This window comes from Micromonospora endophytica, from assembly GCF_003236305.1.
Taxonomy (GTDB): domain Bacteria; phylum Actinomycetota; class Actinomycetes; order Mycobacteriales; family Micromonosporaceae; genus Micromonospora; species Micromonospora endophytica.
In genome coordinates this window covers 1-52,361 of the sequence record NZ_POTX01000012.1, presented here as the reverse complement: position 1 = coordinate 52,361, position 52,361 = coordinate 1, and the positions used below count along the sequence as shown (strand labels likewise).

Annotated in this window: 45 protein-coding genes; 8 read left to right on the top strand and 37 right to left on the bottom strand. The window is 70.1% G+C overall.

The window, feature by feature from the left end:
• Positions 1–243: 243 nt before the first annotated feature.
• The 3 genes from mmsB to chvE all read right to left on the bottom strand — a co-directional run bounded on the left by mmsB (position 244) and on the right by chvE (position 4,261).
• Positions 244–1,494, bottom strand: a complete 1,251-nt coding sequence (gene mmsB / locus C1I93_RS03440; protein ID WP_111241734.1) for a multiple monosaccharide ABC transporter permease — start codon at positions 1,492–1,494, stop codon at positions 244–246.
• A complete protein-coding gene (gene mmsA / locus C1I93_RS03435) occupies positions 1,491–3,029 on the bottom strand; it encodes a multiple monosaccharide ABC transporter ATP-binding protein (RefSeq protein ID WP_111241740.1) in 1,539 nt (512 codons plus the stop codon). The genes mmsB and mmsA overlap by 4 nt, the downstream gene beginning before the upstream one ends.
• 101 nt (positions 3,030–3,130) lie before the next feature.
• Entirely contained in the window at positions 3,131–4,261 is a 1,131-nt protein-coding gene (gene chvE, locus C1I93_RS03430) for a multiple monosaccharide ABC transporter substrate-binding protein (protein WP_111241733.1), read from the bottom strand.
• A gap of 500 nt (positions 4,262–4,761) precedes the next feature.
• Between chvE and C1I93_RS03425 the strand changes: the two genes are divergently transcribed.
• Positions 4,762–6,072, top strand: coding sequence for a hypothetical protein (locus C1I93_RS03425; RefSeq protein WP_146603419.1), 1,311 nt, complete (start codon positions 4,762–4,764; stop codon positions 6,070–6,072).
• Between the two features lie 54 nt (positions 6,073–6,126).
• Here the strand turns inward: C1I93_RS03425 and C1I93_RS03420 are convergent, their stop codons facing one another.
• The 5 genes from C1I93_RS03420 to C1I93_RS03400 all read right to left on the bottom strand — a co-directional run bounded on the left by C1I93_RS03420 (position 6,127) and on the right by C1I93_RS03400 (position 11,906).
• Positions 6,127–9,132, bottom strand: coding sequence for a glycoside hydrolase family 95 protein (locus C1I93_RS03420; protein WP_111241731.1), 3,006 nt, complete (start codon positions 9,130–9,132; stop codon positions 6,127–6,129).
• A 207-nt stretch (positions 9,133–9,339) separates the two neighbouring features.
• The gene (locus tag C1I93_RS03415) at positions 9,340–9,732 is read right to left on the bottom strand and encodes a hypothetical protein (protein WP_146603418.1); all 393 of its coding nucleotides are present in this window, start codon (positions 9,730–9,732) and stop codon (positions 9,340–9,342) included.
• A 58-nt stretch (positions 9,733–9,790) separates the two neighbouring features.
• Positions 9,791–10,552 (bottom strand): SDR family oxidoreductase, encoded by a 762-nt coding sequence (locus C1I93_RS03410; protein WP_111241729.1) that lies wholly within the window; start codon positions 10,550–10,552, stop codon positions 9,791–9,793.
• A complete protein-coding gene (locus tag C1I93_RS03405) occupies positions 10,549–11,574 on the bottom strand; it encodes a zinc-dependent alcohol dehydrogenase (protein WP_111241728.1) in 1,026 nt (341 codons plus the stop codon). The genes C1I93_RS03410 and C1I93_RS03405 overlap by 4 nt, the downstream gene beginning before the upstream one ends.
• Entirely contained in the window at positions 11,571–11,906 is a 336-nt protein-coding gene (locus tag C1I93_RS03400) for an L-rhamnose mutarotase (RefSeq protein ID WP_111241727.1), read from the bottom strand. Before C1I93_RS03400 ends, C1I93_RS03405 begins: the two co-directional genes overlap by 4 nt.
• 151 nt (positions 11,907–12,057) lie before the next feature.
• Here C1I93_RS03400 and C1I93_RS03395 point away from each other — a divergent pair, with 151 nt between their 5' ends.
• On the top strand, positions 12,058–12,750 hold the full coding sequence (locus tag C1I93_RS03395; RefSeq protein WP_111241739.1) for a FadR/GntR family transcriptional regulator: 693 nt from the start codon (positions 12,058–12,060) through the stop codon (positions 12,748–12,750).
• A 41-nt stretch (positions 12,751–12,791) separates the two neighbouring features.
• On the opposite strand, the gene C1I93_RS03390 is transcribed toward C1I93_RS03395, so the two are convergent.
• The 6 genes from C1I93_RS03390 to C1I93_RS03365 all read right to left on the bottom strand — a co-directional run bounded on the left by C1I93_RS03390 (position 12,792) and on the right by C1I93_RS03365 (position 21,082).
• Entirely contained in the window at positions 12,792–13,676 is an 885-nt protein-coding gene (locus C1I93_RS03390; RefSeq protein ID WP_111241738.1) for an amidohydrolase family protein, read from the bottom strand.
• Positions 13,673–15,001 carry an enolase C-terminal domain-like protein gene (locus C1I93_RS03385; protein ID WP_212808467.1) on the bottom strand — a complete coding sequence of 443 codons (1,329 nt, stop codon included), beginning with the start codon at positions 14,999–15,001 and terminating at the stop codon, positions 13,673–13,675. The genes C1I93_RS03390 and C1I93_RS03385 overlap by 4 nt, the downstream gene beginning before the upstream one ends.
• Before the next feature lie 73 nt (positions 15,002–15,074).
• Positions 15,075–16,121, bottom strand: a complete 1,047-nt coding sequence (locus C1I93_RS03380; protein WP_111241726.1) for an ABC transporter permease — start codon at positions 16,119–16,121, stop codon at positions 15,075–15,077.
• Positions 16,114–17,655 (bottom strand): sugar ABC transporter ATP-binding protein, encoded by a 1,542-nt coding sequence (locus C1I93_RS03375; RefSeq protein ID WP_111241725.1) that lies wholly within the window; start codon positions 17,653–17,655, stop codon positions 16,114–16,116. The genes C1I93_RS03380 and C1I93_RS03375 overlap by 8 nt, the downstream gene beginning before the upstream one ends.
• Positions 17,652–18,722, bottom strand: coding sequence for a sugar ABC transporter substrate-binding protein (locus tag C1I93_RS03370; protein ID WP_111241724.1), 1,071 nt, complete (start codon positions 18,720–18,722; stop codon positions 17,652–17,654). The genes C1I93_RS03375 and C1I93_RS03370 overlap by 4 nt, the downstream gene beginning before the upstream one ends.
• Before the next feature lie 92 nt (positions 18,723–18,814).
• On the bottom strand, positions 18,815–21,082 hold the full coding sequence (locus C1I93_RS03365; protein WP_111241723.1) for an alpha-L-fucosidase: 2,268 nt from the start codon (positions 21,080–21,082) through the stop codon (positions 18,815–18,817).
• A 671-nt stretch (positions 21,083–21,753) separates the two neighbouring features.
• Here C1I93_RS03365 and C1I93_RS03360 point away from each other — a divergent pair.
• Positions 21,754–23,367: an FAD-dependent monooxygenase gene (locus C1I93_RS03360; protein ID WP_111241722.1), complete on the top strand. Its 1,614-nt coding sequence runs from the start codon at positions 21,754–21,756 to the stop codon at positions 23,365–23,367.
• Between the two features lie 19 nt (positions 23,368–23,386).
• Here the strand turns inward: C1I93_RS03360 and C1I93_RS03355 are convergent, their stop codons facing one another.
• From C1I93_RS03355 to C1I93_RS03340, 4 genes are read right to left on the bottom strand one after another with little or no spacing between them, the layout of a single operon-like run.
• Positions 23,387–24,013, bottom strand: a complete 627-nt coding sequence (locus C1I93_RS03355) for a class I SAM-dependent methyltransferase (protein WP_111241721.1) — start codon at positions 24,011–24,013, stop codon at positions 23,387–23,389.
• Positions 24,010–25,125, bottom strand: coding sequence for a thiamine-phosphate kinase (thiL, locus tag C1I93_RS03350; RefSeq protein ID WP_181444996.1), 1,116 nt, complete (start codon positions 25,123–25,125; stop codon positions 24,010–24,012). The genes C1I93_RS03355 and thiL overlap by 4 nt, the downstream gene beginning before the upstream one ends.
• Positions 25,122–25,802 (bottom strand): (d)CMP kinase, encoded by a 681-nt coding sequence (locus tag C1I93_RS03345; protein ID WP_111241719.1) that lies wholly within the window; start codon positions 25,800–25,802, stop codon positions 25,122–25,124. Before C1I93_RS03345 ends, thiL begins: the two co-directional genes overlap by 4 nt.
• A gap of 31 nt (positions 25,803–25,833) precedes the next feature.
• Positions 25,834–26,574, bottom strand: a complete 741-nt coding sequence (locus C1I93_RS03340) for an HIT family protein (protein ID WP_146603417.1) — start codon at positions 26,572–26,574, stop codon at positions 25,834–25,836.
• A 74-nt stretch (positions 26,575–26,648) separates the two neighbouring features.
• Here C1I93_RS03340 and C1I93_RS03335 point away from each other — a divergent pair, with 74 nt between their 5' ends.
• On the top strand, positions 26,649–27,413 hold the full coding sequence (locus C1I93_RS03335) for a hypothetical protein (RefSeq protein WP_146603416.1): 765 nt from the start codon (positions 26,649–26,651) through the stop codon (positions 27,411–27,413).
• Between the two features lie 5 nt (positions 27,414–27,418).
• On the opposite strand, the gene C1I93_RS03330 is transcribed toward C1I93_RS03335, so the two are convergent.
• From C1I93_RS03330 to C1I93_RS03310, 5 genes are all read right to left on the bottom strand, one after another.
• Positions 27,419–27,895 (bottom strand): HIT family protein, encoded by a 477-nt coding sequence (locus C1I93_RS03330; RefSeq protein ID WP_212808463.1) that lies wholly within the window; start codon positions 27,893–27,895, stop codon positions 27,419–27,421.
• Between the two features lie 192 nt (positions 27,896–28,087).
• A complete protein-coding gene (locus C1I93_RS03325) occupies positions 28,088–29,236 on the bottom strand; it encodes a serine hydrolase domain-containing protein (protein WP_111241715.1) in 1,149 nt (382 codons plus the stop codon).
• A gap of 4 nt (positions 29,237–29,240) precedes the next feature.
• Entirely contained in the window at positions 29,241–30,068 is an 828-nt protein-coding gene (locus tag C1I93_RS03320; RefSeq protein ID WP_111241714.1) for a carbohydrate ABC transporter permease, read from the bottom strand.
• On the bottom strand, positions 30,065–31,030 hold the full coding sequence (locus C1I93_RS03315; RefSeq protein ID WP_111241713.1) for a carbohydrate ABC transporter permease: 966 nt from the start codon (positions 31,028–31,030) through the stop codon (positions 30,065–30,067). Before C1I93_RS03315 ends, C1I93_RS03320 begins: the two co-directional genes overlap by 4 nt.
• Complete coding sequence (locus tag C1I93_RS03310; RefSeq protein WP_111241712.1) at positions 31,027–32,388, bottom strand: ABC transporter substrate-binding protein; 1,362 nt, start codon at positions 32,386–32,388, stop codon at positions 31,027–31,029. Before C1I93_RS03310 ends, C1I93_RS03315 begins: the two co-directional genes overlap by 4 nt.
• A gap of 361 nt (positions 32,389–32,749) precedes the next feature.
• Between C1I93_RS03310 and C1I93_RS03305 the strand changes: the two genes are divergently transcribed.
• The 3 genes from C1I93_RS03305 to C1I93_RS03295 all read left to right on the top strand — a co-directional run bounded on the left by C1I93_RS03305 (position 32,750) and on the right by C1I93_RS03295 (position 35,841).
• The gene (locus C1I93_RS03305) at positions 32,750–33,775 is read left to right on the top strand and encodes a LacI family DNA-binding transcriptional regulator (protein WP_111241711.1); all 1,026 of its coding nucleotides are present in this window, start codon (positions 32,750–32,752) and stop codon (positions 33,773–33,775) included.
• Positions 33,776–33,845: 70 nt separating this feature from the next.
• Positions 33,846–34,796, top strand: coding sequence for a glycoside hydrolase family 68 protein (locus C1I93_RS03300; RefSeq protein WP_111241710.1), 951 nt, complete (start codon positions 33,846–33,848; stop codon positions 34,794–34,796).
• A gap of 1 nt (position 34,797) precedes the next feature.
• The gene (locus tag C1I93_RS03295; protein WP_111241709.1) at positions 34,798–35,841 is read left to right on the top strand and encodes a carbohydrate kinase family protein; all 1,044 of its coding nucleotides are present in this window, start codon (positions 34,798–34,800) and stop codon (positions 35,839–35,841) included.
• A 61-nt stretch (positions 35,842–35,902) separates the two neighbouring features.
• Here the strand turns inward: C1I93_RS03295 and C1I93_RS03290 are convergent, their stop codons facing one another.
• Complete coding sequence (locus C1I93_RS03290; RefSeq protein WP_111241708.1) at positions 35,903–36,850, bottom strand: NAD(P)-dependent alcohol dehydrogenase; 948 nt, start codon at positions 36,848–36,850, stop codon at positions 35,903–35,905.
• 84 nt (positions 36,851–36,934) lie between these two features.
• Between C1I93_RS03290 and C1I93_RS03285 the strand changes: the two genes are divergently transcribed.
• Positions 36,935–37,645, top strand: coding sequence for a TetR/AcrR family transcriptional regulator (locus C1I93_RS03285; RefSeq protein WP_111241707.1), 711 nt, complete (start codon positions 36,935–36,937; stop codon positions 37,643–37,645).
• A gap of 63 nt (positions 37,646–37,708) precedes the next feature.
• Here the strand turns inward: C1I93_RS03285 and C1I93_RS03280 are convergent, their stop codons facing one another.
• From C1I93_RS03280 to C1I93_RS03220, 13 genes are all read right to left on the bottom strand, one after another.
• The gene (locus C1I93_RS03280) at positions 37,709–38,146 is read right to left on the bottom strand and encodes a DUF4395 domain-containing protein (RefSeq protein ID WP_111241706.1); all 438 of its coding nucleotides are present in this window, start codon (positions 38,144–38,146) and stop codon (positions 37,709–37,711) included.
• A 203-nt stretch (positions 38,147–38,349) separates the two neighbouring features.
• A complete protein-coding gene (locus tag C1I93_RS03275) occupies positions 38,350–38,790 on the bottom strand; it encodes a thioredoxin family protein (protein ID WP_223256304.1) in 441 nt (146 codons plus the stop codon).
• Between the two features lie 105 nt (positions 38,791–38,895).
• On the bottom strand, positions 38,896–40,023 hold the full coding sequence (locus C1I93_RS03270) for an LLM class flavin-dependent oxidoreductase (RefSeq protein ID WP_111241705.1): 1,128 nt from the start codon (positions 40,021–40,023) through the stop codon (positions 38,896–38,898).
• A gap of 17 nt (positions 40,024–40,040) precedes the next feature.
• Positions 40,041–41,108: an LLM class flavin-dependent oxidoreductase gene (locus C1I93_RS03265; protein ID WP_111241704.1), complete on the bottom strand. Its 1,068-nt coding sequence runs from the start codon at positions 41,106–41,108 to the stop codon at positions 40,041–40,043.
• Positions 41,105–42,457 (bottom strand): NtaA/DmoA family FMN-dependent monooxygenase, encoded by a 1,353-nt coding sequence (locus C1I93_RS03260; protein ID WP_111241703.1) that lies wholly within the window; start codon positions 42,455–42,457, stop codon positions 41,105–41,107. The genes C1I93_RS03265 and C1I93_RS03260 overlap by 4 nt, the downstream gene beginning before the upstream one ends.
• 17 nt (positions 42,458–42,474) lie before the next feature.
• Complete coding sequence (locus tag C1I93_RS03255; protein WP_111241702.1) at positions 42,475–43,683, bottom strand: LLM class flavin-dependent oxidoreductase; 1,209 nt, start codon at positions 43,681–43,683, stop codon at positions 42,475–42,477.
• 11 nt (positions 43,684–43,694) lie between these two features.
• Positions 43,695–45,317, bottom strand: a complete 1,623-nt coding sequence (locus tag C1I93_RS03250) for a dipeptide ABC transporter ATP-binding protein (protein ID WP_111241701.1) — start codon at positions 45,315–45,317, stop codon at positions 43,695–43,697.
• Positions 45,317–46,204 carry an ABC transporter permease gene (locus C1I93_RS03245; RefSeq protein ID WP_111241700.1) on the bottom strand — a complete coding sequence of 296 codons (888 nt, stop codon included), beginning with the start codon at positions 46,202–46,204 and terminating at the stop codon, positions 45,317–45,319. The genes C1I93_RS03250 and C1I93_RS03245 overlap by 1 nt, the downstream gene beginning before the upstream one ends.
• A gap of 2 nt (positions 46,205–46,206) precedes the next feature.
• Positions 46,207–47,118, bottom strand: coding sequence for an ABC transporter permease (locus C1I93_RS03240; protein ID WP_181444995.1), 912 nt, complete (start codon positions 47,116–47,118; stop codon positions 46,207–46,209).
• A 25-nt stretch (positions 47,119–47,143) separates the two neighbouring features.
• Positions 47,144–48,778 carry an ABC transporter substrate-binding protein gene (locus C1I93_RS03235; RefSeq protein ID WP_111241698.1) on the bottom strand — a complete coding sequence of 545 codons (1,635 nt, stop codon included), beginning with the start codon at positions 48,776–48,778 and terminating at the stop codon, positions 47,144–47,146.
• Positions 48,779–48,822: 44 nt separating this feature from the next.
• Positions 48,823–49,362, bottom strand: coding sequence for a flavin reductase family protein (locus C1I93_RS03230; RefSeq protein ID WP_111241697.1), 540 nt, complete (start codon positions 49,360–49,362; stop codon positions 48,823–48,825).
• 26 nt (positions 49,363–49,388) lie between these two features.
• Positions 49,389–50,249, bottom strand: coding sequence for a DUF1684 domain-containing protein (locus C1I93_RS03225; RefSeq protein WP_223256303.1), 861 nt, complete (start codon positions 50,247–50,249; stop codon positions 49,389–49,391).
• 683 nt (positions 50,250–50,932) lie between these two features.
• Positions 50,933–52,168: an SfnB family sulfur acquisition oxidoreductase gene (locus tag C1I93_RS03220; RefSeq protein ID WP_223256302.1), complete on the bottom strand. Its 1,236-nt coding sequence runs from the start codon at positions 52,166–52,168 to the stop codon at positions 50,933–50,935.
• Positions 52,169–52,361: the final 193 nt, after the last annotated feature.

Here is a 52,361-nt window from a genome sequence, read left to right as displayed (position 1 = left end):
CACCCGTCCCCGAAGCCGCCGCCGATCTTGCGCTTTCCGTCCTGGCAGAAGTCGTGAAACACGGCGAGCCAGCGACCGGCAGCGCAAGATCGGCGGCGCGGTGTTGGCGAGCGTTAAGAGGGGACCCCTCCTCTACACGAGGCGTTAAGAGGGGACCCCTCCTCTACACGAGGCGTTAAGAGGGGGCCCCTCCTTACGGCTGAGGCGCGGGCCGGCCCGGCACCGGCCGGCCCGCGCCGGATCTCACCGACTCGAGCCGGCGCGGCGCTTGTTGTAGACGTCGAAGGCCACGGCGACGAGCAGCACCAGGCCCTTCACCACCGACTGCATCGACTGGTCCACGCTCATGAGCTGCATGCCGTTGCTCATCACCGCCATGATCAGACCGCCGGCCATGGCACCGACGACCGTGCCGACGCCACCGGTAACCGCCGCGCCGCCGATGAAGGCCGCGGCGATCGCGTCCAGCTCGAACATGTTGCCGGCCGCGGGCTGCGCGCCGTTGGAGCGGGAGGAGAAGATGATGCCCGCCACGGCGGAGAGGAAGCCCATGTTGACGAAGATCCAGAAGTTGACGGTCTTCACCTTGACTCCCGACAGCATCGCCGCGGAGAGGTTGCCACCGATCGCGTAGACCTGCCGGCCGAACACGGTACGCCGGGTGAGCAGGCCGTAGACCAGCACCAGCGCGGCGAGAATGATCAGCACGATCGGCAGACCCCGGGCGTGGGCGAGCTGCCAGGCGAACCACATGACCACCGCGCTGACCAGCACCATCCGGGCGACGAAGAGCGCGAACGACTCCACGGGCTGCTGGTAGCGGATTCGTGCCACCCGGGTGCGGAAGCAGCTCACCACGTAGCCGGCCACCCCGATAGCGCCGATGAGCAGGGTGAAGGCGTCGTAGCCGTTGCCGCCGAGCAGTCCGTTCAGGAAGCCTGCGGCGATCTGGTTGTACTCGGTCGGGAACGGCGAGAGCGAGATGTTCTCCAGCACCCGCAGGGTGAGGCCGCGGAAGAGCAGCATGCCCGCCAGGGTGACGATGAACGCGGGGATGCCGACGTACGCGACCCAGAAGCCGTGCCACGCGCCGACCGCGAGACCGACCGCCAGCGCGGCAAGTACGCCGACCCACCAGGGTTGCCCCTGTTTGATGACGATGACGGCGGAGACCGCGCCGGTGAGTGCCACCACCGAACCGACCGACAGGTCGATGTGCCCGCCGATGATCACGATGACCATGCCGATGGCGAGCACGAGAATGTACGAGTACTGAAGGACGATGTTGGTGATGTTGCCCGGGCTCAGCGAGAGACCGTCGGTGAGGAACGCGAACAGCGCGACAATGACGACGAGGGCGACGAAGATGCCGCTCTGCCGCAGATTGTTCATGATGAGCGTGCGGGGATCGCTGGTGCCGACGTGCAGCGCGGCGGCGGGAGCACCCTCGGCCGGCTTCTTCGCCGCCGCCGAGGAGGGCTTGGTGCTGGTCATCGGGCGGTTTCCTTGTCCTTCGCCATGAGTTCCATGAGCTTCTCCTGGGTCGCCTCACCGACCGGCACCACGCCGGTGATGCGGCCCGCCGACAGCGTGTAGATGCGGTCGCACATGCCCAGCAGTTCGGGCAGTTCGGAGGAGATGATGATGACGGCCTTACCGTCGGCGACCAACCGGTTGACGATCGTGTAGATCTCGAACTTCGCCCCGACGTCGATGCCCCGGGTCGGCTCGTCCAGGATCAGCACGTCCGGGTCGGTGAACAGCCACTTGGAGAGCACGACCTTCTGCTGGTTGCCACCGGAGAGTTTGCCCACCACCGACAGCACGCTCGGCGCCTTGATGTTCATGTCACGCCGGCTGGTCTCGGCGACCTTCGTCTCCTCGTTGTCGTGCACCCAGCCGAGGCGGGAGAGCTTGCGCAGGCCGGCGGAGGAGATGTTGCGCCGGATGTCGTCGATCAGGTTCAGCCCGAAGCGCTTCCGGTCCTCCGTCGCGTACGCGATGCCGTTGCTGATCGCCTCGGCGACGGAGCGTGCCCGGATCTCCTTGCCGTGCATGAACAGGCGGCCGGTGATGTCCCGGCCGTACGAGCGGCCGAACACGCTCATCGCCAGCTCGGTGCGACCGGCGCCCATCAGTCCGGCGATGCCGACCACCTCACCGGCCCGTACGTTCAGACTGGCGCCGTCGACGACCAACCGGTCCTGGGTGGGATGCCGCACCGTCCAGTCCTCGATGCGCAGCACCTCCTCGCCGGGCGTGGAGACCCGGTCGGGATAGAAGCTGTCCAGGTCCCGGCCGACCATGCCGCGGATGATCCGTTCCTGGGTCACCTCGCCCGAGCCCATCTCGAGCCGTTCCACCGTCTGGCCGTCGCGCAGCACGGTTGTCGAGTCGGCGATCGAGGTGATCTCGTTGAGTTTGTGCGAGATCATGATGCAGGTGATGCCCTGGTCGCGCAGCCGGCGCATCAGGTCCAGCAGGTGCGCCGAGTCGACGTCGTTGAGCGCGGCGGTCGGCTCGTCCAGGATCAGCAGTTTGACCTTCTTGGACAGTGCCTTGGCGATCTCCACGAGCTGCTGCTTGCCGACGCCGAGCTGCACGACGGGCGTCACCGGGTTCTCCCGCAGGCCGACCGAGGCGAGCAGCTCGGCCGCGTCGGCGTTGGTGCGGTTCCAGTCGATCAGGCCACTGCGGCCGCGACGTTCGTTGCCGAGGAAGATGTTCTCGGCGATCGACAGGTAGGGCACCAGGGCGAGTTCCTGGTGGATGATGACGATGCCGTGTTCTTCGCTGTCCCGGATGCCGCGGAAGTTCACCGGCTTGCCGTCGAGAAGGATCTCGCCGTCGTAGCTGCCCGACGGATAGACGCCGGAAAGCACTTTCATCAGGGTGGATTTGCCGGCACCGTTCTCACCGCAGATGGCGTGGATCTCGCCATGCGCCACGGCTAGCGAGACGTCCTGGAGCGCCGCCACCCCCGGGAAGGTCTTGGTGATGCGACGCATCTCGAGGATGTTGTCGCCCATGATCACCGTCCTGCTGGTCTGGTCGTGTGAGGCGGAGTGGTCGTGCGGAGAAAGGAGCCGGGCTCGGCGGCGGGCACCGCCGCCGAGCCCGGCTCGTGCCGTCAGCCCTTGGCCTGGCCGGCGGCGACCTCCTCGGCGGTGTAGTAACCGGAGTCGATCAGGATCTTCTGGATGTCGTCCTTGTAGACGGTCTCGACCGGCAGCAGGTACGACGGGACGACCTTGACGCCGTTGTCGTAGGTCTCGGTGTCGTTGGCCTCCGGCGTCTTCTCCTGGAGGAACGCCTCACCGGCGACCACTGCCTGCTCGGCCAGCAGACGGGTGTCCTTGAAGATGGTGGAGTTCTGCACCCCGTCGTTGATCAGCTTGACCGAGGCGATCTCGGCGTCCTGCCCGGTCACCACCGGGATGTCGTCGCGGTAGCCGGCGTTCTGCAACGCGGTGATGATGCCGCGGGAGATGCCGTCGTACGGCGACAGGACCCCGTCGACCTTGGTCTTGTCGTTGTAGCTGGAGGTCAGCAGGTCCTCCATCCGCGTCTGCGCGGTCTCCTGCTGCCAGCGCAGGGTCGCCACCTGCTCGATCTTGGTCTGCCCCGACTTGACCTTCAGCGTGCCCTCGTCGATGAACGGCTTGAGGGTGTCCATCGCGCCTTTGAAGAAGAAGTGGGCGTTGTTGTCGTCGAGCGAGCCGGCGAACAGCTCGATGTTGAACGGGCCCTTCGCCTCGCCCTTCGAGCCGTCCTTGTTCTGCACACCGAGGCCGACCAGCAGCGCGGTGGCCTGCGCGACGCCGACCTTGTAGTTGTCGAAGCTGACGTAGAAGTCGACGTTCGGGCTGTCCCGGATCAGCCGGTCGTAGGCGATGACCGGGATCTTCGCGTCGGCCGCCGCCTGCAGCTGCCCGCTGAGCGCGGTGCCGTCGATCGCCGCGATGATCAGCACGTCGGCGCCCCGCAGGATCATCTGGTCGATCTGCTGCGACTGGGTGGGAATGTCGTCACCGGCGTACTGGAGGTCGACCTGGTAGCCCTTGGCCGTCAGCTTCTCCTTGACCGAGTTGCCGTCGGCGATCCACCGCTCGGAGGTCTGGGTCGGCATCGAGACACCGATGGTCAGGTCGGCGGGCTTGTCACTGTCGTTCCCACCGCTGCCGGCGCCCTCGCCACTGCAGGCCGCCATGCTGAGCGCCAGTACGGCGCCGCCGAGAGCGGCCAGGACTTTTCTGCTCACTGGCTTCCCCAATCTGGAACTCGCGCGGTCCTACGGCTGCGCGGGTCGCACTTGGAGGCCAAGTGTTAGCGCTCACATTGGTCAGGTCAACACCTGTTCGGAAATCCAGCGGTCACGGTCTCGTAACGAACGAAACACTCCTCCGATCGGCCGGGTCACCGCAGGTCAGAGCGTTGAATACGCACCGACGGCGGCGACCGCGACACGCCGGATCGGGGCCGACCATCGAGACCAAACGATACACCACATGCGACGGTCGGTGGCATTCCGCGATGCCGTCAACACAGCCCGCAATGGGCGCCCGGAAGGCGATGAAATGCCCAGTGTGTGAACTCAGCATTTCGGGTGCGTTACGGGAGCGCCCTTGACAGGGAACGCGGCCGAGGCCGATGCTCTGCTAAATCAGTTTAGCGACCGTTTCCGCCACACCTTCCGCACCGCTGCGGGGCGCGATGACCGCGGGGTGTCCGGTCAGACGGGCGCGTCGACAAGGAGGACCGATGAGACTGCGAAGGAGTGTGATCGCCTTCGCCACGGTGCTGGCGCTCGCCTCGTCCGGCACGGCCTACGCCGCGTCGAAGGACCACGGCGGCGCCACCGGCGGCATCAAGAGCATCACCCCGATCACCACCGTCTACACCTACGGCCAGAAGGTCTCCGCTGTCGCCGTCGAGTACGACCGGACGGTCAACCCCCGCACCCTGGACAACTCGACCTTCTCCGTCTCCGACACCACCTACAACTTCCGGTTCAACCCGATCACGGACCTGCCGAAGCTGGCCGAGCGGAAGGTCACCCACACCTACACCAACGACGCGCCCACCTCGCGCGCCGACCGTCGTTCGGTGCCGGGCCGCTACGTCATCGTCGAGCTGGACCCGAACGAGAACCTCGGCTGGACCGTCATCCTGTCCAAGTGCCCCACCTTCCTGTGCCACGTCAAGGTGAACGCCGACCTGCCGACGAAGCTGGTGCAGCGCAAGGACGTGCACGCCCAGCCGGGCAACGGCAAGGGCAAGGGTGCGGTGCTGGCCAAGGCGACCCCGAAGGTATCGCGCGCGGTCACCGAGAAGGCGGTGAACCTGCTCGTCGACGACTTCGAGTACGGCTCGTACCTCAACGCCGGCATGGTGCTGCCGTACCACTACCACCTGCCCAAGAACTACCAGCCGGGTAAGAAGTACCCGCTGATGGTGGTGCTGCCCGGCCACGGCATGGGCTGGGACGGCGACAACCTGGGCGTGCAGATCGCCGCCGACATCCCGGCGACCGCCTGGTTGCAGTCCAGCTGGACCGGCAGCCAGGAGGACGTCATCGTGCTGGCGCCGCAGAACCAGCGCGTCGGGCTGCCCGCCGAGGGCGACCTGCTGATCAAGCTGGTCGAGCAGTTCAGCAAGGACTACGCGGTGGACACCAAGCGGGTGTACGCCACCACCGTCTCGTACGGCTCGCGCTTGCTGTGGGAGGCGTTCGCCAAGCGGCCCGACCTGTTCACCGCCGGCCTGGTGACAGGTGGTTTCCAGGTCAGCGCCAACCAGGCCACGGCCATCGCCGCCGGCGAGGTGCCGCTCTGGATCACCCACGGCGTCAACGACCACCTGCTCAACATCTCGCTCGCCCGGGGCTCGAACAGCGCGCTGCGCTCGGCGTACGAGGCGCAGGGCAAGACGCCCGCGCAGATCGACAAGCTGCTGCACTACACCGAGTACGGCAACGAGGCGTTCTCGCTGCCGGACTACCACGCGGCCTACGGCCCGACGTACGAGGACCGCAGCATCCTGCAGTGGCTGTTGGCCCAGCGCAAGGGCTGACAGTTCGGCACGCCGGGGCGGGTAGCGCGGATCCGCGCTACCCGCCCCGGGCCGTCAGGCGCCGATGGCGATCGCGAAGATGTGCATGGTCGGTACGTTGGCCGCCGGCCGGGCGCTGATGTTGGGCAGTTCGACCCGGGCCACCGGCTTGTTCTGCAACGCCACGCCCAGGTAGTAGACGCAGACGGCGACGTTCTCCCGCTGGTTGCCGGGCCGATTGCGATACGCCATCACGATGGCGGAGGTGGCACCGGCGTGCGGTCCGCCGTACCAGTCCGGGCTGCTCAGCGTGAAGCTCTGCCGGGTGCCGTCGGCGTAGACCACCGTCGCGGCGCCGGACACCGCACCGTAGGTGCCGGTCAACAGGAAGCCGAGGGTACGTCCGGTGCCGGTCACGCCGATGGCCTGCCCCGAGGCGATGGCGTTGTCGGCACCGCCGGGAGCCACGTTGGGCCAACGGAAGTTCACCCCGTTGCGGCTCACCGTGCTGCCCGGGGTGACACCGGCCTGGGCGAGTGCCTGCGCGGAGAACGAGTATCCGGAGCCGTCGAGGTTCCCGGCACCGGTGTTGTTGTCGTTGCTGGTGCCGACGTTGGTGAAGCTCTGCTCCAGCGGCGGCGCGGTGGGGCCCGGGTCGGTGCCGGACCCCGTGGCCCGGTAGGTGCGGCCGGCCGCCACGGTGACCTCGATGAGGTCGTTCTCGATCCGGGTGGTCCGGGCCGGTGTGTCGTCGGCGGTGTCGACGACGGTGTGGGTGCCGGCGAAGAGCCGACCCCGCAGCCGTACGGTGCCGGCCCGGTCCGGCCGGATGAGAACCTCGGTGGCCTGACCGTTGCTCCAGGTGATGCCGACGGTGTGCCCGCCCCGGCCCCGCAGCCCGCTGACCCGCCCGGTGGGCCAGGCCGGCGGCAGGGCGGGCAGGATGTGCAGTTCGCCGACGTGGCTCTGCAACAGCATCTCCGCGATGCCGGCGGTGGCGCCGAAGTTGCCGTCGATCTGGAACGGTGGGTGCAGGTCGAACATGTTGGGAGCGAGCCGTGCCGGGGTGGCCAGGAAGCGGATCAGGTCGTGGGCCCGCTTGCCCTCCTCCATCCGGGCCCAGAAGTTGATTTTCCAGGCGAGCGACCAGCCGGTGCCGTCGTCGCCGCGCAGTTCGAGGGTGCGCCGGGCCGCCTCGAACAGCTGTGGGGTGCCGCGCTTGGTGATCTGGTTGCTGGGGGCAAGGCCGTAGAGGTGGGAGATGTGCCGGTGGGTCCGCTCGGTCTCCACCCAGTCGTACAGCCATTCCATGATGTTGCCGCGCGAACCGATCCGGTGCGGCGCGAGCCGATCCCGGGTGGCCCGGACCTGGGACCGGAAGGTGGCGTCGACGTTGAGGATCTCGCTCGCCCGAGCGCAGCCGTCGAAGAGGTCGCGCAGGATCTGGTTGTCCATTGTCGGCCCGGCGCAGATGCTGGCGTCGGCGTGGTGACCGATCTCCGGTGAGTTCGACGGGTTGGTCACCAGATATCCGAGCGCCGGTTCGGTCACCAGGGTGTCCAGGAAGAACTGCGCGGCGCCCTTCATCGCCGGGTAGTTCGCCCGCAGGAACTCGATGTCCCCGTTGAACAGGTAGTGGTCCCAGATCAGCGTGGCCAGCCAGGCGCCGCCGGTCTGCCACATGCCCCAGAACGCGCCGTCGACCACCGACGTGGCCCGCCAGGCGTCGGTGTTGTGGTGGGTGACCCAGCCACCGGCGCCGTACTGCACCTGGGCGGTCCGGGCCCCACTGACCGCGAGGTCCCTGACCATGTCGAACACGGGCCCGTGGCACTCGGCCAGGTTGGTGGTGTTGGCCGGCCAGTAGTTCATCGGCAGGTTGGCGTTGATCGTGTACTTCGAGTCCCAGGCCGGGGTCAGCGAGTCGTTCCAGATGCCCTGGAGGTTGGCCGGCTGGGTGCCGGGCCGCGACGACGAGATCAGCAGGTACCTGCCGAACTGGAACAGCAGCGCGGAGAACTGCGGGTCGTTGACGTTGTTGTGCTGGGAGATCCGGACGTCGGTCGGCTGGTCGGCGGCGGTGGTGCGGCCCAGGTCGAGGCTGACCCGCCCGAACAACGCCTGGTAGTCGGCCACGTGCCGGCTGCGCAGTTGGTCGTAGCTGCTGGCTCGGGCCGCGGTGAGGTGTCGCCGGGCGATGCCCTGGTAGTCGCCGCCGACGTTGCGGTAGTTGACGTAGCTGGAGCCGATCGAGATCAGCAGGGTCACGCTGTTGGCGTTGCTGACCCGCAGCGTGCCACCGGAGCTGCTCACCGTGCCGCCGCTGACGGTGGCGTTGGCCAGGGCGAGGAACCGGACCGCGCCGTTGACGCCCTCCTGGTTGCCGCAGACGCCGTCGAGGGCGATCGTGGCGCCGTCCGGGCTGGATACGGTGGTCCGTTGCGGGCTGTCGAAGGTGGCGGTGAAGCTGATGGATCCGGTCCGGTCGGCGGTCAACCGCATCGCGATCACCTGGTCCGGTGCGCTGGCGAACACCTCGCGCTCGTACCGCACCCCGTTCAGCACGTACGTCACCGAGGTGGTGGCGGTGGTGAGGTCCAGCTGCCGGTGGTACTGGGAGGCGCTGCCCGAGGGGAAGGTCAGCCGCAGGTTGCCGACGGTCTGGTAGGCCAGTTGCCCGACCGGGTTGCCGAGCATGTTCTGGTTGACCAGGTTCTGGGCCTGGGTCCACTGGTTGGCGAAGACCAGTCGCCGGATCTCCGCCAGTGCGCCCAGACCCCGGGTGTTGCTCGGGTCGTGCGGTCCACCCGCCCAGACGGTGTCCTCGTTGAGCTGGAGTCGTTCGGCGTCGACGTTACCGAACACCATCGCGCCGAGCCGGCCGTTGCCGATCGGTAGCGCACGCAGCCAGTCGGTGCCGGCGGAGCGGTCGTACCAGAGAGCCATGTCGCCTGCGGCCAACACCTGTGGCGGTGCCACCGAGTCCGCGCGGGCCATGGCGGTCCAGGGCAGCGGCAGCAGAGCGCCACCCGCACCCGCTGCGCTGATCTTGAGGGCCTGCCGTCGGGTCAGGTCTGACATCGATCCTCCCACCGATGACCGATCCGGCCACCCGAAGCCCTCTTGATCGGCGGCAGGCTCAGAACAGCCAGACATATGACGTGTTTCGCAAACGTTACCGTCGCATCACGCCATAGGCAATGGTCTATTAATAAGGGACAGACCTTGCTTAGCATTCCGCTGAACTGGCGAATTCCTGGAGTGCGCGGCTTTCGGGCCTCGACAGGGTCACCGACCCCATCGATTCATCGTCTCGCCGTCGGCCGGGGCGCGACGAGCGCGTGCGGCGGCACGCCGGGCGGCGGCGCGGAGCCGTTCGAGGGCGGCGTCACGGACCACTGTGGGTTCCGAGACCGCGAGCCGGCGAACGTGGCCGACGACCAGCTCGGGGAAGCGGTAGCGGCCGTCGCTCTCGATCAGCAGGTGTCGTTCGCACAGATCCGTCAGGGCTCGCCTGGCGTGCAGGAGGGTCAGGTTACCCAGGGCGGCGGCCGCGGCCACGTCGAAGTCCGGGCCAGGATGCAGGCCGAGACAACGGAGCAGTCGCTGCCTGCTGGCGGGCAGCGCGCGATAGGACGCCTCGAAGGCCTCGGCCACCGCGCGCGTGGCCCGTTCCGACATGTTCCGCTCCGGACCGGCCGGATCCGGCACAGCCGGATCCGGCGGAGTTCGGTCCGGGTCAGCGGGCAAGCCAGCCACCGTCGACCGGGATCACCGCGCCGTGCACGTAGGCGGCCGCGTCGGAGGCGAGGAACACGGTGATCCCGGCGAGATCCTCGGGTCGACCCCAACGCCCGGCCGGGATCCGCTCCAGGATCGCCCGGTTCCGCTCCGGCTGCTCCCGCAGCGCCTGAGTGTTGTCCGTACCGATGTAACCGGGCGCGATCGCGTTGACGTTGACACCGTGCCCCGCCCACTCGTTGGCCAGCGCGCGGGTCAGCCCGGCGATACCCGACTTGGCGGCGGCATAGCCGGGCACTGTGACACCCCCCTGAAAACTCAACATCGACGCAGTAAAGATGATCTTGCCACTGCCGCGGCGGATCATGTCGCGGCCGATCTCGCGGGCGAGCACGAACGGGGCGGAGAGGTCGACCTCCAGCACGTGGTCCCAGTCGGCGTCGGTGTGCTCGGCGGCCGGGGCACGGCGGATCGTCCCGGCGTTGTTGACCAGGATGTCCACCGGCTGATCCCGCTGGCCGAGCCACTCGGCGAGCGCACGGACCGCGGCGCGGTCGGACAGGTCCGCCCGGTACGGCACGAACGAGCGGCCGTGTGCCGCGACCCGCTCGGCGACCTCACTCCCGGTGGCCTCCAGCGCGGCGCTCACGCCGATCACGTCGGCACCGGCCGCGGCGAGCGCCTCCGCCATCGCCAGACCGATGCCGCGCCGGCACCCGGTCACCACCGCCAACCGGCCGGTCAGGTCGAACGGGTTCACGCGTCTCCTCCACAGTCGATGAGCACCTTGACGTCACCACCGGCGGCAAGTGCCTGGAACGCCTGCGCCACCTCCGCCAACGGCACGATCCGGCTGATCAGCCGCTGCGCGGGCACCTGCCCACCGTGCACCAGCCGAACCGCCTCGACGTAGTCCTCGCGCTGGTAGACCCGTACCCCGATCACTTCGAGTTCGCGCCAGAAGATCCGGTGCAGGTCCACCTCGCGGGGGGTGGGGTGGATCGCCACGACGACGAGGCGCCCACGGACGGCGAGCAGGTCGGTGGCGATGCGGACGCCGGCGGCCGAGCCGGAGACCTCGAACACCACGTCGGCGCCGGCGCCGCCGGTGGCCTGGCGCACGTGCTCGGCCACGTCGACAGTCGACGGGTCCACGGTGGCGAGCCCGAGATCGGCGGCGAGTGCCCGGCGGTGCGGGTCCAGTTCGAGCACGGTGACCGTGGCACCGGTCTGGCGGGCGACCGTGCCGATGAGCAGACCCACCGGGCCGGCGCCGATGATCACCGCGTGCTCGCCGGCGACCAGCCGGGACCGTCGTACGTCGTGCACGGCCACCGCGGTCGGCTCGACCAGCGCGGCGTGCGCCAGCGGCAGTTCCTCGGGCAGCGGCACCAGAATCCGCGCCGGCACCGTCCAGGAGCGCTGCATCGAACCCGGCGAGTCGATGCCGACGAAGGTGAGCCGGTGGCAGATGTGGGTGTGCCCCGCCCGGCAGGCCGGACACTCGCCGCACCATTCCAGCGGCATCACGGTCACCGCCTCACCCACCTGATAACCCTCGACACCCTCGCCGACCTCGGCGATCCGGCCCGACATCTCGTGGCCGATCACCGCCGGTGTGTGGACCCGCTGGTCCATCGCACCGTGGGCGATGTGCAGGTCGGTGCCGCAGATGCCGGTGTACGCCACGTCGATGCGAACCTCACCCGGACCGGGTGGCGCCGAGGCGGTCTCCTCCACCACGAAGGTCTGCTCACCGACGTACAACGCGCTGCGGTTCACGCCGTCTCCTCACTCAGGTGCCAAATCTCGCGCATCGGCGCCCACCATTGCCCTGATCCAGGATCGGCGAGCGACTCCTGGCACGGGTCGGTCAGTTTCCACCATGCCTGCGTCTCCGGATCGGCGGCGATCCGGCGCTGGTCGGCCTCGTGGTCGTCGCCGACATATTCGTAGTAGCCGAAGAGCAGGTCACCGTGGAGGAAGATGCTGTAGTTGCGGATGTTCGCCTGGCGCAGCGTCTGCTCGACGCCGGGCCAGACCGCGGCGTGCAGCCGCAGGTAGGTCTCCCGGTGCTCCGGCCGCAGCCGGATCACCCAGCCGTAACGTCGCACGTCATGCCCTCCCGATCCGATGGTGTCCGGTAGCTGAACCTCGGCGCCGCCAAACGTCCGACGTCTCTATAGTGGTGAGGGTCGCCGGTCCCGGCCGCAGGTGGCGGTCCACCACGGCGGCGCGCGGCTGGCCGGTCCGAAGGGGGCGTGGATGGCACTGACCGATGACGCGATCGCGAAGATCCGCAGCATGATCCAGAGCGGTGAACTGCCCCCGGGGACACGGCTGCCACCGGAACCGCAGCTGGCAGCGCAGATGGGGCTGTCGCGCAGCGGGGTCCGGGAAGCGGTGAAGGTGCTCGAATCGGCCCGGGTGCTCGACGTGCGGCGCGGTGACGGCACGTACGTCACCAGTCTCGCCCCCCGCCTGCTGCTGGAGGGGCTCGGCGTCGCGGTGGAGCTGCTGCGCGACGACACGCTGCTGGAGGTCATGGAGGTACGCCGGTTGCTGGAGCCGATGGCGACCGGCCTGGCGGCACTGCGGATGACCGACGCCGACCTCGACGACATCGGTCAGATCCTGGAGGACATGCGGGCGGCGGCCGACGACGCCGAGAAGCTCATCCAGTTCGACACGGCCTTCCACCACACCGTCGTCGCCACCACCGGCAACGAGACCCTCACCTCGCTGCTGGACGGACTCTCCGGTCGTACGCTGCGGGCCCGGGTGTGGCGCGGCTTGATAGAGGGCAACGCGGCGCACAAGACGATCGACGAGCACCAGGCGATCTACCTGGCGCTGCGCTCGCGGGACCAACTGCTGGCCCAGGCCAGCGCGTTGATCCATGTCAACACCTCGGAGGCGTGGCTGCGTACGGTGCTCGCCAAGTCCGCGTCCGGGTAGGGTCGCGGGCCTGTGGCGCGACGGCACCGGGCCGGGCGCGGTCATGTCGACGGCCCGGCCGGTTCAGCGTCGGCGTCGGGCCGGACCAGCCCGTAGGCGCCCAGCGCGGTGCCGGCGAAGATCTCGTGCCGTTCCCGCGCGGTCAGCGGCGGCAGGACCTCCTCCAGCGCCCGGCGTACGCCCGGATAGTCCGACCTGAGCAGGCAGACCGGCCAGTCCGAGCCAAACATCAGACGACCGGGACCGAACTCCTCGACCGCGACCCGGACGAACGGACGCAGATCCTCCGCCGCCCACTCCGGGCCGGCCTCGGTGACCAGCCCGGAGAGCTTGGCCGAGACGTTGGGGTTGGCGGCCAGCGCGGCGAACGGATCCCGCCAGCACCGCAGCCCGGCCTCACCTTCGTCGATGCGGGGTTTGCCCAGGTGGTCGAGGACGAACGTCAGCTGCGGCACCGCCCGCGCCGCCCGCGCCGCCGCGGCCAGTTGGTCGGCCCGGATCACCAGGTCGAAGACCAACCCGGCGGCGGCGATCGCGGCGAGGCCGCGCCGCACCTCGGGCCGGTCGAGGTAGTCCGGATCCGCCTCTCCCTGCACCTGCGAGCGCAGGCCGACCAGCAACTCGCCCCCACGCGCGCGGCGGTAGCGCGCGATGGTGGCCGACACGTCGTCGGCGGCCACGTCGATCCAGGCCACCACCCCGAGGATCGGCGCGGTGTCGGCGGCATAGCCGAGGAACTCGGCTGCCTCGTCGGGATGGCACCGCCCACCCTCCACCAGCACGGTGCCGTGCACCCCGCTGGCGGAGAGTTCGGCGGTCAGGTCCGCCGGGGTGAACGGCCGGCGGATCGCGGCCAACCCGGGCTCCGCCAGCCAGGTGTAGCCGCGTTCCGGCTGCCACAGATGGTGATGCGCGTCGATGATCATGCCGTCGACGACCCCGCCATGACCGGACCGTCCGACCACGCCGGACCGTCGGGATAGCGGTACTCGGTGAGCGAGGCGGAGCGGATCTCCGCGCTCATGCCGGCGGCGGTGGGCGCGAGGTAGCGTCCGCCGCTGATGCGTACCGGGTCGGTGAAGTGCTCGTGCAGGTGGTCGACGTACTCGATGGCCCGGTCCTCGATGCTGCCGCTGAGCGCGACGAAGTCGAACATGGCCAGGTGCTGCACCAGCTCGCACAGCCCCACTCCCCCGGCGTGCGGGCAGACCGGCACCCCGAACTTCGCGGCGAGCAGCAGGATCGCCAGGTTCTCGTTGACCCCGGCGACACGGCAGGCGTCGATCTGCACCACGTCGACCGCGTCGGCCTGGAGCAGCTGCTTGAACATCACGGCGTTGTGGACGTGTTCGCCGGTGGCCACCTTGACCGGGGCGAGGGCCTTGCGTACGGCGGCGTGCCCGAGCACGTCGTCCGGCGAGGTCGGCTCCTCGATCCAGTACGGGTCGAACGCGGCAAGCTCACGCATCCAACTGATCGCCTCGGGCACGCCCCAGATCTGGTTGGCGTCGACAGCGAGACGGATGTCCGGCCCGACCGCCTGCCGGGCGATGCCCAACCGGCGTACGTCGTCGGCCAGGTTCCCGCCCACCTTGAGCTTGATCAGCTCGTACCCGGCCTCCACCGCCTCCCGGCAGAGCCGCGCCAGCTTCTCGTCGTCGTAGCCCAGCCAGCCGGGAGTGGTGGTGTACGCCGGATAGCCCTCGGCCCGCAGCTGCCGCTCACGTTCCGCCCGCCCGCCCTCGGCGGCCCGCAGCAGCGCCAACGCCTCGTCCTCGGTGAGCGCGTCACGCAGGTAACGGAAGTCGACCTGGGCCACCACCTGCTCCGGGGTGAGGTCGGCGAGCAGTTTCCACAGCGGCTTGCCCGCCCGCCGGGCGGCGAGATCCCAGACCGCGTTGACCAGCCCGCCGGCGGCCATGTGCACGACCCCCTTCTCCGGGCCCAGCCACCGGATCTGGCTGTCGCCGACGAGCCGGCGGGCCAGCGCCGCGGGGTCGGCGACCAGGTCGTCGACGGACTGACCGATCACCATCGGAGCGAGCGCCTGCACCGCCGCGACCTGGATGTCGGTCCCCCGCCCCACGGTGAAGACCAGCCCGTGGCCCTCGGCGCCGGCCGAGGTCCGCAGGATCACGTACGCCGCGGAGTAGTCGGGGAACGGGTTCATCGCGTCCGACCCGTCGCGGTGCCGGGACGTGGGGAAACGTACGTCGATGGTTTCTACGGACGAGATGCGCTCACTCACCACAACTCCTGAATGTCGAACAGGTGATATCTGCTTGCCTGCCTCGCGATTGGCCCGGCCGGCGGGCCCGGCCGCCTCACGTCTGTGCCTTACCTCCGGTGATGCGGGAGACCACCAGGGCCACCAGGATGACGGTGCCGTTGAGGAAGTTCGTCCACTGTGCCGGGACACCGGCCAGCGTCAACACGTTGATGATCATGAAGAGCAGCAGGACGCCGGTGAAGGCACCGAAGACGCTGCCCTTGCCGCCGTTGAGGCTCACGCCGCCGATCACCGCCGCCGCGAAGACCTGGAAGATGGCCCCGCTGCCCTGGGCCGCCGGTACCGCCGCGAGCCGGCCGCTCATCAGCAGGCCGGCGAGCGCCGCGAGCACGCTGGCCGCGATGAGGGCGATCCAGAGCACCCGGTCGGTACGGATGCCCGCCGCCCGAGCCGCGTCGGCGTTGCCACCGATGGCGTAGAGCGCCCGACCGGCCCGGGTGTACCCGAGCACCACCACCCCGCCGGCGAAGAGCAGCAGTGACAGCCAGATCGAGGCCGGCACGCCGAACCAGGTGGCGGAGCCGAGGTAGGTCATCGACTCCGGCAGCGCGAAGAAGGTCTGTCCACCGGAGATGCCGGTGAGCAGCCCCCGGAGCACGATGAGCATGCCCAGGGTGACGATGAATCCGTTGAGGCCGAAGCGGACGATGAGCAGCCCGTTGAAGGCGCCGACCAGGGCGCCGACGAGCAGCACGACCGGGATCGCCCAGGCGTCCGGTAGCGCGTTGAGGCCGAGCCCCCGGGTGAGCGCCGGATCGATGATCAGCCAGGCAGCGATGCCCGGCGCGAGGCCGAAGGTGGACTCCAGCGACAGGTCCATCTTGCCGGTGATCAACACGATGGTCTGGGCGAGGACCACGATGGCGATCTCCGACATGCTCTGCAGCACGTTGATGATGTTGTCCGTGCTGAGGAACACCGGACTGATGATCGAACCGACGATGGCGACAGCGATGATCGCCGGCACCAGCGCCAGGTCCCGCAGCCGGGCGATGGCCAGGCCGCGTGACGAGGATCCCGGCGGTTCCGGTGAAGGCGCCGCGGCGGGAGGTGACGCGGCGGTGGAGAGCGTCTCAGACATGGTGGAGATCCACCCCTTCCATGGCGGCTACCAGATCGTTGTCGCTCCAGCCGTGGGTCATCTCCCGGACGACCCGCCCCTGGAACATCACCAGTACGCGGTCGCAGATCCGCAGGTCGTCGAGTTCGTCGGAGACGACAAGCACGGTGGTGCCGCGACGGCGTACCTCGTCGACGACACCGAGCAGGGTCTGCTTGGACCGCACGTCCACCCCGGCGGTCGGGGTGATGAGCACCAGCAGTTTCGGATCGCTGGCCAGCGCCCGGCCCATCACCACTTTCTGCTGGTTGCCCCCGGAGAGGTCGGAGACCGGCACGTGCGGCCCCGCGGCCTTGATCGCCAGATCGGCGATGGCGTCCCGGGCCAGGGCGTCGCGCCGGGCCGGTGAGATCAGGCCATTCCGCCCGATTCGGTCCGGCACGGTCATCGTGACGTTCTCGGCGATCGACAGCAGCGGCACCAGGCCCTCCCGGTGCCGGTCCTGCGGCACCAGCCCCACGCCGGCGGCGAGGGCGTCGGGCACGCTGCCGGGGCGCAGCGTACGGCCGTCGACGGCGACCGCGCCGCCGGCCGGCCGGGCCAGGCCGACCATCGCCTCGGCGACCTCGACCTTGCCGCTGCCGCCGCCCCCGGCGATGCCGACCACCTCACCGGCCCTGGCCTCGAGCGACAACTCGGCACCGGAGGCGGTGACCAGGTCGCGCACGGAGAGCAGCACCGGCGCGTCGGCGGGCAGCGGCCGGTGGTCGGCCTCGGGCATGGTCACGTCCTCACCTGTCATCGCGGCCACCAACGCCGGCCGGCTCAGCTGCGCCACCGGGGCGGTGACGATGTGCCGGGCGTCGCGGAAGACCGTCACCTGGTCGCAGATCTCGTAGATCTCCTGGAGGTGGTGGCTGATGAACAGGAAGGTCACGCCCTGCGCCCGAAGATCCCGGATCCGGGCGAAGAGGCGGTTGATGCTCGCGCCGTCGAGCTGGGCGGTGGGTTCGTCCAGGATGATGAACCGGGCGCCGAAGGAGAGCGCCCTGGCGATCTCCACGAACTGCCGCTGCTCGACCGAGAGCGTCGAGGCGGGCTGGCGTACGTCGACCTCGACCGACCACTCCGCGAGCAACTGTTCCGCCTCACGGCGCAGCCGTGGCCACCGGATCAGACCGGCCGGGCCCCGGGCGTGCCGGTTGAGGAACAGGTTCTCCGCCACGGTCAGGGTGTCGATGATCGTGGACTTCTGGTAGACGCAGGCCACCCGTTTGCGCCAGGCGTCGCGGTCGCCCAGCGGCGGTGCCGGACGCCCGTCGAAAGCCACCGCGCCGTGGTCGGCGGCCTGCAACCCGGTGAGGATGCTGACAAGTGTCGACTTGCCGGCACCGTTGCGTCCCACCAGTGCGTGCGTCTCGCCCCGGCGCACCACGATGCCGGCGTCGGAGAGCGCCACCGTCGACCCGAACCGTTTGGTGATGTTCACGGCCTCGACGACGGGCTGGTCGACATCGACCAGCCCGCCGGTCGAACCTTTCGGGGTGACACTCATGCGTTGTTGCCCCAGAGGGACGCGTCGTCGAACTTCAGGGTGGGCTCACCCGCGATCGGCGCGCCGTCCAACGTCACCAGCGGTGCGGGCAGCTGGTCCTCCAGCAGCCCCTCGCGGACCTGGATGATGTTGCTGCCGTGCGCGGTCGGTCCGGGCTGGAACGTCTTGCCTTCGATAGCCGCCTTCGCATACTCCAGGCCGTGCTTGGCGTACAGGTCGGCCGGCTGGCTGACGGTGGCGTCGATCAGGCCCTCGCCGATGTTCTTCAGTTCCTCCGGGATGCCGTCGTTGGAGACGACGAAGACGTGCTTGGGGTCGGTCGGCGGCACCTGCAGCCCTCGCTGCTTGAGGATCTGCAACGTCCCCGACAGCGCGAACGACGACTGCATGTAGATGCCCTTGATGTCCGGGTCGGAGGCGAACCGGGTCTGCAGCTTCGACGCCGCCACGTCGGCCTTCCAGTCGGTGGCCTCGCCGAAGACGGTGATGTCGGGGAAGTTCTGCTGCATGCACTCGTTGAACGCCTCGGTGCGGTCCCGACCGTTGATCGAGTCCAGACCGCCCTGGAGCATGACGACCTTGCCCTTGCCGCCGAGCTTGGTGCCGAGGAACTGGCACGCCTTGGTGCCGTAGGCGCGGTTGTCGGCGCGGACGACCATGAACACCTTGCCGGTGTCCGGCCGGGTGTCGATGGTGACCACCGGGATGTTCTTGCTCTCCAGCTGGGACAGGGTCGGTGCGATGGCCGCGGTGTCCTGAGGTGCCATCACCACGCCCTTGACGCCCTGGCTGATGAAGGTCTGCGCGTTCGAGATGAGGTTGGCGATGTCGTTCTGCGAGTTGGTGGTCTTCAGCTCGACCCCCAGCTCGTCGCCGAACTGTGGGGTGTACTTGATGTACGAGTTCCAGAAGTCCGTGTCGGAGCGCGGGTAGTCCACCCCGATGACGGGCTGGGACCCGTTCGCTCCGGTCCCGCTTGTCGCGTCGTCGCCGCAACCGGCCGCGAAAGTGGCCGACGCGCCGAGCAGCACGGTGAGCCCGATGCTCGTCAGCGTGTTTCTTTTCATCGATCTTCCTCCATATATCCCGGGAAGTGATCCGACGCGTGCCCGCCGTGAGGGATCACGGCGACGCACGCGTCGGAGGTGTTAGCGAAGGTTCAGGCGGTGGTGATGTTCCACATCAGGTTGGTGTTGCCGTCCCAGCTCCACTGCTTGACCGTGGAGCCGGAGGCGACCTGACCACCGCCGTCGAGCACCAGCCCGGTGCCCCGGTTGGTGATCCGGTACCGGCGGTTGCCCTGGTCGGTGATCTGCCACTGTTGGTTGTTGCTGCCGTTCCACGCCGCCTGTTGCGCCGCCGCGCCGTTGCCGGTCTGGCCGAAGCCGTCGATGACCATGCCGTTGGTCCGGTTGACGATCCGGTAGTAGCCGGTGCCCAGGTCGACGATCTGCCACTGAAGGTTGCTGTTGCTGTCCCAGGTCCACTGCTTCAGCGGCGAGCCGGAGGCGACGTTGCCGCCGCTGTCCAGCGCCAGTCCGTTGGTCACGTTCGTGATCCGCAGGTACGTGCTCGGGTTGAAGGTGACCCGCAGCGAGGCGATGGCGTCGTTGTTGCCGGTGTTGCGCAGGTCGCTGTTGTCGGAGTTGAACGTCCAGCTGGTGCCGGAGAAGTTGTCGTTGGCGTACCCGACAAGCTGGTGACCGGCGGTGACCCGGACCGACGAGATGCTCCGCAGCCCGATCCCGGCGGACTGCAACTGCGCCGCGGTGTAGCTGCCGATCGAGAGGTTGGCACCGCTGTCGTAGCCGGTGTTCTGGTAGACGCTGACCACAGGCGAGACCGAGGTTCCGCCGCCGAGGGTCGGGATCGGCCCGTTGAAGGTCAGCTTCACCACGTACGCCGGCGCGCTGAACGGCGCGCTCGCCGAAGGCAGGGTGATCCGCAGTCCGCTGGCGTCCTGGGTGCGGTTCGGCAGGTTGACGTAGCTGCCGGCGGTGTTGTCGAGCAGCTGCACGCCCGTCAGGGAGCTGAGGTTGATCCGGTTCGACGAGAGGGTGGTGATGTTCACCGAGCTGCCCGGCCAACCGAGGATCGTCGCGTACAGCACGCGGTTGTCCTTGCTGCGGGTGAACCGGATGTCCTGCGCGTTGCCGGCGACCGGCGCGACGAAGTAGCCGCCGCCCATCCGGGTCGGCCCCTCCCCGAAGGTGGTCCAGGCCCGGGTGGAGTAGATCGACTCACCGAAGCGCCGCAGGTAGTCACCGATGCTGCGCAGGAGCGTCTGCTGCCCGGCCGGGATGGTGCCGTCGGCCATCGGCGCGATGTTGAGCACCATGTTGCCGTTCTTGCTCACCCGGTCGATCAGCGAGTGCAGCATCTGGTTGAGCGTGTAGTAGCCGATCCCGACCGTGTAGCACCAGCTGGAGCTGCTGATGCTGTCGTCGGTGAGCCAGTAGGGCTCACGCAGCTCGGCCGGACCGCCGCGCTCGTAGTCGTAGACCGCGCCGCCGCGCTCCAGGCCGTCCTTGTAGGTCGCGACGACCTCCTTGTCCCAGGCCACCGCACGGTTGTAGTAGTACGCCAGGAAGCGCAGTCGCTGCGCCTCGCTGATCCGGTGCAGGTCGAAGTCCTGCCAGATGATGTCCGGCTGGGACTGGTCGATGATCTCCCGGAGCTTGTCGTACCAGAGCTGCTCCTCCGCGGCGGTGCCCAGCTGCCCGTAGAGCTTGCGCAGGCTCGGGTCGGACTGCTGCGGCGCCCACTGGTAGAAGCCGGTGAAGTTGAAGGCGTGGTGCATCGCGACCAGGACCTTGAGGCCCCGGGCCCGGATCGCGTCGGTGTGCAGTTTCAGCAGGTCCAGCCGGGGGCCGCGAGCCACCGAGTTCCACTCGTTGACCTGGCTGTTCCACATGGAGAAGCCGTCGTGGTGCTCGGCCACCGGGCCGGCGAACTTCGCCCCGGCGTCGACGAAGAGCTGCGCCCACTCGTTCGGGTCGAAGTTGCCGCCGGCCGAACGCAACCGGGGGGCGAACTGCACGAACCGGCCCGAGCGGTCGTTCGCACCGTTGATGAAGTTGTGGTACGGCCAGGCCGACGGCTCGCCGTACGTGTTGCGGTGGTGGTTGTTCTCGCCCGATCCGGCGTTGTACATGTTGCGCGGGTACCACTCGTTGGCGAACGCCGGGACGCTGAAGACGCCCCAGTGGTAGTAGATGCCGAACTTGGCGTCCTGGAACCACTCGGCCGCGGCCGGGTGCTGGCCGACCGACGCCCAACTCTCGGTGTAGTTGGACGGGCCGGGGATGGCGGCGTGGGCCGGTAGCGGGCGGATGACGCCGCCGGCGCCGACTCCGACCGCGGCGGCGGCCCCACCCGCGCCGAGGGCAGTCAGCAGCGTACGACGGGAGACAGGGGGACGGGACATGACGATCCCTCCAAAACACGGTGGCGGGGGGTGTGGTGGTGGTGGAGCTCACGTGCCTCAGACATCAGACGTTAGGGGTAACCGCCATGTAACGTCAACGTCCCGTTCGCCGAAATATCCGCACCGGGGCTGCCGCAGAGGCGATCAGCACGCGTGAACACATCTGATGATTTTGCCCGGGGCGCGGTCGCGCGGCAGCTGGCGCATCCTGGCGCGGCCGAGCGAGCCGAAGCGCCGGGTCGCCGATGTGGCGGGCACATCCGCGTGGTCGCGGCCCCCGCCTGCCATCCAGGGAATCCATGCGAACGTTAACATCGATGGCTCTAAAAGCGCTACGGTCTTGTTGCCGTTCCCCTGCGGGCGCAGGTAGGGGTCCACTGCCGGGCGACCGTCGACCGGCGCAGCCCGACGTCGGAGCCGGCGTGCCGGCCCCAGCGGCTCTCCTCAGGCCCGCGCGCGCTTGCCGCCCCGCCCGTTCGCGTCCTTGTCGCGCAGCGGCATCTGAATGGTGAAATCGCGCAGGTGCCCAGCCGCTGCCGCCCCACCACGGGTACATCTGATGACTGGAGCAACAATCTGCGCTCGCGCAGACTTGCGTGCGCGCAACTTTTTTGCCTAGGCTGGCCCCGTCGTCAGGCGATCTCGCCACACCAGAAACAGGAGGCATTCGCGTGTCCGTTGACGTCGTCATCGTGGGGGCCGGCCCCACCGGACTGATGCTGGCTTGCGAGCTGGCTCTTGCCGGCGTGCAGCCGGTGGTACTGGAACAACGGGACGAGCCGAACCCGCACCCCAAGGCGAACGGCCTGCTCGGACAGGTGGTCCGAGTGATCGATCACCGCGGGCTGCACGAACGGCTGACCGGAAGCACCGCAGCCCCCGCGCCGAACTCCACGTACTTCATGTTCGGCGGTCTGGGCCTCGACCTCAGCCTGCTCACCTGGAGCCCGGTGTACACCCTGCCGGCCACCCAGCAGAAGATCGAGGAGACCCTCGCGGAGCGCGCTGTCCAGTTGGGCGTACGGATCAGACGCGGCCACGAACTCGTCGGTCTGTCCCAGGACGCGCAGGGAGTCACGCTGCGGATCGCCACCGCCGAGGACGGATACGAACTGCGTACCCGTTTCGTCGTGGGTGCCGACGGTGCGCACAGTGCCACCCGCAAGCTCGCCGGAATCGAGTTCCCGGGTGTCCACCACGACCGGATGACGGTCCGATCGGCGCACGTCATGGTGTCCCCGGGCTGGATCGACCCCGGCTCCGGCGCACTCCAGGTGCCTGGGCACGGTGCGGTGCCGCCGTTCCTGCCACACCGCACCGAGCACGGCGGGTTCTCCTACGCGCCGCTGCCCGGACAGCCACCCCTGATCACCACCACCGAATGGGACCAACCCGCACCGGTCGGACCGATGACCCTTGCCGAACTGGGCGACAGCATCCAACGCGTACTCGGCGTCGAGGTGCCGCTCCAGCAGCCCGACGGTTCTGGCCCGCACGTACTCCGGCGGATGACGGGTGGACACACCCGGGTAGCCACGCGATACGCGGATCGGCGGGTTTTCCTCATCGGCGACGCCGCCCACGTGTTCGGTGCCACCAGTGGCGGGCCAGGGCTCAACCTCGGCCTACAGGACGCCGTCAACCTGGGCTGGAAGTTGGCATCGACCATTCACGGCAACGCCCCGGCCGGCCTGCTCGACTCCTTCGAGGCCGAGCGGCGGCCCGCCGCGGAACGCATGATCGTCAACGCAAGGGCCCAGGCCGCGCTCATCGCACCCGGCAGTGACGTCACCGGACTACGCGAACTCTTCAGCGAACTCCTGACCGACCCGGCGGTGGTGGCTCGGCTGGCCCACCTCACGGCCGGAGCCGACATGCGCTACGACATGGGACCGGCATCCGCACATTCCCTCGCCGGAAGGTTCAGCCCGGAACTGACCGTACAGACCCCGGCCGGCTCGGCGCGGATCGCGGAACTGACCCATTCCGCACGCCCCCTGTTGGTGGACATGACGCCGGCCGACGTCTTCGCGGAAGCCCTGTCCGACTGGCGCGACCGCATCGACATCGTCCGCACGGAGCCCCTCGCGCCGCCAGCCGCAGAACCCGAGGCGGGCGACGAGCCGCCGTCGGCGCTCCTGCTGCGCCCGGACTGCTATGTGGCCTGGGCTTCGTCCACCCACCGACCCGACAGCACCGAGGTGGACGATCTTCGCGACACGGTCACCCGGTGGTTCGGCGCCGCGTCCTGCGGTCACCACCGCTGCGCACCCGATCTGATCTGACCGGGTGAGTGCAGAGCGTTCAGGGTCGTACGGTCGTGGCGGTGAACCAGTCCTTGCGTGCGCTCTTGTCCAGCTGCGTCACCCGCAACCCCACCGCGCGACAGACGTCGGCGAACTCCGCGGGGGCGAAGTAGGTGAACCAGCGGGGTGCGGGAAAGTCGTCAGTGCTGCGCCATCCGTCCTGGCCGCCGTGCTTCATGCTGACCAGCGCCTTGCCACCGGGCATGAGGGTACGCCGGATGCCGGCGAGCGCCGCGGCGGTGTAGGGCTTGGGCAGGTGCAGCAGGACACCGCTGGCGATGATGCCGGCGAAGCGGTCGGACCGCAACGGCAGCGCCAGGGCGTCGCCGCAGACGGCACTGCGCGTCCCCAGTCGTGCCGCTGTCACGGTGAGCAGTTCGAGGGTGACGTCGGCGAGGATGACGGTCCTGCCGGTCGCCGCGGTCAGCTGTGCGTCCCGGCCGGCTCCGCAGCCGAGATCCAGCACAGGACCGTCCGGCAGCGAGCCCAGGAACGTCTCCAGCTCCTGCTGGAGTCCAGGGAATCGGCGGTAGCTGACGGTCATCGCGGTGTAGTGCTCGACGAGCGTGGCGTAGGACCGGCGGACCTGGGCGGTCCCCTCCCAGACCGCGGTGGTGGCGGTCACGGCGTGGCGGTGGTCGCCGCGGTGACGCCGGCGACGAGGCCGCTGACGTCGCTCGCCTGGTGTTTCCACGCGACGCCGGGCAGGGCGTGGCGGGTGCCGTCGCGGCCGGTGAAGGCCACCCCGGTCTCCGGTGGGGTGGCACGGCCGATGACGTCGAAGGTCAGGCCGCTGCGCGCGAAGGCGTCCCGGCACGCGTCGAGCCGGTCGGCGGGGACGGTGAAAGCCAACTGGAAGTCTGCCGAGGCACTCATCGCGAGGGTGATGTCGTCGGACCCGATGAGTTTGGCGACCGCGCTGACGGCCGGATGGATCGCGATGTCGTCCTCGGCGACGTCGAAGCCGACCCCACTGGCGGCGGCGAGTTGTTCGATGGTGGCCTTGAGTCCGTCGGAGGTGTCCTGACAGGCGGTGGCGTAGCCGCCGGTGCAGAGCAGCCGGCCCTCGGCCACCCGCGCGCGCGGCCGACGCCAACCCGCCAGGAGGTCCTGTTCCAGGTGCTCCGGCAAGGTCCAGCCGTTGGCGTGCCGCTTGGGAAAGTAGGCGACCGCCGCGCCCAGGATCCCGCACGGGCCGGTGACGCAGAGATGGTCGCCGGGCCGGGCTCCGCGTCGGGTGAGAGCGGTTCCGGTGCGGCAGATGCCGATGGCGGATCCGGACAGCACGATACGTTCGGCGTTGCCGATGTCGCCGCCGACATTGAGCGTGCCGGAATCCGTGCAGGCCCGGTGGATACCGGCCATGATGTCGAGAAACCCGTCATCGTCGAGGTCGTGCGGGTAGCGGACCACGGTGAGGACTCCGATGGGTGCGGCACCCATCGCGGCGATGTCGCTCAGATTGGCGGCCACCACGTAGTAGCCGATGTCGAAGTTCGTCAGCAGACCCTGCTCGTACAGGGCGAATTTGGCGCCGCGGACGTAGTCGGATCCGACCACGAGAGTGACCGGACCGTCGAGGTCGTAGATCGCGCAGTCGTCGGTCGAGTCGGCGCCCGCGGTCAGGGTGGCGTGCGGGCCGTCGCCGAGGACGGCCCCGGACTGCCCGGAGAGGAAGGCCCCGACGAGCTTCGCGACCCGCGTCGGTTCGTCGGAGTGGCTGGTGGCGGAGGTCATCGGCATTCTCCCAGGTGGTGCAGGACAGCCCGCACGGCCGCGGGTGTCGGCAGGAATGTGGTGTCCAGGACGAGGCCGCGCGGTTGGCGGCTGACGTGCTCGCGGGTGATGTCATCGAGCCTGGTGACTGGTCCGACATTGACCGCCCGCTCGGGCTGGGTCCGGTACTGGGCGCGGCGACGTTCCCGCCGGACCGCCTCCATGGCGGTGAGGAACACGTGGCAGTCGGCGTTCGTCATGAGCGTCGTCGCGCAGTCGCGGCCGACGACGATCATGCGTTCGTGACCTCCGATGATGGCGCGATGATGGTCGGTGATGTCGCGCCGCCATGCCGGGTCGGCGGAGATGAACCGTAGTTGCTGTTCCACTTCAGCTGACCAGATGGCGTCGGTGATGTCTTCCCCGTGGTAAACGACAGCCGGGAGGGCCGGTCGCGCCCCCGGTGCGGCCAACTCGTGGCGCAGCACGTCGAAGAGGCGGCCGTCGGGCGGCAGCGGACCGCGTGATGCGGCGTAGGCGACAGCGCGGTAGGTCAGCCCGGTGTCGAGTACGCGTGTGCCCAGCCGCGACGCGAGCGCGTACGCGAGGCTGGTCTTGCCACTGGCGCTCGGCCCGTCAATGGAGATCGCCACGCCGTGCCGCATGAGAGAGTCCTTCTGCCGGACGCTGAGATGCATCAATGTATGCCACCGGCACCAACGCGCCCGGTCACGCGCGCACGGCTGGCGCCGTCGGGACCTTCGCGAGCCGCTCGCGCCAGCCCTGCGTGGCGACCATCGTCGCCCGGAGGAGGTTTTTGCGGATCACCAGCGACCAGTCCCACTCCGGATCAGGAATGCCGAGCATGGCGCCCACCGCGGAGCGAAGATACTGGGCGCGGACGCGGCGCTGGGCATCGAATGCGACATGGCTGCTGTCGCCATAACAACAGTAGTAGTAAGGTCGGTCGGCTGCCGCGAATTGCCGCAGGGCCGTGAAGTCGGGCAGCGGGACAGCCACCAGTCCATCGCGCGCGATCACATCGACCAGGCGCGCTCCGTCGATGGGGAGAACGTGCCAGTGGGCATGGGTGATACACGCCGACGGGATCGTCGAAGAAGATCCGTGCTCCAGGATGGTCATCTGTCCGAAGGTCGCGACGTACAGCGGTCGCAGGAGACACAGCGCGGAGCGGACGAGGTCGGACCGCGCGGCGTCGAGATGACCGAAGCTCAGGTAGTGCCGTTCCGGCAGCAGCAGCAGGTGACCCACGGTCAACGGTGACGGGTCCGCGATGAGCCGAAAGCCCGACATGGACGCGATCTCTCGGCTGGCCGGATCCCCCCGGTAGGTCGCGGTGAAGCTGTTGACGTCACCAGAACGCAGTTCGTCACAGAGTTCGGCACCGTTACACAGTGGCGTCGCACCCACGCCTGCCTCCACCGCAGAAAGTGAAGCGTACGAATACACGGTAGCACCGTGCTTTACGTGGAAATTGCATCCGGCCGCAATCTTGACTTGCCGATACGACTTAGCATTTACCCATGCGGCCCCTTACCGCAAAGATCGTCGATCGCGCGATTATGCTGACCGCGACCTGTGTCCTGGTCGCACAGCAGTACGCCGTACCCTCGGCCTCGTTCTGGAACGATCTCGTGGGTGGCCGTGGTTATCTGATCGCCATTCTGGTAACGGTCATCGCAGCCTTCGGCGCGCTCACACCAGCCCAGATCTGGTCAGAACGGTCCCAGATGGCCCGGCGCACCGCCGTTCGTCACCAGATCCTCAATCACTTCGGACGGCTGCTCGCGATCGCCTCGCGGGTCGACCCCAAACCTTCCGCGTCCGACCTCGGCCTGCACGTCTGGCGGGTCACCTGGTCGCTGCGCCGGCCACGGCGCCGCTTGATCCGCATCGCCACGTACCGGCTGGGCAGCACACCGGCGACGAGAACCTTCGAGCCCGGGCGGGGTGTCGGTGTCGTCGGCCTCTGCTGGAAACGCAACGAGGAGGTGGCCGTCGACGTCGAGCGGCTCGCCGGAAAGTTGACCACGCACGTCGATTACGACGAGTACGCCACGGCTGAGGGTGCCGACGCGGTCATGAATCTCGCCTGGCCGGAGTTTGCCCGGGTGCGGCACCGCGGCGCCGTCTTCGCCAGCCCCATCCGCAACGGGCGTGGCGAGTTCATCGGCTGCGTCAGCGTCGATGCCAGTTCCGGATTCGCCACTCTCGCCAACGACGAACTCTGGCACGAACTCAACTCGCTGTGCATGCTGCTCGGCGACGACGGTCTCCTGCACGTCTGAGCGCCTCAGCGCAGCACCCCGGATCCCTTCTGCAGGGCCTGGGTCGTCGCGGCCCGCCAGGTTTCCGGGTCACAGTTGGGCAGGATCTGCCGGATGCCGCCCGCCGGATTCTCGACATCGCCGAACCGGCGCGGAATCACGTGGATGTGCAGGTGGTCGATGCTCCGGCCGGCCGCGCGCCCCTCGTTGACCCCGATGGTCCAGCCCTCCGGCCGCAGCCGTCGAGTCAGGTCGGTGCGCACGGCCAGGATCAGCGCGAAGGCGTCCTGAAGCTCTTCGGGCGTGAGGTCGAAGAACGACTCGACGTGGCGCTTCGGAACGATCTCGGTGTGTCCCTCGGAGGCGGGGAAGTTGTCCAGCCGGGCGAAGCAGGTCGCGTTGCGATGCGAGATCTGGTTGAGTCGCGCGTCGTCCTGTCGGCAGAACAGGCAGTTCAGCGACAGGTCTTCAGAAACGTCCAGCTTCAGGTCTTCTGGTCCCACGCAGCCCCTCCACCGCCGACCACCGACCGCACGCGCAGAGCGCCGTGTGACGTCCGATGGCGCCATACTACAAGGCCGGCATCGGCCGACGCGGGAAGCGACCGGGTCGTCGCCACGCGTCACCACCGGAGCGGACCGGCGGACCGGCCTCCGATCCGCCGGTCCACCCCCCGTCTGACCTGCCTCGCCGCGCTATCCCGCCAGGCAGTCGCGGACCGCCGCGCTGAGCAGGTTGGCGCGTACGTCGTCGGCACCGCCCATCTGGTTGACCACGTAGCCGAAGCCCACCTGGTGGGTGTCGTCGGCGAAGGCGAGGTGGCCGCCCGCACCGTCGTGACCGAAGCTGCGGGGACCGAGCATCGGGCGCGGCACCGAGTGCACGAGGAATCCGGTGCCCCAGCGGTGTCCGCCGTCGGGGTCCCCGTACACCTGCTGGCCGGCGGCCCGGACGGTGATCGCGTCGTCGACGGAGGCCGTGGTGAGCAGCCGTGTCCCGCCGACCTCGCAGACGCAGGCGGCGTAGAGGCGGGCCAGGCTCTCGGCGGTGCTGACCGCCCCCGCACCCGGGATCTGGGCGGCCTGGATGGCCGGGTCGTTGAAGCTGACCAGACCGAACTTGTCGGCGGGGAAGGCGAACGCCCCGCCCATGGTGATCCCCTGTTCGGCGACCGGGTGGATCGGCGCACCGGGACCATCGATCGGTGCCAGCATCCAGGCGACCGTGTCGCGTTCGGCGGCCGGCAGACCGAGCCAGGTACGCAGCCCGAGTGGCTCGCCGAGGCTGCGGGCGAGGAACACCCCGGGCAGCTCACCGGTGATCCGCCGGATCACCTCGCCGACCAGCCAGCCGTAGGTGATCGGGTGGTAGCTGTGGGCGGTGCCGGGCTGCCACAGCGGGGTCTGCGCCTCGATCGCCGCGATCACCGGATCCCAGGCGAGCACTTCCTCGCGGGTGAACGACCTGTCCAGAGTGGGTAGGCCGGACTGGTGGGTGAGCAGCCAGCGGACCGGGATCTCCGCCTTGCCGTGCGCGCCGAACTCCGGCCAGTAGCGGACGACCGGGGCGTCCAGGTCGAGTCGGCCCTCCTGCACCAGCAGGTAGGTGCAGATCGCCATGATCCCCTTGGTGACGGAGAAGACGACGGCGGGCGTCTCGGCGGTCCAGGGACGGCCGGTGCGGGAGTCGGCCAGGCCGCCGTACAGGTCGACGACCTTGCGGCCGTGCCGGTAGACGGCGACCGCGGCGCCCACCTCCCCCCGGTGGGCGAAGTTGTCCCGGAACACGTCGGCGACCGGGCCGAAGCCTTCGTCGACGTCACCGTGGATCTGCGGGTCGGTCAACTCGCTATCCCTTCACGGAGCCTTGGAGCAGGGCCTTGATGAACTGGCGCTGGAAGATCAGGAACACGATAAGGGTCGGGGTGAGGATGAGCAGCGATCCGGCGCAGAGCAGCACCAGATCCGTGCCCCACTGTCCCTGGAACGCGCCCAGTGCACCAGCCATCGTCCGTTTGGTGGCGTCGTCGACCATCACGATGGCGAGCAGGAACTGGTTCCAGGTCCAGAGGAACAGCAGGATGGTCAGCGAAGCGATAGCCGGGCGGGCCAGTGGCACGTGCACCCGCCAGAACAGCTGCCAGGTGTTGCTGCCGTCGACCCGGGCCGCCTCGGACAACTCGCGCGGCACGTTGGTGAAGTGGGCCCGCATCCAGAACACCGCGAACGGCATGTAGAGGCCGATCAGCGGCAGGATGATGGCCCACCTGGTGTTGAGCAGGCCGAGGTCGCGCATCTGGTAGTACAGCGGGGTGACCACCGCCTCGAAGGGCAGGGTCAGGCCGAGCAGCAGCAGCCCGAAGGCGATGTGTCCGCCGGGCACCCGCAGGTGGCCGAGCCCGAAGCCGGCCATGGTGGCGATGAGTACGCCGATCGGCACCACCCCGGCGACGATGAGCATGCTCGACTTGAGCAGGGCACCCATGTTCGCCGCGGTGAACGCGTCGGCGAAGTTGCTCCACTGTGGATCCGACGGCCAGGCCAGACCGGTGGGTACGGTGCCGCGCGGTTGCAGCGCCGCCGAGAGCATGCTCAGGAACGGCAGCAGGGTGACCACGACGAGCGCGATCAGGAAGATCCGTCCGGTCAGCCGTTCGCTGCGACTGGTCAGGTTCACGCCTTCTCTCCTCGGGTCAGCCGCTGGATCGGCAGCACGCAGAGCAGGACCAGCAGCATCAGCACCACACCCAGGGCCGAGGCGAGACCGACCTGCCGCTGGGAGAAGGCGAGCCGGTAGATCTCCAGGCCCGGCACGGTGGTCTGGATGCCCGGACCACCGCTGGTGGAGATGTAGACGATGTCGAAGCTGGCCAGGGCCGCGATGACGGTAACGGTGAGACAGACACCGATCTCCTGACGCAGGCTGGGCAGGGTGACCGCGAAGAACTCGCGGATCGGACCGGCGCCGTCCATCCGGGCCGCCTCGTAGAGCGACGGATCGATCTTGCTCATGCCGGTGACCAGCAGGATCGTGCAGAGGCCGAGCATGACCCAGGTGCCGATCACACCGACCGCCGGCAACGCGGTGCTGAACTCACCGAGCCAGGACTTGGTGAGCCCGTCCAGACCGACGGCCCGCAGCGCCTGGTTGATCAGACCACTGCTGGAGAGCATCCAGCTCCAGGCGATACCGGCTGCCACCAGCGGGATCACCTGGGGCAGGAAGAGCACGGTACGCACCACGGTGCCGGCCGGGCCGCCTGTGATCCGCCGGACCAGGCTGGCCACCAGCAGGCCGAGCGCGACCGGGATGAAACTGAAGAAGATGATCAGCACGAAGGCGTTCGTAATGATCTTCAGCAGGTCGCGGTCGGTGAAGACGGTCAGGTAGTTCTCCAGCCCCACGAAGGTGGCCGCGCCGATGCCGTTCCACTGGTACAGCGAATACTGCACCGTCAGCACGAGCGGGCGCAGCACGAAGAACCCGTACATGAGCAGGGCGGGTAGCACCCAGATCCAGCCGACCCACTGCGCCGTACGACTCCACCGCCGCTTGCGGTGCGGCCGCGCGGGGTTGCCCCCGCCGGGCCGGGACGCGATGCCCGATCCGGCGGGGGCGCTGCCGAGGGCAGACGTCATCGGTTGAGTTCCTTCTCGTACTCGGCCTGGACCGCCTTCACGTACCCCTCGGGGGTCTGCTGGCCGGCGATCAGCTTCTGCATCTCGGGGGTGATGGCCGCGGCGAAGATGCCGCCGGTCGCGTTCGCGGTGAAGTCGACAGCGCCGTTGTCGGCACCGAGCTGCTGCGACGCGGCGAGGGTCTCGGCCAGGACGGTGCCCTCACCCACCGGCGGCAGGGCCAGGTCGCTCGGACCGCCCGGGTGCGAGCCGCCGACGTTCACCGAGATCTCCCGGGCCTTGTCGTTGGTGTGCAACCAGTTGAGGAAGTAGGCCGCGGCGTCGGGGTTCTTCGCCCGGGCACCGACGCCGAAGGTGTTCGGCGCGGACATCGCCACGTTCTTGGCCTCGGCGGTCTCACCCGGGAAGAGGAAGAACCCGACCTCGCCCGCCATGTTCTTGTCCAGGTTCGCCGACTCCCAGTCGCCGTTGAACATGAACAGGCCGTTGCCCTTCTGGAACTCGCCCATCATCGCCGTGTAGTCGATGGCGTTGGCGTCCTTGGGGAAGTAACCGGCCTTGGCCCACTTCTCGATGGCCTGGGCGGCCTTGAGCGAGGCGGGGGTGTCGAAGGTGGCACCGGGCTTCTGGAAGATCCAGTCGGCGATCTGGCTGGGGTCACCGAACTGGTTCTGCAGCGCCTGGTACGGGAAGTTGATGCCTGCGGTGTTCTTGTTGAACTGCATGATCGGCAGCAGGTTCGCCGACTTGGCCTTGGCCAGCAGGTCCTCGAACTCGGCGATGGTGGCCGGCGGCTGGGTCATGCCGATCTGCTCGGCCTGCTTCTTGTTGTAGAACACGCCGGTGACGCTGTAGCCGAGCCCCATGCCGTACAGGGCACCGCTGCCCCGCTCGGCACCACCGTCGGCGAGCCGCAGCTGTACCAGCGACGAGGCGGGGAACTTGTCCCAGCCGTACGCGTCGAAGTACGGGTCGAGGTTCTTCAGCAGCCCGTCCTTGACCAGGTCGACCATGGTGGGCAGCCGGATGATGTCGGGCGCGTTGTCCGAGGCGAGCACCCGGGGCGCGTTCTCCACGATGACGGTGAACTGGTCCTCGCGGACGTTGAACTTGACGTTCGGGTGCTGCTTGGTGAACTCGTCGGCGAGCGCCTTGGCCAGCGGGAAGCCGGTCTCGGCGTACATCTCCAGGGTGATCGGGTCGGTTCCCAGTTCCGTGCTGACCGCGGTGTCGGAGTCCTCCGACGTGGTCGGCTCGGAGCCGGGGGCGCTGCACGCGGTGATGGTCAGGCCGGCGGTCAGCAGTGGCACCAGCAGCGCCAGCCGGCGGCGGCTGAATCTGGTCGAGAACTCCAGCACCTCAATGCTCCTTGACTAGTTCGCGGGCCGCGCTTGTCGACGGTCGGTGCGACGTCCCACGGTGCCGGTCGGTGCCCGGTACGGTGGGGCGACGCGCGCCGACGCCGGCTCGCGGTGCCCAATGAAGATTTCGGCGGATCATGCCTTCCGCCGGCGGCTGAACCTCGTCGCTAAACTGATTTAGCAGAGCATGCGCGTGATGCCTTGGGCTGTCAAGGATGAGTTGGCAACGGTCCGGAAACGACTGGTTCACAAGACGGACTCGACCGCCTCCGGCCACCCACCGACGAGCAGCCAAACGGCACGCCGCATCATGATGGGAGCAACTGCGGCACGAACGGACGCCGCGATCGGAGGACTCATGGGCCGCGATCGAGCCACCCTGGCCGATGTCGCCAGGCGGGCTGGACTGTCCAAGACCGCCGCGTCGATGGTGCTCAACGGGCGGGAGGGCACCCGGTTGTCCGCGGAGGCGCACCAACGTGTCTTCGCGGCGGCGGAGGAACTCGGATACCGACCCAACATCGCCGCGCGCAGCCTACGCACCCGCAAGACGGCCACCATCGCCTTCGTCTCCGACATCGTCGCCACCACCCGGTTCGCCGGCGGGCTCATCCGCGGCGCGCTGGACGCCGCGCGCGAGCGCGACCATGTCCTGCTGATCACCGAAACCCAGGGCGACGCGGCGTTCGAGCAGTACGCGATCGAGGCGATCCTCGACCGACAGGTCGACGGCGTGATCTACGCGGCCATGGCGACCCGCCGGCTGGTGGTGCCGCCGGCGATCCTCGGCGGCCCGGTGGTGCTGCTCAACGCCACCAGCTCGACGCAGCTGCCCTGCGTGCTTCCCGACGACCGGGGGGCGGGCGCGACGGTCGCCGAGGCGCTGCTCGCGCAGGGCCATCGGGACCGGATCGCGCTGATCGGTCGTAACCGGCAGAAGGAACGCGATCCGGAGATCTCCCTGGCGGCCGAGGCGCGGCTGGACGGCATCCGGGACACCCTCGCCGCCGCCGGCGTCACCCTGCTGACCGAGGTCTTCTGCCCCGAATGGCGACCGGAACACGGCTACGCCGCGACGCGTACGCTGCTGAGCCGGCCGGAGCGACCCAGCGCGATCATCTGCATGAACGACCGCCTCGCCTTCGGCGCCTACCAGGCGCTCGGCGAGTCCGGCCTGACGATTCCGGACGACCTCTCGGTGATCTCCTTCGACGACGACCCGATCGCGTCCTGGCTGCGGCCCGGGCTCACCACCGCCGCGCTACCGCACGAGCAGATGGGGCGCCGGGCGGTGGAGCTGCTGTTGGACGGCGAGGGCCAGGGCCCCGCGCTGGTGCCCATGCCGCTGCGCCGACGCCGGTCGATCACCGCCCCCGCCGGTTGAGCTGCACCGGCCCCGGTGCAGAGAAACTCGGGCTCGCGCGCTAAACCGATTTAGTGATACCTTGCCCGCCATGTTACGTCTGCCCGACCACTGGGTGTGGGACAGCTGGTACGCCCAGGACGACACGGGCCGGCAGCACGTGTTCTTCCTGCGTGCCTCCCGGGCCCTGCTCGACCCGCACCGTCGTCACCGCCGCGCCTCGATCGGCCATGCCGTCTCCACCGACCTGCGCTCCTGGCAGCTGGTCGCCGACGCGCTCGTGCCGGCCGACACCGGCTGGGACGACCTGGCCACCTGGACCGGCTGCACCGTACGCGGTCCGGACGGACGGTGGTACCTCTTCTACACCGGCGTCGGACGGGCGGAGGACGGGCTGGTCCAGCGGATCGGCCTGGCCGTCTCCGACGACCTGGTCACCTGGCACCGGCACGGCGACGGCCCCCTCGTGGAGGCCGACCCCACCTGGTACGAGCTACTCGACCGCGAGATGTGGTACGAGCAGGCGTGGCGCGATCCGTGGGTCTTCCCCGACCCGGACGGCGACGGCTGGCACATGCTGATCACCGCCCGCGCCAACCAGGGGCCGGCCGACGCGCGGGGCGTCATCGGGCACGCCACCTCGCCGGACCTGCTGAACTGGACGGTCCGCCCGCCGCTGTCCGCACCGGCCGGCTTCGGCCACCTCGAGGTACCCCAGGTCGCCGTGATGGACGGGCAACCGCTGCTGCTGTTCTGCACCAACGCCGTCGCCGCCGACCGCGGTGGCGAACACGATCTCTGGGTGGTGCCCGCGCCGACAGTGCAAGGTCCGTGGGACGTGGCCGCCGCCCAGCCGATCGCACAATCACACCTGTACGCCCCGCGGCTGGTCCGCGACGGCGACGGTTGGTCCCTGATCGGCTTCATCGACCACGTCGACGGTCAGTTCGTCGGTGAACTCAGCGACCCGATCCCGGTCCGCTACGAGCCCGGCACGGGTCTGGTCGCCCGGCTGACGGCGGCCACCACCACAGGTGCCTGAGATGGGGACGGCGGACACCCCGCCGGTGCGGGCCGAGGACGTGCCGGTGCCGGCCGAGGACGTGCCGCCGGCGGCAGCGACGCGGACGACCCCAACGCTGCCGGCGGCCGGACCGTCCGATGGCGCGTCGGTCACCGTGCTCGGCGAGGCCGTCGTGGACCTCGTCTCGGAGCCGGACGGCCGGTTCACCGCCCACCCGGGCGGCAGCCCGCTCAACGTCGCCGTCGGGCTGGCCCGCCTCGGCGTACCGACCGCGTTGCTCGCCCGCTTCTCCACCGCCCGGTTCGGCAGATGGCTGCGCGGGCACGCCGAGACCAACGGTGTCGACGTGCGCCACGCCGTGGACACCGACCACCCCGCCACCCTGGCGATCGCCTCGTTGGCCGGTGACGGTGTCGCCGAGTACGACTTCTACGTCGACGGCACCGCCGACTGGCAGTGGCGCGCCGAGGAACTGGCCCCGGCGCTCACCGGCCAGGGCATCCTGCACACCGGCTCGCTCGCGGTGTTCCGGTCCCCCGGCGCCGACCGGCTGGCCGCCGCGCTGGGCACCGCCCGGCAGCGCGGCGCGCTGGTGAGCCTCGACCCGAACATCCGGCCCGGCCTGGTCGGCACCCCCGACGAGGCCCGCGACCGGATCGACGGGCTGGTACGGCTGGCCCACGTGGTCAAGGCGAGCGAGGAGGACGTCGCCTGGCTCTATCCGGACCGGTCGATCGCGCAGGTGTTGCGGCACTGGCAGGATCTCGGCGTCGCGCTGGCCGTGGTGACCCTGGGCGCCGGGGGCGTGGTGGCCGCCTCCGGCACCCGGGAGTTCCGGCTGCCGGCACCTGTCGTGGACGTGGTGGACACCATCGGAGCCGGTGACTCCTTCACCGCCGGGCTGCTCGCCGGACTCAGCCGGGCCCCCGCCTGCTGGCCCGACGAGGAGATCGCCGCCGCGCTGCGGTACGCCGTGGAGGTCGCCGCCGTCACCTGCACCCGGGCCGGCGCGGACCCGCCGTACCGGCACGACCTGCCGGCGGCCGGGCGGCTGAGCAGCTGACCGTCTGCCCTCCCGGTCGTCGCCGACGGTCGTGGCCAGCTGTCGTCGCCGGCGGCGGGGCTCAGGGGCGTACCACGATGTTGCCGACCTTGTGGCCGGTGTCGACGCGGCGATGGGCCTCGACGATGCCGTCAAGATCGTGGGCCTGGTCGAGCACGACGGTGATCTCGTCGCGGGCGACGAGGCGGAGCAGGAACTCGAAGTCAGCGACCCGTTCGGGTGCCGCGCCGGCCACCACGTCGCCGCGGGCCCGGATGGTCTGCCCCAGGCTCGCGACGACGAGCAGCAGTCTGCCTCCGGTCCGCAGCAGCCGCCGACCGGAGTCGATCGACAGGTTGCCGACCGCGTCCAGCACCACGTCGAAGCGTTCGGTGCTGGCGGCGAGGCCGCCGTCGGCGTAGTCGATGACCCGCTCGGCGCCCAACCTACTGGCCAGTGCGTGGTTCGCCGTGCTGGTCACCGCGGTCACGGTCGCGCCGAGGTGCCTGGCGAGTTGGACGGCGTTCGTGCCAATCGCACCGGAGGCGCCATTGACCAGCACGGAGGTGCCGGGGCCCACGTTCGCCTTGTCGCGCAGGAAGAACAGCGCCGTGCTGCCGCCGAAGAGCAGCCCCGCGGCCTGCTCGTGGGTGACCTGGGTGGGCTTGCGGGCGAGCCGGTCGGCCCGCACCGCCACGTACTCGGCATGCGCGCCGAGCGCGACCCCGGTCATGCCGCACACCTCGTCACCGGGAGCCAGGCCACCGACCCCGGGGCCGAGTTGGTCCACCACACCGGAGAACGACCCGCCGAGAATCCCTCGGCGAGGTCGGCGCACGCCGAACATCAGCCGGGCCGGAACGCCGAACCCGGCCGGGAACCGCGCGCCCCGGATGCGCGAGTCGGCCGAGGTCACCGCCGCCGCCCTGACCCGCACCAGCACCTGGCCGGTACGCGGTCGCGGCCGGGCCACCTCGGCGACGCGTACCACCTCGGGTGCGCCGTATCGATCTGTCACTGCTGCCCTCACCAGGCTCTCCCTTACAGTCGTAAGTCTGGCTGGATGGTAGCCTTACGCCCGTAAGTCGGCAACCAGGAGTGGAGAACCCTCGTGATGGCGCGCCGTCCCGCTCTCACCCACGACCGGATCATCTCCGCGGCGGTCCGGGTCGCCGACCGGGGCGGCGTCGGCCAGGTGAGCATGCGCAACGTCGGCAAGGAACTCGGCGTCGAGGCGATGTCGCTCTACCACCACCTCGCCGGCAAGGACGCGCTGCTCGACGGCCTGGCGGACTGGATCTTCACCCAGATCGAGTTGCCCGAACCGCAGCGACCGTGGCGTCAGGCGATGGCCGAGCGGGCCGAATCGAGTCGCCGGGTCCTCTCCCGGCACCCCTGGGCCCTGGGCCTCATCGAGTCGCGCCGCTCCCCCGGGGCGGCTCTGCTCCGGCACCACGACACGGTCCTCGCCTGCCTGCGGCGCAACGGTTTCTCGATCGCCCTGGCCTCCCACGCGTTCTCCGCGATCGACGCCTACGTGTACGGCTTCGTGCTCACCGAACTCAACCTCCCGTTCGACGCCGACGAGGGGGCCGAAGGGCTCGTCGACGAGATCCGGTCCGCGCTGCCGGCCGGCGAGTACCCACACCTGGTAGAAATGATCACCCACCAGGTGCTGGGCCGGAACTACCGCTACGCCGACGAGTTCGGCTTCGGCCTCGACCTCATCCTCGACAGCCTCGAACGGCACCGGAAGAGCGACGGCGACGGGCACCTGCCGGCCCGGTCAGCAGCCGGCCCGAAGCCGGCCCGGTCAGGAGCCTGACAGCGACCGGCCGGGAGGCGGCCGGCCGCCGCCCCAGTCAGGAGCCGGCCGGAACCCGGGCGGTCAGGAGCCAGCCGGAACCCGGGCCGCGAGCGGCCGGCCGAGTAGCCGACGCAGGGCCAGATAACCCAGGCAGCCAAGGCAGAGGTCGAAGGCGGCGTTGAGGAACGCGGCGGCCAAGGCCGCGCCGGTCGCCGCCAGCGCCAGCACCGGCACCCCGGCGAACTGACCGACAAGTGCCACTCCGATGAAGATCAGGCCGACCACCTGCGCGAACCGGACCGGAGCGGCCGGCTCCAGCTCGGTGGGCGGAGTGAGCCGAGGTGCCAGAATCAGGCGGTAGAGCAGACCGTACGGGCCGAGGCGCGGATTGGCCGCGGTGATCGCGAAGACCACCGCCTGCACGATCAGCAGCGGGGTTCCGCCACCGAGCAGGGCAACGGCGAGTACGCCGGTGGTGATGGCGGCGGCGAAGCGGGGCGCGCGAGGGTCGATGAGCATGGTGTTTCCTGATGTTCAGGCCGGCCGGCGGTGGCCGGAACCGGCGGAGGACTGGGTGTGTGGGCAGTCAGCGGGGCGAGCGGACCGGTGCAGCGAAGCGGGATGGGTACAGGCGGTTCAGCGGTGACCGGCGGCGAGGCGACAGAGGCTGGTCGCCAGCCGACCGTGGTCCACCGCTCGACGGCGGGTCAGGGCCACCGTCTTCACCGGGGCATCCCCGTGGTCAACTCCCGCACCGCAGCGGTGAGTTCCGCGGCGTCCGGCACCCCGGACACCCGCCGGGCGATCCGACCATCGCCGTCCACCAGCAGCACTGTCGGGGTACGCCACACGTCCAGCGCGCGGGCGGCGGCCAGATGCCGCTCGGCATCCACCTCCAGCAGGCGTACCCCGTCGACCGTGCGACCGACCCGCTCCAGGACCCGCCGAGTGGCCTGGCATGGCGCGCAGACCGCCGAGGAGAACTGCACCAGCACCGGCGCGCCGGTGGTGACACCGAGGCCGGCGAGCGCGGCGGACGCACCGGCGGTGGGTCCTGCCGCGGTGATCCGCCCGTCGCGACGGCGGTGCCACAGGCCGACGGCGGTAGCCACCACCAGCACGCCGGCCACCACCGCCAGCCCGGTCAGCGAGAGATCGTGCACGGCTCTAACCTGCCACAACGCGACGGCCGGCACCTCGGCCGAGCGGGCGAGTTGTTAATAGGGGGCCCTTCCTCTACACCAGGCGTTAACAGGGGGACCCTCCTTTCATCCGGGCCAGTGTTTGGCGAGGAGTTCGTAGGAGGTGAGGCGGTCGGCGGGGTCGTGGGTGATGGTGGTGATCAGGAGTTCGTCGGCGCCGGTGACGTCGCGCAGGGTGCGCAACTGGTCGGTGACCTTCTCCGGCGCGCCGACGAACTGGGTGTCCACCCGGTCGGCTACCAGTTCCTGATCGGCCGCCGTCCAGGGTTGCGTGGCGACCTCATCGGGGTGGGGAAACGGGATGGCGCCCGCGCCGGTACGGATGCTGCGGACCCAGGTCGGGTACGGCGTGGCCAGCCGCCGAGCCGCCTCGTCGGTGGCGGCGACCACCACGTCCGCGGAGACGATCACGTACGGGTGGGCCAGTGCCGCCGAGGGCTGGAACGCGGCCCGGTACGCGGCCACCGCGTCGAGCACGGTGGCCGGGCTGACGTGGTAGTTCGCCGCGAAGGGCAACCCCAGCACGCCGGCGAGCTGCGCGCTCTCCCCGCCGCTGCTGCCCAGCAGCCAGACCTGCAGGTCGGTCCCCTCCCCCGGCACGGCGTGCGCGTCCAGGCCGTCGGCGTCGCGGTAGTCGCCCCGGATCAGGGCCAGGATGTCGGCGACCTGGTCGGCGAAGGGTGGCGGCACCGCGCCGGGCTGGTGCAGCAGGGCGCTGGCCTGGGCGAAGCGCGGCGAGGCGAGCACCCGCGCGTACGCGAACGGTGGCGGGATCAGCAGGCCGTCGACCACCTGGGCCGGGACGGCCGGCGCGGACACGGGTGCCGGTGGCGGCGTACCCGCCTCGATCCGGCGCTGACCGGAGCGGCCCAGGCCGAGATCGATGCGGCCCGGGTACAGGGTGGCGAGCGTGCCGAACTCCTCCACCACGGACAGCGCGGTGCGGTGGCCCACCTGGACCGCGCCGGAGCCGACCCGGATGGTCCGGGTGGCGGCGGCCACCTGCCCGATGAGCACCGCGGGCGCGGAACTGGCCACCCCGCTGGCGAGGTGGTGTTCGGCGAGCCAGTACCGCTGGTAGCCGAGGTCCTCGACGCGGCGGGCCAGCTCGACGGTGGCGCGCAGGGCGTCGCCGACGCCACGTCCGGCGGAGACGGGGGCGAGGTCGAGCACGGACAGCGGGGTGGGTGACATGGCGCTCCCGTTCGGGTTCAGACCGCCGCGCGGGCGGTCGACGGAACGTGCAGGGGACGGCTGGGGATCTCCCGGCGCAACACCGGCGCGATCTCGGACTGGAAGAGGTGCAGGCTGGCCCGGTGCTGGGCGTCGGTGAGCCCGTCGCGGTCGGCCGACAGGTGGATCACCTCGTGGCCGAGTTCGCCGTGGTAGCGCAGCACCTTGTCGATGATCTGCTGCGGGCTGCCGACCAGCAGCGAGCTGCGGGCGACGGCGTCCTCCAGGGTCGGGAAGACCGGCTCGACGCCGAGGCGGCGGAACGCGGCCAACCGCGCCAGGTAGATCGGCCGATACGTCTCGATCGCCTCCTGTGAGGTGCGGGCGACGTAGAAACCGGCGGTGCCGGCACCGACGAGCGCGTCGGCCGGATCGTGGCCGTAGTGCGCCCACCGCTCGCGGTAGTGCCTGACCAGTTCGGCGTACGGTTCGACCGGGTTGGTGACGTTGGCGGAGAAGATCGGGTCGCCGTGCCGGGCGGCGAGGTCTACCGAGTCCCGACTGGTGGCGCTGCCGTGCCAGACCCGGATCGGCTGTTGCAGCGGGCGTGGCCAGGTCTCGGCCTCGGTGAGTGCCGGTCGGTAGCGGCCACTCCAGGTCACCTTCTCCTCCCGCCAGAGTCGGCGGAACAGTTCGTAGCCCTCGCGGTTGCGGTCCCACTGGTCGTCGGGCGTGACGTGGAACAGTTGGGCCTGGGCGCTGCCGTTGCCCTTCCCGATGATCAGTTCGAGTCGGCCGCCGGAGAGATGGTCGAGGGTGGCGTAGTCCTCGTACGCGCGTACCGGGTCGAGCAGGCTCAGCGTGGTCACCGCGGTGAACAGCCGGATCCGGCTGGTCCTGGCCGCGATGTGGCTGAGCACCACCGGCGGTGAGGAGGAGATGAAGGGGCGCTCGTGCCGTTCGCCGACGCCGAAGCCGTCGAAGCCGAGCTCCTCGGCGAGCACGGCGGCGTCGACCACCTCCCGGAACCGTTCGGTGGTGCTGGGCAGGCGGCCGGTGACCGGATCGGGAAGATGGGTGATGAGCGTGATGAGCAGGAACTTCATGCCGCCACCACCGGCAGGGGCCGGGCCGCCGGCAGGCCGAGGTGCTCGCGCAGCGTGGTGCCGGTGTATTCGGTGCGGAACACACCGCGGTCCTGGAGTAGCGGGACCACCCGGTCGACGAACTCGTCGAGGCCGCCCGGGGTCAGGTGCGGCACCAGGATGAACCCGTCGGCGGCATCGGTCTGCACGAAGTGGTCCATGCTCTCGGCGACGTGCTGCGGGGTGCCGATGAAGGACTGCCGCCCGGTCACCTCGATGATCAGGTCCCGGATGCCGAGCTTCTTCGCCTCGGCCAGCGCCCGCCACCGGCGGGCGGTGACTATCGGGTCGTCGGTGAGCCGGGTCCGGCCCTTGATGATCGAGTCGTCGTCGGGGCGCGGATCCTCGGCGGGTAGTGGGCCGTCCGGGTCGTAACCGGACAGGTCCCGGTTCCACACCTGCTCGAGCAGCAGGATCGCGGTCTGCGGGGAGACCTGTTGGCGGCGGATGTGGTGGGCCCGCTCCTGGGCCTCGGCGGCGGTGTCGCCGAGCACGAAGGTCACCCCCGGAATGATCTTCAGGTGGTCGGGCTCGCGGCCGTAGCGGGCCAGGCGTGACTTGACGTCGCGGTAGAACTGCTGGCCGTCCTCCAGGGTGCCGTGCCGGGAGAAGATCGCGTCCGCGCTGGACGCGGCGAACTCGCGGCCCTCCGGTGAGTCGCCGGCCTGGAGGATCACCGGGTGCACCTGCGGGCTGCGGGGCACGGTGAAGTGCCCGGCGATGTCGAACTGGTCGCCGTGATGGGCGAAGGCGCCGGCGTCGGCCGGGTCGAGGTAACGCCCGGCGGCACGGTCGGCCACCACCGCGTCGGGCGCCCACGACTCCCACAGCTCGCGGGCGGTCTGGACGAACTCGGCCGCCCGCTGGTAGCGCAGCGACCGGTCCAGGTAGCCGCCGCGACGGAAGTTCTCCCCGGTGAACGCGTCCGAGCTGGTGACCACGTTCCAGGCGGCCCGGCCGCCGGAGAGGTGGTCCAGGCTGGCCAGTTGCCGGGCCAGTTCGTACGGCTCACGGAAGGTGGTGTTCAGGGTGCCGGCCAGTCCCAGGTGGGTGGTGACGCCGGCGAGCGCGGCCAGCACTGTCAACGTGTCCGGTCGACCGACCACGTCCAGGTCGTGGATCTGGCCCCGCTGCTCACGCAACCGCAGCCCCTCGGCGAGGAAGAGGAAGTCGAACTTTCCCCGCTCGGCGGTGCGGGCCAGGTGCACGAAGGAGGCGAAGTCGATCTGGCTGCCGGAGGCGGGATCGCTCCACACGGTGGTGTTGTTCACGCCGGGAAAGTGCGCGGCGAGGATGATCTGCTTGGGCATGGCGGCTCTCCTGACGGTCACGCGGGCGACGGGGCGGCGTAGCGGTTCACCGGTTCGGGCAGACCGAGCAGGTCGCGCAGGGTGCCGCCGGGATAGCGGTGCCGGAACAGCCCGCGGTCACGCAGCGCCGGCACGAGCGCCCGGACGATCGTGGTGAGATCGTCGGGCAGCACTGCGGGGCGCAGCCGGAAGCCGTCCACGCCGGCCCGGTGCCAGTCGGCGACCAGGTCGGCCAGCAGCGCCGGGGTGCCGGTGAAGATGGCCGCGTCCGAGGCGTGCTCCGTGTCGTCGAGGTCGTCGAGCCGGTCACGCCGCCGACGGGCCAGGGTGGGCGTCTCGTCGAGCACGACCCCCAGGTCGGCGAGGATCCGCAGCGGCGGGCCGGTACGACCGGCGGCGACCTCCGCCGCGCGTACCTCGGTGACGATCTCGGCGGCCTGCCCGGCGTCGGCCGGCGTGACGAAGACGATGTCGGCCTGCCCGGCGGCGAAGGCGTACGCGGTCGCCGCGTGGGCCAGCACGGCGACCGGCGGCTGCCCCTGCGGCGGCCGGGGCACGATGGACGGCCCCTTGACCGAGAACCACCGCCCGGTGAAATCGATGTAGTGCAGCCGGTCCCGGTCGATGAACCGGCCGGTCGCCACGTCCCGGATCACCGCATCGTCCTGCCAGCTGTCCCAGAGCCAGCGGACCACCTCGACCGCGTCGGTGGCCTCGGCGAACAGCTCGTCGACGAGGCGTACGGTGGCTGGTTCGTCGAGCCGGTGCGGGTCGAAGCCCGGGATGTCGCGGCGGCCGAAGTGCCGGGCCTCGGCGGACGTCCCGGAGACCCGGGGTCGCCAACCGGCCCGCCCACCGCTGACGTGGTCGAGGGTGGCCACGGCGGTGGAGAGGTGGAACGGCTCGGTGTGCGTGACGCTCGTCGTCGGCACCAGACCGATGTGTCGGGTCGACGGGGCGATCCGGGCGGCGATCTGGACCGCGTCCAGCCGCCCGCGTAGCTGGTCGGTGCGGCCGTCGGGACCGTCGGGACGCGACGACTGCAGGGCGAGGCTGTCCTCGATGGTGAGCAGGTCGAGCGTGCCGCGTTCGGCCTCGGCCGCCAGCCCGCTCCACCAGTGGGCGTGCAGTGGTGCGGTGGGCTCGGCGCAGGAGAGCCGCCAGGCGGCGGGATGCCAGCCGAGACCGTCGAGGGCGACGGCGAGGTGCAGGGTGGGGTCGGACACGAGCGGACCTCCTACGGTCGGCCGGTGGTGACGAGCGCCGGCAACGCGGCGAGCAGTGAACGGGTGTAGTCGTGGCGGGGGTAGGTGAAGACGTCGCCGACCGGTCCCTGCTCGACCACCGCGCCGTCGGCCATCACCAGCACCCGGTCGGCGAGGTGGTGCACCACCCCCAGGTCGTGCGAGATGAACAGCAGGGCGGTGCCGTCGGCGGCGCGCAGGTCGGCGAGCAGGTCGAGGACCTGGGCCTGCACCGAGACGTCGAGCGCGGAGACCGGCTCGTCGCAGATGATCAGGCTGGGTCGGGTGGCGATGGCGCGGGCGATGGCGACCCGCTGCCGCTGCCCGCCGGAGAGCGCCCGGGGATGGCGGCCCAGCAGGTTCCGGTCAAGCCCGACCCGGTGCAGCAGCTCGACGACGTGGTCGGTCCGGTCGGCTCGGGAGATGTCCGGGTCGAGGTTCTCGGCGATCACCCGCTGCACGTTCCACCGAGGATCGAACGAGCCGAGCGGATCCTGGGAGATCACCTGAAGCTGGCGACGCAACGGCCGGCGGGTGCGTTCCGCCACCGAAGTCCAGGGTGTCCGCTCGAAGGCGACCGTGCCCTCGTCCGGCTCCAGCAGGCCGGCCACGATCCGGGCGACGGTGCTCTTACCCGAGCCGGACTCGCCGACCAGGCCGAGGGTCTCGCCCCGCCCGATGGTGAAGCCGACGTCGCGCACGACCGTGTGGTCACCGTACCGCTTGGTCAGGCCGGTCGCGGTGAGGACGGTGTCGCCCCGCCGGACCTCGGGGCGGGCGGGCAGTGCCGTCCGCGCGGGCCCGGTGGTGGCGCTGAGTCGTCGGCCGCGCGACGACGCCGACGGGACGGCGTCGAGCAGTTGCCGGGTGTACGGGTGCTCGGGTGCGCGCAGCAGCCGCTCGGTGGGCCCCTGCTCGACGACACGGCCGTCCCGCATCACCAGCACCCGGTCGGCGATCTGGGCGACCACCGCCAGGTCATGGCTGATCAGCAGCAGGCTCAGCCCGGCGGCGCGGCGTTCGGCGAGCAGCGCCAGGATCTGCGCCTGGACGGTGACGTCCAGGGCGGTGGTGGGTTCGTCGGCGATCAGCAGCGCCGGCTCCCCGGCCAGGGCCGAGGCGATCAGCGCGCGCTGTCGCAGGCCGCCGGAGAGCTGGTGCGGGTGCTGCCGGGCCCGGCGTTGCGGTTCCGGCACGTGCACCAGGTCCAGCAGATGTCCGACCCGACCGGCGCGTTCGGAGCGCCGCACGATCTCGTGAGTGGCCAGCACCTCGGCGATCTCGGCGCCGACGGTACGCAGCGGGTCGAGCGAGACCAGGGCGTCCTGGAGCACCAGCCCGGCCACCCGGCCGCGGACCTGCCGCCAGTCACGGGGCCGGTGGGCCCGCACGTCGGTGCCGGCCAACTCCAGGCGGGCGGCCCGGATCCGGGCGTCCCGGCCGGCGAGGCCGACCAGCGTACGGGCGGTGACGCTTTTGCCGGAGCCGGACTCCCCGACGATCGCCACACATTCACCGGCGGCGACGGTGAGGTCGATCCCCCGCACGGCGGCCACCTCGCCGGTCGGGGTGTCGAAGGTGACGTGCAGATCCTCGACCGAGACCAGGTCGCCCATCAGCGGTGCCGCCCGTCGAGTCGGGCCTGCCAGTGCCGGCCGAGGACGGTCAGCGACACCACTGTCGCGGTGACCGCGAGGCCCGGCAGGATGGTGATCCACCAGGCGATATGCAGATAGTTGCGGCCTTCGGAGAGCATCGCGCCCCACTCCGGTGACGGTGGTTGCGGTCCCATGCCGAGGAAGCTGAGACCGGCGGCGATGAGGACCGCCTCGCCAAGCCCGATCACGGCGAGCACCGGGATCGGGCCGATCGCGTTCGGCAGGATGTGCCGCAGCACCAGACGGGGGCGGGACAGTCCGAAGGTGACGGCCTGTTCGACGTAGCCGGAGCGGCGGACCAGCTGGGTCAGGCCCCGGACCACCCGGGCGTGACGGGGCAGGGTGACCAGCCCGATGGCGATGATCAGGCTGACCGTGCCGGGACCGGTGATCGCGATGAAGAGCATCGCCAGCAGCAGGGTGGGAAACGCCGACAGCGCGTCGAGGGTACGGCTGAGCGTCTCGTCCGCGATCCGGTGACTGAGTCCGGCGAGCAGGCCGAGCAGCACCCCGCCGGTGACCGCGACGGCGGTCGCGGCGACCGCGATGGTGATCGAGTGCCCGGCACCGTGCACCACCCGGGTCCACACGTCGCGGCCCAGGTTGTCGGTGCCGAACCAGTGGCTGCCGTCTGGTGCGGCCAGCACGTTGAGCGGATCGGCGGCGAGCGGATCACCGGGTGCCAGCGCCGCCGGCCAGAGCACCGCGACCAGCAGCACCGTCAGGTACGCCCCGGCGGCGATCAGCCCGATCCGGAGCCGTCGGCGGCGGGTGGCTGCCGCCGCCCGTTCGGTGGTGGAGGTGAACGTGGCGCCGGCCGGGACGCCGTCCAGGGTGACGGTCATGGTCAGCTCCTTCGCAGTCGCGGATCGATGACCAGCGACACCAGGTCGGCGGCGGTGTTGACCACCACGTAGACGGCGGCCGAGAGCGTCACCACGGCCAACACCACAGGCATGTCCTTGCTGGTCACCGCGTTGAGGGTGACCTGACCCAGGCCGGGCCGGCCGAACACCTGCTCGATGATGACGGCGCCACCGAGCAGGGTGCCGAACAGCCAGCCGGCGAGGGTGACCGCCGGCAGCAGAGCGTGCCGCAGCGCGTGTCGCGCCAGCACCACGCGTTCGGTCAGGCCACGGGAGCGCGCGGTGAGCACGAACGGTTCGTCAAGCGCCCGGTCCACGCCGTCGCGGAGCACCTGGGCGAGCAGTCCGGCGATCGGCAGGGCCAGGGTGATCGTCGGCAGCACCAGTGCGCGCAGGTCCGCGCCGCCGGCGACGGGGAAGAGTCCGAACCGGAACGACAGCACGCTGAGCAGCACCAGTCCGATCAGGAACGACGGGGTGGAGACCAGCAGCAGTTCGGTGCCGGAACTGAGCCGGCGCAGCCAGGGCCGCCGGTCACCGGCGGTGACCACAGCGATGATCAACGCCAGCAGCACGCCGAGCGTCGCGGCGGCGACCGAGAGGATCAGCGTCGGGGCGAGCTGTTCGCCGATCACCTCGGCCACCGGTCGTTGCAACAGGTAGGACCGGCCCAGGTCGCCGTGCACCAGCCGCCACAGGTAGTCCAGGTACTGCACGACGGCGGGCCGGTCCAGGCCCCATTCGGCGATGATGTCGGCCCGGATCTGCGGGGTGTCCACCCCATCGCCGATCAGCGTGTCGACGGTGTCCCCGGGAGCGGCCAGCAGCGCGAGATACGCGGTGGTGGCCGCCACCCAGAGGACCACCACCCCGGCGGCGACCCGGCGAAGCACGGACCGTAGTGGCGGGCGTCCCACGTCACTTCCCGATCCACAGGTCGTACGCGCTGGCCGGCACCCCGGCGGTGGGTTCGAACCGCACCCCGCCGACCGTGGTGCTGGCGGCGATCTGGTCGGCGGGAGCGTAGAGCGGCAGCACCAGCGCCTGCTCGGCGACCACCAGCTGTTGCAGTTCGGCGTAGATGCGGGCCCGCTCGGCCAGGTCCGCGCTGGCCTGGCCCTGCTCCAGCAGTTTGTCGATGCCCGGGTCGTTCACCTGGATCCGGTTGATCCCACCCCCGGAGTGCAGCAGCAGATTCAGCGCCGCACCGGCGTCGGTGTCGGCCCGGGAGTTCTCGAAGACCTCGTAGGAGTTGTTGTCGAAGGCCTCCTGGGCGGTGCCCTGGTCGACCAGGCTGACCTTGAGGTCGATGCCGGCGCTCTGCTTGACGGCGGCCTGCACGGCCTGGGCGAGCACGTCGCGGCGGTCGCGGACGAAGGGTGCGGACTGGAACAGCCGGACGGTGAGGCGGCTGCCGTCCTTGACCCGGTAGCCTTCGGCGTCGCGCTGCGTCCAGCCGGCCTGGTCGAGCAGGCTGTTGGCCTTGGCCGCGTCCCCGCCGTAGCTTGCTTCGAGGCGCTTGTCGTAGAACGGGCTGGCCGGGCTGACCAGGCTCCAGGCGCGAGTGGCGGTGTCCCGGTAGACGGAGGTCAGCAAGGTCGGCACGTCGACGGCCTCGCGGAACGCCTGCCGGACCCGCAGGTCGTCGAAGGGCGGGCGGGACACGTTGAAGTAGTACGAGAAGGCGGAGCCGGAGTTGAGTTCGCGGATCAGCCGCAGCTGCGGGTTGCCGTCGATCAGCGGCACGTCGGTGGCGGGCACCCCCTCCACGAGCTGCACCTGCCCGGAGGTGAGCGCGCCGATGCGGACGGCGGACTCCTTCAGGAACCGGTAGGTGATGCCGTCGAGGTGCGCCGGGCCGGTGTGGTCGGCCGTCGGCGGGGCCCAGTCGTACGCCGGGTTGCGCTTGTAGTGCAACTCCTGGCCGGGGACGTAGCGGTCGAGGATGAACGGGCCGGTGCCGACCACGTCGAGCCCGCCGGCCTTCAGGTTCGCCGCCTCCCGCAACGACTTCGGCGAGACCTGGGCACCCTGCGGGGAGGCGAGGAAGTCCAGGATCAGCACGTCCGGTGCGGTCAGCACCAGGCGTACGGTGCGGGGGTCGACCACCTCGACGCCCTTGAGGTTGCGCAGTTGCACGGCGGCGACACCGGGGGCGTACCCCTGCTCGCGGAGCTTGTCGAAGTTCGCCTTGACCGCCTCGGCGTCGAACGGGGTGCCGTCGGTGAAGGTGACCCCGTCGCGCAGGGTCAGGGTGTAGGTGAGCCCGTCGGCACTGGCCTGCCAGCCGGTGGCCAGCCAGGGCACCAGGGCGCCCTGGTCGTCGTAGGTGAGCAGGGACTCGAAGCTGTTCCACACCAGCAGCCGGGCTTTGGCCTGGGCGTACTGATGTGGGTTGAGGGTGAGAGGTTCGGTCTCGATCGCCCAGGTCAGGGTGCCCCCTGAGCGGGGCTGACCGGCCGCGCCGGCGGGCGCGGTGGTGGCCGTGGTGGAGCAGCCGGCGGCGAGCAGCAGGATCGGTATGGCGAGGGCGGACAACCGGCGGGCGAGCATGGCGGGGTCTCCTGTCAGGCGGGCGGGGGTGCGGCGGTTCCTGGTCACGCGACCGCGCGGGAGACCCATGCCTCGGTCGCCGATTCCAGACCGGTGTAACGGCCCCGGTGGTAAAGCAGCGGGGTGCCGACGTCCGCCCGGCGGATCAGTTCCGGTTCGGCCAGCACGATGGCGTGGCTGCCGACCGTCACCCGGTCGATCACCCGGCAGAGCAGCCAGGCGAGCGTGCCGTCCAGGATGGGCACTCCCTGCGGGCCGGTACGCCAGCGGGTCGGTGCGGCGAACCTGTCGATCCCGCTGGTGGAGAAGGTGTTCGCCAGTTCGCTCTGGTGGTGGGCCAACAGGTGTACGCCCACGTGCCGGGTGCCGGCCACGGTGGGCCAACTGGACGATCCGGTGTTCAGGCAGAACGAGACGACGGGCGGTGACAGCGACACCGAGGTGAAGGAGGTGGCGGTGAAGCCGACCGCCGGCGCTCCGGGTGCGGTGACCACGGTGACGGTGCTGGCCTGGTGGCGCAGCAGGTTGCGGATCTCCTCGGCGTCGGCGTCGACGGCCGAGAGGTTGTCGATGGACGAGGGCATGCGGTCCTCCCGGGGGTTGGAAGTGGCTAGGCCAGCCGCTCGTACGGGGTCTTCTCGCCGGCTTCGACCGCGATCGGCAGCCGGTTCTCGGCCGGCGGCAACGGGCAGGTGGCGAAGTCGGTGTAGGCGCACGGCAGGTTCGTGGCCCGGTTGAAGTCGAGCGTCACCCGACCCTGGTCGTCGGGCGGATCGATGGTCAGGGCCCGGTTGGCGGCGTAGGTCGTGACGCCGGAGGTGGCGTCGGTGAAGAGCACGAACAGGCTGCCGGGGGTGCGGCCGTTGAACGCGGTCAGCCGCAACGGTCGGCCATCCACGATGAACTCGACCTGGCCGGGCGCGTCGTAGACGTGTTGTAGTCCCTCCACGGCGGCACCCACGGTGGTGGGTCGAGGACTGTCGTACGGCAGGAATCGTCCGGTCAGGGCCCAGTGGGTGCTCGGCGGGTAGGTAGGCGTGCCACGGAAGCCGGTGAGCAGGGGATTCTCCGGGCGACGCGGGCGCAGGATGTCATGCCCACCGCGGCGGGCGACCTCCAGCACCCCGCCGTCGATGCCGACGGTCACCCCGCCACGTTCGGCGATCGGGCCGAACTCGTGCCCTCCGGTGACCGGCTGGCCGTCGACGGTCAGCCGCTCGCCGTCGGCCAGTTCGACGACCACGCCGCCCGGACCGGTGTGCCACCGGCCGGGCAGGTCGGCGAAGCGTTCCGGTCGCTCGGTGAGCCAGTGCAGCCCGGTCACGGCGAGGAAGCCGTGCGGGTCGGCGAGGGCCTGCTGGTGCGCGCGGTGCCACAACTGCCACTGGCGGACGAAGGCGTCGTCGGCGGCGGGGTCGGTCAGGGTCGGCTCGACGGCCGGTACGGTACGGGACATCTCGGATCCCTCCATCTGATGTGGATGGTTGGTGATCGATGACGGCGGGCAGCGGGGCGCCCGCGCTGGCGCCGCCGCAGCGAAGAGATCCGACCGCGCCGGTGCCGTCGGAGCGGAACGATCCGGCGTCGACCTACCGGGCTCTACCCAGGCGGGATCGAGCCGCGGCACAGGGCGCACGGCGGCATCGGCGGATCGCGGTGGAATCAGCGAGGTCTGTCGCGACGGTGGGCGACAGTGCCCACGCCTGGCGCTCACCCGGTAGAGGGTGAGGTGCGCGACGGTTCAGACGACGGGGTCGCTCGGCGGCGACGTCGGACTCAACAGGCGCTGCTGCACACCCGGAGGAAGTCGACGAAGCGGCGCCGGATGAGACGCGTGCTTCGGTGCATGCCAGGACCGTAACGTGAGGTGGCCGCGCCGTCACCCTCGCTGTGATCGTGTTCACAGTGCCTCTCCCCCTCCCTCGACAGGTATCCAGCCGCCCGCCAGAGATCGGTCTGCGGTGACCGATCCGCGCTTGACCTGGACCGACGCGCCATCACTGGGCCGGCGAACGCGCATCCTGTCCGGGAACTCAAACCCTACTGAGCCGGTGGGTTATATGGGTATTGTGAACCCAGCAGCCGACCGTGACAAGGAGGTGACACCTTTGTCGATCCGTCCACTCCGGGCCGGCCGCTACCGGCAGGTGCCGATCAGAGCTGGCCGTGCCGTGGCGGCGGGGTGCCGTCGAGCAGCCAGCGACCGACATGTTGGATCTTCCAACGCACCGGATCGTGCAACGTATGGGTCCGCGCGTCCCGCCAGTACCGGGACAGGTTCAGCGAGTCCGCGGCCGTCCGGGTGCCGCCGAGTTCGAACAACGCCGACGCCACCTCCACCGATCCCCGCGCGCTGGCGACCTTCGCGATCGCGGTGGCGATCGAGGCACGCGCGGTGCTGTCGTCGGTGAGCGCCGCCTCGGTCGCGTCGATCGCGGCCGCCGCCTCCCGCAGCAACGCCTCGGCGCCCCGGACCAGGATCTCCAACTCGCCGGCCTGCTGGACGAGCAGGGGTTCCGCACCGGCCCGGTCCGCACCGGACTCGAACCACGGGCGGGCCCGGGCCACCTGGACCACTGCGGCGTCCAGCGCGCCCCGGGCGATGCCGGCGTCCAGCGCGGCGTGCAACACCTGCGCCCGGGCGCCATAGGTGGTCGGCCTGGTGAAAATCGGCGAGTACGGCACCACCTGCGCCTCGTCGACCAGCACCTCCTTCAGCAGCACCGTGCCGCTGGCGGTGGTCCGCTGCCCCATCCCGTCCCAGTCATCGCGCACCGAGACGCCCGGAGTGTCCCGGCGCAGATAGGCGAGCACCTTGACCGCCGGCCCGGCCGTCGGACCGTGCCCCGCCGCCGTAACGGGTGCTCCGGTCGGGTCGGTCAACACGGCACGGACCACCAGCCAGTCGGCGAACAGCGCGCCGGTGCTGTAGAACTTCTCGCCGTGCAGCACGTAGTCGCCGCCCGAGCGGGGGCGCAGCGTGGTGGCGTCGTCGGCGGCGGTGCGTCCACCACGCTCGGATTGCGCGTTGGCGAAGCGCTGCCCGGCCAACGCCGCGTCGAAGTACCGCCGCTGCTGCTGCTCCGTCCCCTGCAACCGCAGCGCCTGCAGGAAGACGACGTGACTGTGTGGGATCTGGGCCAGGCTGGCGTCCGCCGCGGCCAGCGTCCGGAACACCTCGGTCAGTGTGGTGACCGAGACGTCGGCCCCACCGAAGGCGGCCGGCACCGTGATCCCCAGCAGTCCGGAGGCGGACAGCTCGGCGAGTTCCGCCTCGGGCAGACGACGCTCCCGGTCCCGGTCGGCGGCGTGTTCGGCGAACGAGGTGGCCAGCTTCCGGGCGACCTCGACAGCCTCCTCGTCGGTACGGATCACACGGGTCGTCGACACGGGCCACCCACCCTCAGCCACGGCGCAGTCGATCATCGCTGACCAACGGCACCCTTCTCCTACTTACCAGATAGGCTTAGTGTCCGCCCGAGCGAAACCGCCGTCAATCGCCCACGGCCCGGCACGCAGCCCCACGGTCAGCCGACGACACGCTCGGCGGTGGCGCTGCGTGGGGTGGGGATCGTGGGGGTGG

Excerpts from the sequence above, each read along its gene's own strand:
- mmsB (WP_111241734.1), bottom strand. The coding sequence starts at position 1,494 with ATGACCAGCACCAAGCCCTCCTCGGCGGCGGCGAAGAAGCCGGCCGAG.
- mmsA (WP_111241740.1), bottom strand. The coding sequence starts at position 3,029 with ATGGGCGACAACATCCTCGAGATGCGTCGCATCACCAAGACCTTCCCG.
- C1I93_RS03425 (WP_146603419.1), top strand. The coding sequence starts at position 4,762 with ATGAGACTGCGAAGGAGTGTGATCGCCTTCGCCACGGTGCTGGCGCTC.
- C1I93_RS03420 (WP_111241731.1), bottom strand. The coding sequence starts at position 9,132 with ATGTCAGACCTGACCCGACGGCAGGCCCTCAAGATCAGCGCAGCGGGT.
- C1I93_RS03415 (WP_146603418.1), bottom strand. The coding sequence starts at position 9,732 with ATGTCGGAACGGGCCACGCGCGCGGTGGCCGAGGCCTTCGAGGCGTCC.
- C1I93_RS03395 (WP_111241739.1), top strand. The coding sequence starts at position 12,058 with ATGGCACTGACCGATGACGCGATCGCGAAGATCCGCAGCATGATCCAG.
- C1I93_RS03390 (WP_111241738.1), bottom strand. The coding sequence starts at position 13,676 with ATGATCATCGACGCGCATCACCATCTGTGGCAGCCGGAACGCGGCTAC.
- C1I93_RS03380 (WP_111241726.1), bottom strand. The coding sequence starts at position 16,121 with ATGTCTGAGACGCTCTCCACCGCCGCGTCACCTCCCGCCGCGGCGCCT.
- C1I93_RS03375 (WP_111241725.1), bottom strand. The coding sequence starts at position 17,655 with ATGAGTGTCACCCCGAAAGGTTCGACCGGCGGGCTGGTCGATGTCGAC.
- C1I93_RS03370 (WP_111241724.1), bottom strand. The coding sequence starts at position 18,722 with ATGAAAAGAAACACGCTGACGAGCATCGGGCTCACCGTGCTGCTCGGC.
- C1I93_RS03365 (WP_111241723.1), bottom strand. The coding sequence starts at position 21,082 with ATGTCCCGTCCCCCTGTCTCCCGTCGTACGCTGCTGACTGCCCTCGGC.
- thiL (WP_181444996.1), bottom strand. The coding sequence starts at position 25,125 with ATGACCTCCGCCACCAGCCACTCCGACGAACCGACGCGGGTCGCGAAG.
- C1I93_RS03345 (WP_111241719.1), bottom strand. The coding sequence starts at position 25,802 with ATGCATCTCAGCGTCCGGCAGAAGGACTCTCTCATGCGGCACGGCGTG.
- C1I93_RS03335 (WP_146603416.1), top strand. The coding sequence starts at position 26,649 with ATGCGGCCCCTTACCGCAAAGATCGTCGATCGCGCGATTATGCTGACC.
- C1I93_RS03315 (WP_111241713.1), bottom strand. The coding sequence starts at position 31,030 with ATGACGTCTGCCCTCGGCAGCGCCCCCGCCGGATCGGGCATCGCGTCC.
- C1I93_RS03305 (WP_111241711.1), top strand. The coding sequence starts at position 32,750 with ATGGGCCGCGATCGAGCCACCCTGGCCGATGTCGCCAGGCGGGCTGGA.
- C1I93_RS03300 (WP_111241710.1), top strand. The coding sequence starts at position 33,846 with ATGTTACGTCTGCCCGACCACTGGGTGTGGGACAGCTGGTACGCCCAG.
- C1I93_RS03295 (WP_111241709.1), top strand. The coding sequence starts at position 34,798 with ATGGGGACGGCGGACACCCCGCCGGTGCGGGCCGAGGACGTGCCGGTG.
- C1I93_RS03285 (WP_111241707.1), top strand. The coding sequence starts at position 36,935 with ATGGCGCGCCGTCCCGCTCTCACCCACGACCGGATCATCTCCGCGGCG.
- C1I93_RS03280 (WP_111241706.1), bottom strand. The coding sequence starts at position 38,146 with ATGCTCATCGACCCTCGCGCGCCCCGCTTCGCCGCCGCCATCACCACC.
- C1I93_RS03270 (WP_111241705.1), bottom strand. The coding sequence starts at position 40,023 with ATGTCACCCACCCCGCTGTCCGTGCTCGACCTCGCCCCCGTCTCCGCC.
- C1I93_RS03265 (WP_111241704.1), bottom strand. The coding sequence starts at position 41,108 with ATGAAGTTCCTGCTCATCACGCTCATCACCCATCTTCCCGATCCGGTC.
- C1I93_RS03260 (WP_111241703.1), bottom strand. The coding sequence starts at position 42,457 with ATGCCCAAGCAGATCATCCTCGCCGCGCACTTTCCCGGCGTGAACAAC.
- C1I93_RS03250 (WP_111241701.1), bottom strand. The coding sequence starts at position 45,317 with ATGGGCGACCTGGTCTCGGTCGAGGATCTGCACGTCACCTTCGACACC.
- C1I93_RS03245 (WP_111241700.1), bottom strand. The coding sequence starts at position 46,204 with ATGACCGTCACCCTGGACGGCGTCCCGGCCGGCGCCACGTTCACCTCC.
- C1I93_RS03235 (WP_111241698.1), bottom strand. The coding sequence starts at position 48,778 with ATGCTCGCCCGCCGGTTGTCCGCCCTCGCCATACCGATCCTGCTGCTC.
- C1I93_RS03230 (WP_111241697.1), bottom strand. The coding sequence starts at position 49,362 with ATGCCCTCGTCCATCGACAACCTCTCGGCCGTCGACGCCGACGCCGAG.
- C1I93_RS03225 (WP_223256303.1), bottom strand. The coding sequence starts at position 50,249 with ATGGAGGGATCCGAGATGTCCCGTACCGTACCGGCCGTCGAGCCGACC.